The organism is Aeromonas sobria (assembly GCF_050266975.1).
GTDB lineage: Bacteria > Pseudomonadota > Gammaproteobacteria > Enterobacterales > Aeromonadaceae > Aeromonas > Aeromonas sobria_B.
In genome coordinates, this window is record NZ_JBKISU010000016.1 from 1 (window position 1) to 54290 (window position 54290).

Annotated in this window: 61 protein-coding genes (1 of these 61 running past the window's edge); 48 read left to right on the forward strand and 13 right to left on the reverse strand. The window is 61.2% G+C overall.

Translation table 11 applies throughout. The features are described 5' to 3' along the window. Positions 1 to 127 (forward strand): integrase core domain-containing protein (locus ACLHZ1_RS10670; protein ID WP_427262147.1); only part of this gene is annotated, 127 nt, incomplete at its 5' end. 47 nt (positions 128 to 174) lie between these two features. Here the strand turns inward: ACLHZ1_RS10670 and argR are convergent. Next, positions 175 to 645, reverse strand: a complete 471-nt coding sequence (argR, locus tag ACLHZ1_RS10675; protein WP_005308670.1) for a transcriptional regulator ArgR — start codon at positions 643 to 645, stop codon at positions 175 to 177. 201 nt (positions 646 to 846) lie between these two features. On the opposite strand from argR, the gene ACLHZ1_RS10680 reads away from it, so the two are divergent. The 6 genes from ACLHZ1_RS10680 (at position 847) to ACLHZ1_RS10705 (ending at position 5827) form a co-directional block, all read left to right on the forward strand. Next, a complete protein-coding gene (locus tag ACLHZ1_RS10680; RefSeq protein WP_427262075.1) occupies positions 847 to 1587 on the forward strand; it encodes an ATP-binding cassette domain-containing protein in 741 nt (246 codons plus the stop codon). Between the two features lie 28 nt (positions 1588 to 1615). Continuing rightward, positions 1616 to 2353, forward strand: coding sequence for a transporter substrate-binding domain-containing protein (locus ACLHZ1_RS10685; RefSeq protein WP_427262076.1), 738 nt, complete (start codon positions 1616 to 1618; stop codon positions 2351 to 2353). A gap of 3 nt (positions 2354 to 2356) precedes the next feature. After that, entirely contained in the window at positions 2357 to 3007 is a 651-nt protein-coding gene (gene artQ, locus ACLHZ1_RS10690) for an arginine ABC transporter permease ArtQ (protein WP_427262077.1), read from the forward strand. A gap of 2 nt (positions 3008 to 3009) precedes the next feature. After that, a complete protein-coding gene (gene artM / locus ACLHZ1_RS10695; RefSeq protein ID WP_427262078.1) occupies positions 3010 to 3672 on the forward strand; it encodes an arginine ABC transporter permease ArtM in 663 nt (220 codons plus the stop codon). A 219-nt stretch (positions 3673 to 3891) separates the two neighbouring features. Then, the gene (gene mdh, locus ACLHZ1_RS10700; RefSeq protein WP_427262079.1) at positions 3892 to 4827 is read left to right on the forward strand and encodes a malate dehydrogenase; all 936 of its coding nucleotides are present in this window, start codon (positions 3892 to 3894) and stop codon (positions 4825 to 4827) included. Between the two features lie 136 nt (positions 4828 to 4963). Then, entirely contained in the window at positions 4964 to 5827 is an 864-nt protein-coding gene (locus tag ACLHZ1_RS10705; protein WP_427262080.1) for a tetratricopeptide repeat protein, read from the forward strand. Positions 5828 to 5950: 123 nt separating this feature from the next. Here ACLHZ1_RS10705 and hmpA read toward each other — a convergent pair whose 3' ends face one another. Continuing rightward, on the reverse strand, positions 5951 to 7144 hold the full coding sequence (hmpA, locus tag ACLHZ1_RS10710; protein WP_427262081.1) for an NO-inducible flavohemoprotein: 1194 nt from the start codon (positions 7142 to 7144) through the stop codon (positions 5951 to 5953). 107 nt (positions 7145 to 7251) lie between these two features. Between hmpA and ACLHZ1_RS10715 the strand changes: the two genes are divergently transcribed. After that, complete coding sequence (locus tag ACLHZ1_RS10715) at positions 7252 to 7719, forward strand: Rrf2 family transcriptional regulator (RefSeq protein WP_427262082.1); 468 nt, start codon at positions 7252 to 7254, stop codon at positions 7717 to 7719. A gap of 74 nt (positions 7720 to 7793) precedes the next feature. Here the strand turns inward: ACLHZ1_RS10715 and ACLHZ1_RS10720 are convergent, their stop codons facing one another. Together ACLHZ1_RS10720 and ACLHZ1_RS10725 are read right to left on the reverse strand one after the other, a co-directional pair. Then, positions 7794 to 9080 carry an HlyC/CorC family transporter gene (locus ACLHZ1_RS10720; RefSeq protein ID WP_408793665.1) on the reverse strand — a complete coding sequence of 429 codons (1287 nt, stop codon included), beginning with the start codon at positions 9078 to 9080 and terminating at the stop codon, positions 7794 to 7796. 46 nt (positions 9081 to 9126) lie between these two features. Beyond that, positions 9127 to 9918 carry a cytochrome C assembly family protein gene (locus ACLHZ1_RS10725; RefSeq protein ID WP_427262083.1) on the reverse strand — a complete coding sequence of 264 codons (792 nt, stop codon included), beginning with the start codon at positions 9916 to 9918 and terminating at the stop codon, positions 9127 to 9129. A gap of 201 nt (positions 9919 to 10119) precedes the next feature. Here ACLHZ1_RS10725 and ffh point away from each other — a divergent pair, with 201 nt between their 5' ends. The 5 genes from ffh to rplS all read left to right on the forward strand — a co-directional run bounded on the left by ffh (position 10120) and on the right by rplS (position 13633). Further along, positions 10120 to 11499 carry a signal recognition particle protein gene (gene ffh / locus ACLHZ1_RS10730; RefSeq protein WP_427262084.1) on the forward strand — a complete coding sequence of 460 codons (1380 nt, stop codon included), beginning with the start codon at positions 10120 to 10122 and terminating at the stop codon, positions 11497 to 11499. Between the two features lie 182 nt (positions 11500 to 11681). Then, complete coding sequence (gene rpsP / locus ACLHZ1_RS10735; RefSeq protein ID WP_041995155.1) at positions 11682 to 11930, forward strand: 30S ribosomal protein S16; 249 nt, start codon at positions 11682 to 11684, stop codon at positions 11928 to 11930. Between the two features lie 24 nt (positions 11931 to 11954). Continuing rightward, positions 11955 to 12476, forward strand: a complete 522-nt coding sequence (gene rimM, locus ACLHZ1_RS10740; RefSeq protein ID WP_427262085.1) for a ribosome maturation factor RimM — start codon at positions 11955 to 11957, stop codon at positions 12474 to 12476. A gap of 27 nt (positions 12477 to 12503) precedes the next feature. Further along, positions 12504 to 13250, forward strand: a complete 747-nt coding sequence (gene trmD, locus ACLHZ1_RS10745) for a tRNA (guanosine(37)-N1)-methyltransferase TrmD (protein WP_111874750.1) — start codon at positions 12504 to 12506, stop codon at positions 13248 to 13250. Positions 13251 to 13285: 35 nt separating this feature from the next. Then, complete coding sequence (gene rplS, locus ACLHZ1_RS10750) at positions 13286 to 13633, forward strand: 50S ribosomal protein L19 (protein ID WP_005313505.1); 348 nt, start codon at positions 13286 to 13288, stop codon at positions 13631 to 13633. 83 nt (positions 13634 to 13716) lie between these two features. Here rplS and ACLHZ1_RS10755 read toward each other — a convergent pair whose 3' ends face one another. Both ACLHZ1_RS10755 and mutH read right to left on the reverse strand, forming a co-directional pair. After that, positions 13717 to 14040, reverse strand: a complete 324-nt coding sequence (locus tag ACLHZ1_RS10755; RefSeq protein ID WP_408793672.1) for an isoamylase early set domain-containing protein — start codon at positions 14038 to 14040, stop codon at positions 13717 to 13719. A gap of 80 nt (positions 14041 to 14120) precedes the next feature. After that, a complete protein-coding gene (gene mutH / locus ACLHZ1_RS10760; RefSeq protein WP_427262086.1) occupies positions 14121 to 14795 on the reverse strand; it encodes a DNA mismatch repair endonuclease MutH in 675 nt (224 codons plus the stop codon). 728 nt (positions 14796 to 15523) lie between these two features. Between mutH and rppH the strand changes: the two genes are divergently transcribed. The 8 genes from rppH to ACLHZ1_RS10800 all read left to right on the forward strand — a co-directional run bounded on the left by rppH (position 15524) and on the right by ACLHZ1_RS10800 (position 23131). Next, positions 15524 to 16051: an RNA pyrophosphohydrolase gene (gene rppH, locus ACLHZ1_RS10765; RefSeq protein WP_084205309.1), complete on the forward strand. Its 528-nt coding sequence runs from the start codon at positions 15524 to 15526 to the stop codon at positions 16049 to 16051. 12 nt (positions 16052 to 16063) lie between these two features. Further along, complete coding sequence (gene ptsP, locus ACLHZ1_RS10770; protein WP_427262087.1) at positions 16064 to 18331, forward strand: phosphoenolpyruvate--protein phosphotransferase; 2268 nt, start codon at positions 16064 to 16066, stop codon at positions 18329 to 18331. Between the two features lie 74 nt (positions 18332 to 18405). Then, positions 18406 to 19239, forward strand: a complete 834-nt coding sequence (gene lgt, locus ACLHZ1_RS10775; RefSeq protein WP_427262088.1) for a prolipoprotein diacylglyceryl transferase — start codon at positions 18406 to 18408, stop codon at positions 19237 to 19239. Further along, entirely contained in the window at positions 19236 to 20030 is a 795-nt protein-coding gene (gene thyA / locus ACLHZ1_RS10780; protein ID WP_427262089.1) for a thymidylate synthase, read from the forward strand. The genes lgt and thyA overlap by 4 nt, the downstream gene beginning before the upstream one ends. 234 nt (positions 20031 to 20264) lie before the next feature. Next, complete coding sequence (gene nhaA, locus ACLHZ1_RS10785; RefSeq protein ID WP_427262090.1) at positions 20265 to 21455, forward strand: Na+/H+ antiporter NhaA; 1191 nt, start codon at positions 20265 to 20267, stop codon at positions 21453 to 21455. A gap of 20 nt (positions 21456 to 21475) precedes the next feature. Next, a complete protein-coding gene (locus tag ACLHZ1_RS10790) occupies positions 21476 to 21859 on the forward strand; it encodes a hypothetical protein (protein WP_374704033.1) in 384 nt (127 codons plus the stop codon). Continuing rightward, on the forward strand, positions 21846 to 22778 hold the full coding sequence (gene nhaR, locus ACLHZ1_RS10795) for a transcriptional activator NhaR (RefSeq protein WP_041995135.1): 933 nt from the start codon (positions 21846 to 21848) through the stop codon (positions 22776 to 22778). Before ACLHZ1_RS10790 ends, nhaR begins: the two co-directional genes overlap by 14 nt. A gap of 50 nt (positions 22779 to 22828) precedes the next feature. Further along, positions 22829 to 23131, forward strand: a complete 303-nt coding sequence (locus ACLHZ1_RS10800; RefSeq protein WP_427262148.1) for an ArsR/SmtB family transcription factor — start codon at positions 22829 to 22831, stop codon at positions 23129 to 23131. 49 nt (positions 23132 to 23180) lie between these two features. On the opposite strand, the gene rpsT is transcribed toward ACLHZ1_RS10800, so the two are convergent. After that, positions 23181 to 23444, reverse strand: coding sequence for a 30S ribosomal protein S20 (gene rpsT / locus ACLHZ1_RS10805; protein ID WP_041995129.1), 264 nt, complete (start codon positions 23442 to 23444; stop codon positions 23181 to 23183). Between the two features lie 191 nt (positions 23445 to 23635). On the opposite strand from rpsT, the gene murJ reads away from it, so the two are divergent. The 6 genes from murJ (at position 23636) to ispH (ending at position 31089) form a co-directional block, all read left to right on the forward strand. Continuing rightward, complete coding sequence (murJ, locus tag ACLHZ1_RS10810) at positions 23636 to 25201, forward strand: murein biosynthesis integral membrane protein MurJ (RefSeq protein ID WP_427262091.1); 1566 nt, start codon at positions 23636 to 23638, stop codon at positions 25199 to 25201. A 61-nt stretch (positions 25202 to 25262) separates the two neighbouring features. Next, entirely contained in the window at positions 25263 to 26237 is a 975-nt protein-coding gene (gene ribF, locus ACLHZ1_RS10815) for a bifunctional riboflavin kinase/FAD synthetase (protein WP_408793682.1), read from the forward strand. Continuing rightward, the gene (ileS, locus tag ACLHZ1_RS10820; RefSeq protein WP_427262092.1) at positions 26237 to 29098 is read left to right on the forward strand and encodes an isoleucine--tRNA ligase; all 2862 of its coding nucleotides are present in this window, start codon (positions 26237 to 26239) and stop codon (positions 29096 to 29098) included. The genes ribF and ileS overlap by 1 nt, the downstream gene beginning before the upstream one ends. Next, positions 29098 to 29613 carry a signal peptidase II gene (gene lspA, locus ACLHZ1_RS10825; protein ID WP_408793686.1) on the forward strand — a complete coding sequence of 172 codons (516 nt, stop codon included), beginning with the start codon at positions 29098 to 29100 and terminating at the stop codon, positions 29611 to 29613. Before ileS ends, lspA begins: the two co-directional genes overlap by 1 nt. Next, entirely contained in the window at positions 29610 to 30062 is a 453-nt protein-coding gene (gene fkpB / locus ACLHZ1_RS10830; protein WP_408793688.1) for an FKBP-type peptidyl-prolyl cis-trans isomerase, read from the forward strand. The genes lspA and fkpB overlap by 4 nt, the downstream gene beginning before the upstream one ends. 91 nt (positions 30063 to 30153) lie before the next feature. Further along, positions 30154 to 31089 (forward strand): 4-hydroxy-3-methylbut-2-enyl diphosphate reductase, encoded by a 936-nt coding sequence (gene ispH / locus ACLHZ1_RS10835; protein ID WP_427262093.1) that lies wholly within the window; start codon positions 30154 to 30156, stop codon positions 31087 to 31089. A gap of 46 nt (positions 31090 to 31135) precedes the next feature. Here ispH and ACLHZ1_RS10840 read toward each other — a convergent pair whose 3' ends face one another. Then, positions 31136 to 31525 (reverse strand): type IV pilin protein, encoded by a 390-nt coding sequence (locus tag ACLHZ1_RS10840; protein WP_427262094.1) that lies wholly within the window; start codon positions 31523 to 31525, stop codon positions 31136 to 31138. A gap of 97 nt (positions 31526 to 31622) precedes the next feature. Between ACLHZ1_RS10840 and ACLHZ1_RS10845 the strand changes: the two genes are divergently transcribed. The 8 genes from ACLHZ1_RS10845 to luxS all read left to right on the forward strand — a co-directional run bounded on the left by ACLHZ1_RS10845 (position 31623) and on the right by luxS (position 39216). After that, positions 31623 to 32168 (forward strand): GspH/FimT family pseudopilin, encoded by a 546-nt coding sequence (locus ACLHZ1_RS10845; protein ID WP_427262095.1) that lies wholly within the window; start codon positions 31623 to 31625, stop codon positions 32166 to 32168. Continuing rightward, positions 32159 to 32806: a PilW family protein gene (locus tag ACLHZ1_RS10850; protein ID WP_427262096.1), complete on the forward strand. Its 648-nt coding sequence runs from the start codon at positions 32159 to 32161 to the stop codon at positions 32804 to 32806. Before ACLHZ1_RS10845 ends, ACLHZ1_RS10850 begins: the two co-directional genes overlap by 10 nt. Before the next feature lie 2 nt (positions 32807 to 32808). Continuing rightward, positions 32809 to 33918, forward strand: coding sequence for a hypothetical protein (locus ACLHZ1_RS10855; protein ID WP_427262097.1), 1110 nt, complete (start codon positions 32809 to 32811; stop codon positions 33916 to 33918). A gap of 11 nt (positions 33919 to 33929) precedes the next feature. Next, positions 33930 to 36035, forward strand: coding sequence for a type IV pilus modification PilV family protein (locus tag ACLHZ1_RS10860; protein WP_427262098.1), 2106 nt, complete (start codon positions 33930 to 33932; stop codon positions 36033 to 36035). An 86-nt stretch (positions 36036 to 36121) separates the two neighbouring features. After that, a complete protein-coding gene (locus ACLHZ1_RS10865) occupies positions 36122 to 37744 on the forward strand; it encodes an NAD+ synthase (protein WP_427262099.1) in 1623 nt (540 codons plus the stop codon). Positions 37745 to 37753: 9 nt separating this feature from the next. Continuing rightward, positions 37754 to 38092, forward strand: a complete 339-nt coding sequence (gene glnB, locus ACLHZ1_RS10870) for a nitrogen regulatory protein P-II (RefSeq protein ID WP_041995101.1) — start codon at positions 37754 to 37756, stop codon at positions 38090 to 38092. Then, positions 38092 to 38688 carry a transglycosylase SLT domain-containing protein gene (locus ACLHZ1_RS10875; RefSeq protein ID WP_427262100.1) on the forward strand — a complete coding sequence of 199 codons (597 nt, stop codon included), beginning with the start codon at positions 38092 to 38094 and terminating at the stop codon, positions 38686 to 38688. Before glnB ends, ACLHZ1_RS10875 begins: the two co-directional genes overlap by 1 nt. 18 nt (positions 38689 to 38706) lie before the next feature. Beyond that, a complete protein-coding gene (luxS, locus tag ACLHZ1_RS10880; protein ID WP_427262101.1) occupies positions 38707 to 39216 on the forward strand; it encodes an S-ribosylhomocysteine lyase in 510 nt (169 codons plus the stop codon). Positions 39217 to 39365: 149 nt separating this feature from the next. Here the strand turns inward: luxS and ACLHZ1_RS10885 are convergent, their stop codons facing one another. Continuing rightward, a complete protein-coding gene (locus ACLHZ1_RS10885; protein WP_427262102.1) occupies positions 39366 to 40388 on the reverse strand; it encodes a GGDEF domain-containing protein in 1023 nt (340 codons plus the stop codon). 133 nt (positions 40389 to 40521) lie between these two features. On the opposite strand from ACLHZ1_RS10885, the gene rnr reads away from it, so the two are divergent. From rnr to ACLHZ1_RS10910, 5 genes are all read left to right on the forward strand, one after another. Continuing rightward, positions 40522 to 42900 (forward strand): ribonuclease R, encoded by a 2379-nt coding sequence (rnr, locus tag ACLHZ1_RS10890; protein ID WP_427262103.1) that lies wholly within the window; start codon positions 40522 to 40524, stop codon positions 42898 to 42900. Further along, a complete protein-coding gene (rlmB, locus tag ACLHZ1_RS10895; protein ID WP_408793711.1) occupies positions 42897 to 43646 on the forward strand; it encodes a 23S rRNA (guanosine(2251)-2'-O)-methyltransferase RlmB in 750 nt (249 codons plus the stop codon). Before rnr ends, rlmB begins: the two co-directional genes overlap by 4 nt. Before the next feature lie 9 nt (positions 43647 to 43655). Next, a complete protein-coding gene (locus ACLHZ1_RS10900) occupies positions 43656 to 44213 on the forward strand; it encodes a Crp/Fnr family transcriptional regulator (protein WP_427262104.1) in 558 nt (185 codons plus the stop codon). A gap of 103 nt (positions 44214 to 44316) precedes the next feature. Next, a complete protein-coding gene (locus tag ACLHZ1_RS10905; protein ID WP_427262105.1) occupies positions 44317 to 44766 on the forward strand; it encodes a GNAT family N-acetyltransferase in 450 nt (149 codons plus the stop codon). Positions 44767 to 45005: 239 nt separating this feature from the next. After that, positions 45006 to 45866, forward strand: coding sequence for a DMT family transporter (locus ACLHZ1_RS10910; protein ID WP_427262106.1), 861 nt, complete (start codon positions 45006 to 45008; stop codon positions 45864 to 45866). A 24-nt stretch (positions 45867 to 45890) separates the two neighbouring features. Here ACLHZ1_RS10910 and ACLHZ1_RS10915 read toward each other — a convergent pair whose 3' ends face one another. Then, positions 45891 to 46739 carry a hypothetical protein gene (locus ACLHZ1_RS10915; RefSeq protein WP_427262107.1) on the reverse strand — a complete coding sequence of 283 codons (849 nt, stop codon included), beginning with the start codon at positions 46737 to 46739 and terminating at the stop codon, positions 45891 to 45893. Between the two features lie 84 nt (positions 46740 to 46823). Then, a complete protein-coding gene (locus tag ACLHZ1_RS10920; RefSeq protein WP_427262108.1) occupies positions 46824 to 48047 on the reverse strand; it encodes an Nramp family divalent metal transporter in 1224 nt (407 codons plus the stop codon). Positions 48048 to 48317: 270 nt separating this feature from the next. Between ACLHZ1_RS10920 and rpsF the strand changes: the two genes are divergently transcribed. The 4 genes from rpsF to ACLHZ1_RS10940 all read left to right on the forward strand — a co-directional run bounded on the left by rpsF (position 48318) and on the right by ACLHZ1_RS10940 (position 50307). Further along, positions 48318 to 48704 carry a 30S ribosomal protein S6 gene (rpsF, locus tag ACLHZ1_RS10925; RefSeq protein ID WP_041995081.1) on the forward strand — a complete coding sequence of 129 codons (387 nt, stop codon included), beginning with the start codon at positions 48318 to 48320 and terminating at the stop codon, positions 48702 to 48704. A gap of 32 nt (positions 48705 to 48736) precedes the next feature. Next, the gene (gene rpsR / locus ACLHZ1_RS10930) at positions 48737 to 48967 is read left to right on the forward strand and encodes a 30S ribosomal protein S18 (protein ID WP_005313392.1); all 231 of its coding nucleotides are present in this window, start codon (positions 48737 to 48739) and stop codon (positions 48965 to 48967) included. 49 nt (positions 48968 to 49016) lie between these two features. After that, entirely contained in the window at positions 49017 to 49463 is a 447-nt protein-coding gene (gene rplI, locus ACLHZ1_RS10935) for a 50S ribosomal protein L9 (protein ID WP_005331773.1), read from the forward strand. A 100-nt stretch (positions 49464 to 49563) separates the two neighbouring features. After that, positions 49564 to 50307: a ferredoxin--NADP reductase gene (locus tag ACLHZ1_RS10940; protein ID WP_427262109.1), complete on the forward strand. Its 744-nt coding sequence runs from the start codon at positions 49564 to 49566 to the stop codon at positions 50305 to 50307. Positions 50308 to 50371: 64 nt separating this feature from the next. Here the strand turns inward: ACLHZ1_RS10940 and ACLHZ1_RS10945 are convergent, their stop codons facing one another. Beyond that, on the reverse strand, positions 50372 to 50689 hold the full coding sequence (locus ACLHZ1_RS10945; RefSeq protein ID WP_427262110.1) for a hypothetical protein: 318 nt from the start codon (positions 50687 to 50689) through the stop codon (positions 50372 to 50374). Positions 50690 to 50977: 288 nt separating this feature from the next. On the opposite strand from ACLHZ1_RS10945, the gene ACLHZ1_RS10950 reads away from it, so the two are divergent. Continuing rightward, positions 50978 to 51976, forward strand: a complete 999-nt coding sequence (locus ACLHZ1_RS10950; RefSeq protein WP_427262111.1) for a Preprotein translocase subunit SecY — start codon at positions 50978 to 50980, stop codon at positions 51974 to 51976. A gap of 45 nt (positions 51977 to 52021) precedes the next feature. On the opposite strand, the gene ACLHZ1_RS10955 is transcribed toward ACLHZ1_RS10950, so the two are convergent. After that, positions 52022 to 52189 carry a hypothetical protein gene (locus tag ACLHZ1_RS10955; protein ID WP_427262150.1) on the reverse strand — a complete coding sequence of 56 codons (168 nt, stop codon included), beginning with the start codon at positions 52187 to 52189 and terminating at the stop codon, positions 52022 to 52024. Positions 52190 to 52245: 56 nt separating this feature from the next. On the opposite strand from ACLHZ1_RS10955, the gene ACLHZ1_RS10960 reads away from it, so the two are divergent. The 3 genes in view from ACLHZ1_RS10960 to ACLHZ1_RS10970 are tightly spaced (at most 39 nt apart) and all read left to right on the forward strand, a layout consistent with a single transcriptional unit that may run on beyond the window. Beyond that, positions 52246 to 53208, forward strand: coding sequence for an NADP-dependent oxidoreductase (locus ACLHZ1_RS10960; RefSeq protein ID WP_427262112.1), 963 nt, complete (start codon positions 52246 to 52248; stop codon positions 53206 to 53208). 39 nt (positions 53209 to 53247) lie between these two features. Then, positions 53248 to 53673 (forward strand): YqaA family protein, encoded by a 426-nt coding sequence (locus tag ACLHZ1_RS10965; RefSeq protein WP_427262113.1) that lies wholly within the window; start codon positions 53248 to 53250, stop codon positions 53671 to 53673. Positions 53674 to 53698: 25 nt separating this feature from the next. Beyond that, positions 53699 to 54290: the start of a M16 family metallopeptidase gene (locus ACLHZ1_RS10970; protein WP_427262114.1), read on the forward strand. Its footprint extends 2222 nt past the window's final position; the window shows 592 of its 2814 coding nt (coding positions 1–592); the start codon lies at positions 53699 to 53701; its stop codon lies beyond the right edge, outside the window.

Here is a 54290-nt window from a genome sequence, read left to right on the forward strand (position 1 = left end):
ACGGGCAGAACACCTGCAACCGTGGCTGCATGAGTACAACTGGCATCGTCCTCATGCCAGTCTGGGCTACCAGCCCCCCATCAGTCGTCTTCAATCCGTGAACAACCTGGTGGGTTTACACACCTAGGCCGGGATCTTTCGTTGGGGCCGCACCGCCGTGATGGCGGGGCCCGCTCAGGGAGTCTGTTCGAACAGCTCGAGGGCGGAGAGGTAGAGCTCTTCGATGTCGGTGTCGCTGGTCGGGGTGATGAAGATGGTGTCATCACCGGCGATGGTGCCGAGGATCCCTTCCGCCTTGCCGAGGGAGTCGAGCAGGCGGGCGATGAGCTGGGCCGCCCCCGGGCTGGTGTGGATCACCACCAGGGCGCCGTTGTGGTCCACATCCAGCACCAGGTTCTTGAGGGGGCTGGAGGTGGTGGGCACGCCCAGTTCCACCGGCAGGCAGTAGACCATCTCCATCTTGGCATTGCGGGTGCGAACGGCGCCGAAGCGGCTCAGCATGCGCGATACCTTGGACTGGTTGATGTTCTCGAAACCCATCTCTTGCAGGGCGGTGACTATCTCTGCCTGGGAGCCAAATCGTTCTTCTTTCAGCAAGGCTTTAAAGGCCTTCGCCAGTTTTTCTTGCTTGTCGTTATGCTTCATCTTGGACTCACGAATGAGGGAGGGTGGCGGCCTGTGTAGGGCAGGCGGCAGCTGGTTTCAGCACGGCCATTTTGCATTCATATGCCTTTTTTGGCAAGGAACTGCGGTTTGTACTGCATATCGATGCAAGTTTAGCTTGCATCGCCCCCTGTTGAGATTAAAATCAGGACGAAATTTTGAAAACTTATTCAATCAGGTTGTATGGGTATCGAATTAAAAGCTATCGACAAATCCTGGCATAAGCAGCCTGTCCTGCAACAGGTCTCCTTTCGCACCCATCCCGGCGAAACCCTGGTATTGCTGGGGCCGAGCGGTGCGGGCAAGAGTTCGCTGCTGCGGATGCTCAACCTGCTCGACACCCCGGATGCCGGCACCCTGCGCATCGGCCAGAGTGAATTTTCTTTCCCGTCGACCCTCTCCAAGGGGGAGTTCGCCCGGGAGGCCCAGGCCCTGCGCCGCAAGGTGGGCATGGTGTTCCAGCAGTACAATCTCTGGCCCCATCTGACTGTACTGGAAAACCTCATCGAGGCGCCCATCAAGGTGCTCGGCATGGGCAGGCAGGCCGCCATCGACAAGGCCGGTTATCTGCTGGCCCAGCTGCAGCTCGCCGACAAGCGGGATGCCTGGCCTGCCCGGCTCTCCGGCGGCCAGCAGCAGCGGGTGGCCATCGCCCGTACCCTGATGATGGATCCCGAGGTCCTGCTGTTTGACGAGCCGACCGCGGCCCTGGATCCCGAGATAACCAAGGAGGTCGCCCAGATCATCCGCGGCCTCGGGGAGACGGGGATCACCCAGGTGGTGGTGACCCATGAGGTCGATTTCGCCCGCAAGGTCGCCAGCCAGGTGATCTACCTGGAGCGGGGCCAGATAGTGGAAGCGGGCTCCGCCGAGATCTTCGCATCGCCCCAGACCCGTCGTTTTGCCGAGTTTCTGAATCACTGAATCACTTCATTTTGACAAGGATAAGCACATGAAAAAGATCGCATTGCTGGCCGTGGCCATGGGCGTATTGAGCACCTCCGCCCTGGCCAAGGAGATCAAGTTCGTCACCGAGGCGACCTATGCACCGTTCGAGTATCTGGATGACAAGAACGAGTTTCAGGGATTCGATATCGATCTGGCCCGCGCCATCTGTGCCCAGGTCAAGCTGGAGTGCAGCTTCCACAACCAGGCCTTCGACAGCCTGATCCCCAGCCTCAAGTTCCGTCGTTTCGATGCCGCCATCGCCGCCATGGATGTGACCCCGGAGCGGGCCGCCCAGGTCGATTTCTCCGACATCTATTACGAGAACTCCGCCGTGTTCGTGGCCAAGAAGGATGCCTTCAAGGGTCCGGAAGCCCTGGTCGACAAGACGGTCGGTGTCCAGAATGGCAGCTCCCACCAGTCCTATCTGGTGGATAACTGGGTCAGCAAGGGGCTGCTCACCGTGCCTTATGCCAGCTATCAGAGCGCCTTCCTCGACATGATGAACGGCCGTACCGATGCCGTGTTTGCCGATACCGCCGTCGCCGCCGACTGGCTCAAGCAGCACAAGGAGTATGCCGTGATGGGCAGCCCGGTCACCGACGCCAAATACTTCGGTACCGGCTTTGGCATCGCCGTGGCCAAGGACAACAAGGAGTTGTTGACCCAGCTGAACAAGGGCCTGGCCGAGATCAAGGCCAACGGCACCTATCAGCAGATCTTCGACAAGTACTTCGCCCAGTAAGCCATGCTGAGTCTGCTGCTTGACGCGACCTGGATGACCCTGGGGCTGGCTTTGGCCTCCCTGGCCGGCGGCATGGTGCTGGCGCTGGCCTTCAGTGCCGCCGAGCTCAGTGGCAAGCCCTGGCTCGGCTGGCCCGTCGCCGCCTTCACCACCCTGGTGCGCGGCCTGCCCGAGCTGCTGGTGGTGCTGTTCATCTACTTCGGCTCGACCCAGGTGCTGTTCCTCATCACCGGCGAGTATGTGGAGTTCAGCCCGTTCGCCTGCGGCGTGCTGGCGCTCTCTCTGCTGTTTGCCAGCTATGCCTGTCAGACGCTGCGGGGTGCCCTCAATGCGGTACCGGCGGGGCAGCGTCAGGCGGCGCAGGCGCTGGGGCTCGGAAGGGGACGAACCTTCTTTCGCATCGTCCTGCCCCAGGCCTGGCGTCACGCCCTGCCGGGGCTGGGCAATCAGTGGCTGGTGCTGCTCAAGGACACGGCCCTGGTCTCCCTCATCGGGGTCAACGAGATGATGCGTCAGGCCCAGATGGCGTCGGCCAGCACCTATCAGCCCTTCACCTGGTATGCCACCGCGGCCCTCATCTACCTGGTCATCAGCCTGGTGAGCGAGTTCGGCCTCAAGCAGGCATCCCGCTATACCCGCCGCGACGGAGGTTAGGGATGCAAGACTATCTGATGACCCTGCTTGGGGGATTGGCCACCACCCTGCAGCTCACCGCCTTGAGCCTGCTGCTCGGCGTTGCCATGGCGGCCCTGATGACCTGGGTGCTGGAGCGGCGCATTCCGCTGGCGACCCAGCTGGTGCAACTCTGGGTGTTGCTGTTTACCGGCACCCCCCTGCTCATCCAGATCTTCCTCATCTATTACGGGCCCGGCCAGTTCGAGTGGCTTAAATCGGGGCCGCTCTGGCCCATGCTCAAGCAACCCTGGTTCTGCGCCGTGCTGGCACTGGGATTCAATACTGCCGCCTATTCGACCCGCCTGTTCAAGGGGGCGCTCGATGCCATCCCGGCCGGCGAGGTGGAGGCTTGCCGCGCGCTCGGCTTCACGCCGGGACAGACCCTGTGGATGAAGGTGCGTCATGCCGCGCGGCGGCTGGTGCCTGCCTACTCCAACGAGGTGATCCTGGTGCTCAAGGGGAGTTCGCTCGCCAGCACCATCACCATCATGGACATCATGGGGCTGGCCCAGCGCCTCAATGCCCAGACCTATGACACCCTGGCGGTATTCACGGTGGCGGGCGCCCTCTATCTCACCATGAACGGTTTGTTAACAATTGGCTTTCGCTGGTGCGAACGGCGGGCGCTGGCCTTTCAGGGCTGAACGGCCGACACAGCCCGCCCGGTGGCAGGGAAACGCAGAAAATCTGTGCTTTCCCTCCAACTTTTCACTTTTCTCCCTCCCTTTTGCTGCTGGCTGTTCCATAGCTCACAGAACCTGTTGTCACAACTGTTATCAGATTGTTTTTTCGGGGGGGATCCATTAAGGTTGGGCCCACAACAAGAAACAACCTTAAACCTACGCTTAAACATGGAGTTGATCATGAAAGTTGCCGTTCTGGGTGCCGCCGGTGGCATAGGCCAAGCCCTTGCCCTGTTGCTGAAGAATCGTCTGCCTGCTGGCTCCGAATTGAGCCTGTATGACATTGCCCCCGTGACCCCGGGTGTGGCCGTCGACCTGAGCCATATCCCGACTGACGTGAAAGTAAAAGGATTTTGCGGCGAAGACCCGAGCCCGGCTCTGGTCGGTGCCGATGTGGTGCTGATTTCCGCCGGTGTGGCGCGCAAGCCCGGCATGGATCGTTCCGATCTGTTCAACATCAACGCCGGCATCGTCAAAAACCTGGTGGAGAAGTGCGCCGCCAGCTGCCCGCAAGCGCTGATCGGCATCATCACCAACCCGGTCAACACCACTGTGGCCATCGCCGCCGAGGTGCTGAAGAAAGCCGGTGTCTATGACAAGCGTCGCCTGTTCGGCGTCACCACCCTGGACGTGATCCGCGCCGAGACCTTCGTGGCCGAGGCCAAGGGCCTGAACGTGGACAAGGTGCGTGTCAACGTGATCGGTGGTCACAGTGGCGTGACCATTCTGCCGCTGCTGTCCCAGATCGAAGGTGCCGATTTCTCCGCCGAGGAAGTGGCTGCCATGACCAAGCGGATCCAGAACGCCGGTACCGAAGTGGTGGAAGCCAAGGCCGGTGGCGGCTCGGCGACCCTCTCCATGGGTCAGGCGGCCTGCCGCTTCGGTCTCTCCCTCATCAAGGGTCTGCAGGGCGAAGCCAACGTCATCGAGTGTGCCTATGTGGAAGGCAATGGCGAGCACGCCAGCTTCTTCGCGCAGCCTATCCTGCTGGGCAAGCACGGTGTCGAGACCATACTGGACTACGGCAAGCTGAGCGCCTTCGAGCAGGACGCGATGGATGGCATGCTGGCCACCCTCAAGGCCGACATCCAACTGGGCGTCGACTTCGTCAAGTAAGCCGCAAGACGGCAGGAAAGGGGAGCTCAGGCTCCCCTTTTGTCATTGTGCGCCCGGCGAACCGGGTGCCAGGCCCCATCCGGGGTTAAGGGATGAACCCTCGCTGCCGATACAGAAAGGCAGCAGGAGAATCACCATGACGAAAGCCATCCCCCTCATTATCTTTGCATGCCTGTCGGCCGGAGCGCTCCGGGCCGAGCAGGAGGCCGTCGCGCCGAGCGAGCCCATGCTGGCGGCGGCCTCCCGCCCCGACTCTGCGCCTGCGACCGCCCTTGAGGGGGCGACGGTGCCAGGCGGTTCGGCCCCCCTGCCTGCCGCCCCGAGCGCGCCTCCCCCCGGGGCCGGCCTGCCCCAGTGGCCCCTTCCTACCGGCGGGGCCTCGGCGGCGACGGCCACCCTGGTGGAGGTGGCGGATCCCGCCGCCAAGCTGCCCCCCGTTTCGGTGGCGCCCCTGCAGGCGGTGCCGCTCTATCGGCAGGATGAACTGCTCGACTGGATCGAGCAGGGGCGTCACCTCAAGCAGGTCAGGCAGGACAGGTGCCAGCTGACCCAGGATATCGAGGCGCGGGCCAAGGTGATGAAGATCCCCTCCTACCAATTCCTGTGGGGGGACATGCTGGCCTGGGGGGTGTGCGTCAAACCCGATGCCGAGCAGGGGGTCAAGTATCTGTGGGCGGCGGCGGATCAGGGGTTGGCACCGGCACTGGAGCAGCTGGGTCGCTACTACTGGAAAGGGATCCTGGTGCAGAAGGATGCGCTGCGGGCCGAGACCCTGATGCGGGAGGCGGCGAGCCAGGGGCTGCTCAAGGCGCAGCTGGCGTGGGTGGAGATGCTGCTGGCGGGGCTCGGCAGCCCCCTCGACTATGAGGAGGCCTATCAGTGGCTGCACGGTGCTGTGATAGGCGACAAGGCGCTCCATGGCCGGGCCGCCAGCCTGCTCTCCCGCCTCGCCGCCCGCATGCCCGCCAATGCGGTGGCGCGGGCCAAGGCGATGAGCTGATGGGGGCGTTGGTCCCGTGATGAAGGAGGGCCCCTGCTTGCGGCAGGGGCCCTCCTGTTATGGGGAGATCAGCCGCCGTGCCGTGCAGGCTGTTTCCCCTTCCTTGATATGAATGTCCGGCCCTTACAGATCTTGATGGGGACCAAATACTTCGTAATGCAGGCGATCGTCACTGACCCCGAGGGCCAGCAGCTGCCGTTTGATGCTGGCCATGAAGGGCAGGGGGCCGCAGCAGTAGTAGTGCGCATCGCCCGGCAGCAGTTCCTGCACCTGGGTCAGTGCCATGGTGCCGCTGAAGTCATAATCCATCCCTTGCCGATCCTGATCCTGCGGGACGCGATACCAGACGCGGCTCCGCAGCCGTTCATGGCGATCGCACTTGTCCTGGATATCCTGTCTGAAGCCGTGCAAGCTTCCCTGCTCGCAGGCGTGCAGCCAGCGGATCTCGCCGTCATGACCCTTGGCCAGCAGCTGGTTGAGCATGCTGAGCATGGGCGTCAGGCCGACACCGGCCGAGATCAGCACCACGGCTTGGCCGGGCTCGGCGGCCAGCACGAAGTCCCCCGCCGGTGGCATCACCGCCAGTATGTCCCCGGGCACCAGCTTGTCATGGAGCAGGTTGGAGACCAGCCCCTCTGGCTCGCGCTTGACGCTGATGCGGTAGTCGCGGCCGTTGGGGGCATCGGACAGGGAATACTGGCGGATCTCCTGATGCATCAGGTCGGGGTGGGTCAGCTTGAGGCTGAGATACTGGCCGGGCTGGAAGTCGGGGACGGGCTGACCATCGACGGGGGCCAGGACGAAGGAGGTGATGACTTCGCTCTCGACCCCTTTGTGGGAGATGACGAAGGGGCGGGCGCCCTGCCAGCCACCGGGCTGCTCGGCCTGCTGGTGATAGAGCTCCCCCTCCCGGCCGATGAAGATGTCGGCCAGCACCCCATAGGCTTTGCCCCAGGCGGTCAGGACCTGCTCGGTGACCGCTTCTCCGCCCATTTCTTTGAGCGTGGCCAACAGATGACTACCCACAATGTGATATTGTTCCGGCTGGATCAGGAAACCAGTATGCTTGTGGGCGATGCGCTCGACCGCGCCGGCGAGGGCGCCCAGGTTGTCGATATGTCTGGCGTAAGCCGCGACGGCATTGAACAGGGCCAGGGGCTGGCCGCCACTGTGCTGATGGGCCAGGTTGAAGATGTCCTTGAGCTCGGGGTTGTGGCTGAACATGCGTCGATAGAAGTGCTGGGTGAGCGCAGGGCCCGCCGACTCGAGCAAGGGAATGGTGCTTTTGATGACGGCGATGGTGGCTTGATCTAACATAGGTCCTCTTAATTTGACATCTAGAATGACACTTTATAAGTGGCATCCTAGATGTTTATTTGATGAGGATCAATCCTCCCTCTTTCGCTTTGCGCTAAACAGGCACTATGAGACTGACAAGTTATACCGATTTTGGATTAAGAGCCCTCATCTATCTGGCGACCCTGCCGGAGGGGGAATTGTCGAGCGTCGCCAAGGTGTCCGCCTTGTACGGTGTCTCTCGCAACCACATGGTGAAGGTGGTCAACCAGCTGGTTAAGCTGGGCTATCTGCAGTCCCAGCGTGGCAAGCATGGCGGCATCCGGTTGGCCTGTGCCCCGGATACCATCAATATCGGCCAGGTGATCCGCGAGCTGGAAGGCAATCTGGATGGCATCGACTGCCACTCTCCCGCCTGCCACATCATCTCGGTCTGCCTGCTCAAGGGGGCGCTGAAGGATGCGATGAATGCCTTCCTGGCCGTGATGGACGGTTACAGCCTGCAAGACTTGCTGGCCAACCGGAGCGAGCTGGAACAGGTGTTCGGCCAGCTGATCCCGACCCTCACCATTCCCGCCGACGACAACGAGTTCTGAGGCGATCCCCCTCAACGCGAAGGGCTGCCCGTGGGCAGCCCTTCTTTATTGCGGTCATGGAGCCTGGGTCGGCATCAGTCGTCGTCCTCGTCTGATGCCGTGCTGCGATAAAACTGCGGCATGATGCGCGCCATGGTCACCATGTTCTGCTCGACCTCGAGGATCTCGATGGGGTAGCCCGCCAGCCGGATGCTGATGTTGGGTTGGGGGATCTCCTCCAGGTACTCCAGGATGACGCCGTTGAGGGTGCGCGGGCCATCGGTGGGCAGGTGCCAGTTCATCTCCTTGTTGAGTTCGCGGATGCTGACCGAGCCCTCGACCAAGAAGGAGCCGTCAGGCTGGGGATGGATCTCTTCGCTCGGAGTCGGGGTCATGGAGGTGGTGAAGTCACCGACTATCTCCTCGAGGATGTCGTCCAGGGTGATCAACCCCTGGATGTCGCCATACTCGTCGACGATGAGGCCGATCCGCTCCTTGTTGCGCTGGAACTTGGCGAGCTGGACATTGAGGGGCGTCCCCTCGGGGATGAAGTAGAGCTCCTTGACCGCGCGCAGCAGGCTGGACTTGCTGAACTGATCCCTGGCCATCAGCCGCAGGGCATCGCGGGCATGCAGGAAGCCGACCGCGTCGTCGATGTTGTCGCGATAGAGCAGGATCTTGGTGTGGGCGCAGTGCACCAGCTGGCGCAGTATGGTCTTCCAGTCGTCATTGATGTCGATGGCATAGATCTCGCTGCGCGGCACCATGATGCTTTCCACCGTCATCTTGTCCAGATCCAGGATGCTGAGCAGCATCTCCTGATGGCGCTGGGGGATCATGCTGCCCGCCTCGTTGACTATGGTGCGCAGCTCCTCGGTGTTGAGGGAGTCGCCCTGCTTGGGCGTGATCTTGAGCAGCTTGAGTAGGCTGCTGGTGATGCCGTTGATCAGCCAGACGAAGGGGTAGAGGGGTACCATCAACCCCTTGAGGATCCAGGAGGCGGGGTAGGCGATCTTCTCCGGGTACATGGCGGCCAGCGTCTTGGGGGTGACCTCGCCGAAGATGAGCACCACTATGGTCAGGCCGAAGGTGGCCACGGCCACCCCTATGTCGCCGAACAGCCGGATGCAGACGATGGTGGCGATGGCCGATGCCAGTATGTTGACCAGGTTGTTGCCGATGAGGATGAGGCCGATGAGGCGATCCGGGCGGGCAAGCAGGCGTTCCACCCGGCGGGCGGCCTTGTGTTTGGTCTGGGCGAGATGGCGCAACTTGTAGCGGTTGAGCGACATCAGGCCGGTTTCGGAGCTCGAGAAGAACGCGGAAAGGAAGATCAGAATAACGAGAACAATCAGTAATGTACTCGTTGATATGCTGTCCAAGAAGGGCTCCTGTTGGGGCTAAATAATGAATGTAGGGGGTGAGGTATCAGCTCAGCAGCACTTCTTTGACGAAGCGGCTGCCAAAATAGGCCAGGGTCAAGATGGCCGAACCTATCAGGCTCAGGGTGATGACGCGGCGACCGCGCCAGCCTCTGGCATGATGACCCCAGAGCAGAAAGGCGTAGACGCACCAGGCGAGAATGGAGAGCACCGCCTTGTGGGACTTGCTCTGGGCAAACATGTCTTCCAGGAAGAAGAGGCCGGAGGCGATGGAGAGCGTCAGCAGAAACAGGCCGGCGGAGATGAGCTGGAACAGCCGCTTCTCCACCGTCATCAGGGGCGGCATCGCGGGCAGTTGAATGATCTTGCGAGATTTTAACTGGCGGTCCAGGCAGGCGAGTTGCAGGGCGAACAGGCAGGCAATCATCAGCACCGAATAGGCCATCAGGGCCAGGCCTATGTGCAGCAGCAGCTGGGGATGGGCCTCCAGATGGGTGATGTAGCGGCTCGGGATCAGCGCGCTGGCGGTGAGCAGCAGGGCGGAAAACCCATAGACCACCGGCAGCAGGATCCAGCCGTTGAAACGGCGAGCGGCGCAGGTCATGAAGGTGCTGATGATGAGGCTCACCAGGGAGGCCACGTTCAACATGCTGAGGTTCTGGCCTGAATTGGTCTGCATGACCTCGGCACCCAGGGTGATGGCGTGAGCGACCAGGGCGAACGCGACGCAGGCAAACAACTTGTGCTGTCCAGTTGGCTTGGCGCTCAGCAGCAGATGCAGGGAGGCGATGATGGCCAGCAGATAAAACGCCAGGGCCAGAACAGAGATCACGATCATAACCAGGTCGTTGTCGAACAAGCAGTTAGATGAACAAGGGAGGCAGTATACCCTGCACCCGAGGTGCTCGCCAGTTGTGCAATCCGCAATCTGCCCATATATAGGGAGCAGGGCGCCGCAGCCGATGCGGCGAATAATCGTCCTCAGGCGATGGCTGAGGTATAATGCCGCCATTTACTACGCCAAGAACCGGAAAGCGTCATGTTTGAGAATTTGACAGAACGACTCTCGCGCACCCTGCGCAACGTCAGTGGCCGTGGGCGGCTGACCGAAGATAACATCAAGGAGACCCTGCGCGAGGTGCGCATGGCGCTGCTTGAGGCGGACGTGGCGCTGCCCGTGGTGCGTGACTTCGTGGCCCGCGTCAAGGAACGCGCCGTCGGCCAGGAAGTGGCCAAGTCCCTGAGCCCGGGTCAGGCCTTCATCAAGATAGTGCACGGCGAACTGGTCACCGTGATGGGAGAGGCCAACGAGCAGCTCAACCTGGCCGCCCAGCCGCCCGCCATTATTTTGATGGCCGGCCTGCAGGGTGCCGGTAAGACCACCACCGTCGGCAAGCTGGCCAAGCTGCTCAAGGAGCGCAGCAAGAAGAAGGTGCTGGTGGTCAGTGCCGACGTCTATCGCCCCGCCGCGATCAAGCAGCTCGAGACCCTGGCCGCGGACATCGGCGTCGATTTCTTCCCGAGCGAGGCGACCCAGAAGCCGCTGGCCATCGCCAATGCCGCCATCGATCAGGCGCGCAAGAAGTTCTATGACGTGGTGATCGTCGATACCGCAGGTCGTCTGCACGTCGATGGCGACATGATGGCGGAGATCCAGGATCTGCACGCCGCCATCAAGCCGGTGGAGACCTTGTTCGTGGTGGATGCCATGACGGGTCAGGATGCGGCCAACACCGCCAAGGCATTCAACGAGGCGCTGCCCCTCACCGGCGTCATCCTCACCAAGGCCGATGGCGATGCCCGCGGCGGTGCCGCCCTGTCGGTGCGCCACATCACCGGCAAGCCGGTCAAGTTCATCGGCATGGGGGAGAAAACCGACGCGCTGGAGCCGTTCCACCCCGACCGTCTGGCGTCGCGCATCCTCGGCATGGGGGACGTGCTGTCCCTGATCGAGGAGGTGGAGCGCAACGTCGACAAGGAGAAGGCGGCCAAGCTGGCCAGCAAGGTCAAGAGCGGCAAGGGCTTCGACCTGGAAGATTTTCGCGAGCAGCTGGTCCAGATGCGCAACATGGGCGGCATGATGGGCATGCTCGACAAGCTGCCAGGCATGTCCGGCCTGCCTGACAATGTGAAAGATCAGATGGATGACAAGCTCACCGTGCGCATGGAGGCCATCATCAGCTCCATGACGCCCAAGGAGCGCGCGCACCCCGATCTCATCAAGGGCTCCCGCAAGCGCCGCATCGCCGCGGGTTCCGGCATGCAGGTGCAGGACGTCAACAAGCTGCTCAAGCAGTTCACCGAGATGCAGCGCATGATGAAGAAGATGTCCGGCAAGGGTGGCATGCGCAAGATGATGGGCCAGATGAAAAACATGCTGCCGCCGGGCTTCGGTGGCGGTGGTCGCGGCCCCTTCTAAACGACCCCGCCTGTCATGGCGGCAGAGGCTCCCCAGAAGGGAGCCTCTTTTGTCTGCCGTCTGTGCAAAAATTGGCTGGCTCGGTTGCAATCAGCATGAATTCAAGTAGAATTATGCGGCTTATTTTAAGCTAGGGTCCGCGTGTTTGCGGGCCTTGTTCATTAGATGTTAATGAGGACGATATGGTAACCATTCGTTTACAACGTGGTGGCGCGAAAAAGCGTCCGTTTTACCAGGTAGTAGTTGCTGACAGCCGTAACGCCCGTGACGGTCGTTTCATCGAGCGCGTCGGTTTCTTCAACCCGGTTGCTTCTGGTTCCGCTGAGAAGCTGAACCTGGACCTGGCTCGCATCGAGCATTGGGTTGGTACTGGTGCCGCTGTCTCTGACCGCGTTGCCAAGCTGATCAAAGACGCTGCCAAAGCGGCTTAATCAGTTAAACGGTAGGGAGTTAAGGTGGATAAACCTATAGTTCTGGGCACCCTGGGTACCGTATACGGCATCAAGGGCTGGCTGAAAGTGAACTCCTTCACCGATGTTGCCGAAGCGATTTTCGATTACAAACCCTGGCTGATCAATCAGAACGGGGTGTGGCGTGAACTTCAGGTTTCATCCTGGAAGCGTCACAACAAGGGTCTGATCTGCAAGCTCGATGGTATCGACGTGCGCGAGGATGCCCTGGCATTGACCAATGTCGAGATTGGCGTTCACGCCGATCAGTTGCCGAGTCTGCCCGAGGGTGAGTTCTACTGGCGCGACCTGATTGGTTGCACCGTGTTGACCACCAAGGGATACGACCTTGGCAAGGTGACCGAATTGATGGAAACCGGCTCCAACGATGTGTTGGTGGTTGAGGCCAATGTAAAAGATGCCTTTGGCGCAAAGGAGCGGTTGATTCCGTTCCTGGAAGAGCAAGTGATCAAGAATATTGATCTGACTGCTCGCACAATCGAAGTTGATTGGGATCCTGGTTTCTAGTTTCCCGCGGTGTGCCGGAGGTTTCTTATGTGGATTGGGGTGATCAGCCTCTTCCCGGAAATGTTCCGAGCCATTACCGAGCACGGGGTAACGGGTCGGGCCGTCAAGAGTGGCCTGCTGCAGATTGAGTGCTGGAACCCCCGGGACTTTACCCACGACAAGCACCGTACGGTCGATGATCGTCCATATGGTGGTGGGCCCGGCATGTTGATGATGGTTCAGCCGCTGCGTGATGCGATTCATGCGGCCAAGCAAGCGGCGGGAGACGGGGCGAAAGTCATCTATCTCTCTCCTCAGGGACGCAAGCTGACACAGGCGGGCGTGACCGAGTTGGCGCAGGATCGAAAACTGATCCTGATTGCCGGTCGATACGAAGGTATCGACGAGCGCGTGATACAAACCGAGGTCGACGAAGAGTGGTCTATCGGGGATTACGTGCTAAGTGGTGGCGAGTTGCCTGCCATGACCCTGATCGATGCGGTTTCGCGTCTGGTACCAGGGGTATTGGGGGATCAGGCCAGTGCCGAGCAGGACTCCTTCACGGATGGCCTGCTGGATCATCCCCACTACACTCGACCTGAGCTGTTGGATGGATTGGCGGTGCCGGAGGCGCTGACAAGCGGCAATCACGAAGTGATTCGGCGCTGGCGGCTCAAGCAATCGCTCGGACGAACCTGGCAACGTAGGCCGGAACTTATTAACAACCTAGCTCTGACTGACGAGCAAGAATCACTTCTTGCCGAGTATGTCCGCGAAGTGCGTGACAGCGTTTAGTAGAGTTTTCAGTTTATCCTAGGTAAGGAAAGACAATGAGCAAGATTATTCAGCAGCTTGAACAAGAGCAACTGCGTACCGACATCCCGGCTTTCGCCCAGGGCGACACCGTACGTGTTCAAGTGCGTGTTAAAGAAGGTGGTAAAGAGCGTCTGCAGGCTTTCGAAGGCATCGTCATTGCCAAGCGTAACCGCGGTCTGCACTCTGCTTTCACCGTTCGCAAGATCTCCAACGGCGAAGGTGTTGAGCGTGTATTCCAGACTCACTCTCCGCTGATCCACAGTGTAGAACTGAAGCGTCGTGGTGATGTTCGCCGCGCCAAACTGTACTACCTGCGCAACCTGTCCGGCAAAGCTGCTCGTATCAAAGAGAAGCTCAACTAATTCGACTCGAATTGGTGTCGATTTATCGACGGATAGTGAAGAGGCTCGCCAATGGCGAGCCTTTTTTATGTCCGCTAGCGAGGCTAGGGATTGACCCTGACCACCGAGTTGTCCCGCCCGAACGGGCCGGGGACATAGTCGTCCGCCGCCCAGTCATTGTCGTAGCGACACTCGCCATCGGGCTGGATCAGCCGATAGCAATACTCGAAATGGCTGGGGCCGTCGGTGGGCAGGTTGAGAGTCGCCTTGAACTCACCGCTTTTCATGCGCTTGAGCGCGATCGGCTGCCACTGGTTGAACTCTCCCAGCAGCAGCACCTGCTCGGCCCCCTCTGCGGCGGCCTTCTCCACCTCGAAGGTGACTTTGACTTCCGGACGAGACTTGAGGAACTGCTTGTTGATAGGCATGACGCCTCCTTGTCATTGGCTACGAAGAAACCGGGTTGGTTATTTTTATACCAATTTATGACAGGGAGATAGATAAAGCCTCATTCGGGCAGGGCAAAGTGGCGCATGAGCAGGGCATGGGTGAAGGGGATCTTCAGATAAAAACCCCTTGGCAGTGTCATGATGGGCTGACCGGCGCGGCCGATGGCCCGGGTCAGCGCCTTGTTGTTGGCGGCCTTGGGGCGCAGCTGCATCACCTGGCCATGGCGGGCACTGATCTGCTCCACTTCCCCCAGCACTATCATGTCCATCAGCTCCTCCCAATCCTGGCGCAGCAAGGCGTCCTCCTCCGGGCTCGGGCGCCACATCAGCGGCATGCCGACCCGGCGCTCGCCAACGGGGATCTCCCGGCTGCCCTCTACCGGGATCCAGAGCACCCGCGACAGCTTGTTGCGCACGTTGGACTCCTCCCAGCATTGGCCGCTGATCCCGATCAGTGGTGCCACGCAGACGAAGGTGGTCTCCAGGGGCTTGCCTCTGGGATCCACCGGGATCGTCTTGAGTTCTATGCCGAGCTCGGGAAAATCCTGCTCCGGTCGGCTGCCGGCACTGGCGCCCAGATGCCATTCGATCAGTTGCCCGACCCAGCCCTTGTCCCGGCGCAGGTCCCGCGGCACCGCTATCCCGGCGTCGGTCGCCAGCTGGGCCAGGGTAAAGCCGGCGATGGCATGAGCACGATCCAGCAGCTCCTGTTCTGACTGGGGGGGGTGGGGCATAGGATCCTCCTGTGGATGAAAAGTCGCTACCTGTCCCCAAACCGGTTTCTGACGCTTTTGTGACCAGTCTAGATGGCGGGGCAGACGAATACCCTGGCAGGGGTATTCTTCTCTTATGACTATGATTTTAAATGGTTTTGATAGAAAAGTCCGGCTTTGTTGCGCGCAGGATCCTGGGGGAAGGAACTTGTCCAAGGGTTTGTCCTGCTTGTTGCACACAGTTATCCACAGAAAACTTGGATAACTGATCAATGGTGGCCATCGCTGCCGTGGATGGAGAAAAAAAATGTGATCCATCCGCTTTTTCGGCCCGGATCCTGATGAGAAAGAAGGCAAGGCTTGTGGATAAATTGCCCTTGGTGGATCTTTGAGCGCCGGAACTTGTTCACAATCAGGATCCGGGATCCTGTTTCGGATAAAGCATGGATCTTGATCCAGTTAAATGAAGATAATATATTGTTTTTAATGTGTTTAATGTCTTTGTGTTTCAGTGGGGTATGCCAGCATATTCATACGCACGGTAGCTGATATTCAACCGTATACCCGCTTGCCCACAGTGTTATGCACAGAACGGGTGAGCAACTTGCCAGAGAGGATCCCAATGTTTGTTTATAACTTGGGTTGAAATCGAAAGTTATTCATGATTGCTGATCGACAACCGCTGTTTGCCGGCAAGGGGTGAATGTGGAACAATCTCTTTATAGATTCAGCCTTTATAAGGTGATCACGTGATAGATGGTGACGGGTTTCGTCCCAATGTCGGCATCGTGATCTGTAACCGCGAAGGACAAGTTCTGTGGGCTAAGCGCTATGGACAGCACTCCTGGCAGTTTCCCCAGGGGGGAGTGGATGAGGGTGAAACACCAGAGCAGGCCATGTATCGGGAGCTCTATGAGGAGATTGGCCTCAAGCCCGACGATGTGACCATACTGGCTATCAGCCGTAACTGGCTCAAGTACCGCTTACCCAAACGACTTGTCCGTTGGGACAGTTCACCGGTCTGTATTGGCCAAAAACAGAAATGGTTTCTGCTGCAGTTGAATCCAGGGAAAGAGTCGCACATTCAATTTGGCTGTTATGGTCATCCTGAGTTCGATGACTGGCGCTGGGTCAGCTTCTGGTATCCGGTTCGCCAGGTGGTCTCCTTCAAGCGGGAGGTGTATCGCCGGGTGATGAAGGAGTTTGCCCCGCTGGCCATGCCGGTGGTGCAGCAGGCAAGCAACAAGAGGGAAGGGCGGCGCCACCGCTCTCGTTAAGGAGCAGAGTATTTGCTGACGGAATTGAGACGCATCGTCGAGAGCATGGCCCAGGCCAATACACTCGAACAGGCACTGGAAGCATTGGTGGGCCAGACCCGGCTCGCCATGCAGGTCTCCTGCTGCTCCGTTTACGTCTCCGAGCCCGAGGCGCGTTGCTATCGACTGGCGGCCACCGACGGTCTGGCGCAATCTGCCGTCGGCAAGACCACCCTGCCGTTCGAGCAGGGCATCGTCGGTCTGGTGGGCCAGCGGGAAGAGTTGATCAACCTGGCCGATGCCCCCTCCCACCCCAGTTTCAAGTTCCTGCCCGATGTTGCGGAAGAGGCGTTTCGCTCCTTCCTCGGCGCCCCCATCATGCATCAGCGTCAGGTGGTCGGCATCCTGGTGGTGCAGCAGAAGGAGAGCCGCCGTTTCGATGAAGGGGAGGAGTCCTTCCTGGTCACCCTGGCAGCCCAGCTGGCCGCCCGCCTCGCCCATGCCCAGACCAAGGGCTGGCTGCAGAAGACCGACTGGAGCAAGCCGCTGCGCGGCATCGCCGGGGCAAGCGGCATCGCCATCGCCAAGGCCTGGGTATGGCGACCGCGCAAGGAGCTGGGCTCCATAGTCCCGCGCAAGGATGAGGATCACCATGCCCAGCTGGCCCGCCTCGAGGAGGCGGTCGAGGAGGTCCGTCACGATCTGGAGAGCCTGGCGCTGCGGTTTCGCGAGAGTTACAGCCAGGACTCGGTCGCCATCTTCGACATCTATCTGCACCTGCTGAACGATCCCGGTTATATCCGGCCGATCCGCAACAAGGTGAGCAAGGAACACTGGACCGCGGTCTCTGCGGTCAAGCTGGTGAGTGATCGGCTGATCGACCAGTTCAAGGGGATGAAGGATCCCTACCTGCAGGAGCGATCCACCGATGTGAAGGACATCGCCCAGCGGCTCATCAGCCGGCTGGTGCAAAATGAACCCGAACATTTCACCATAGGGGAACCCGTGGTGCTGGTGGCGGACGAAGTGACGGCCACCATACTGGCCGAGATCCCGCGCGAGTTTCTGAGCGGGGTGGTCTCCCTCAAGGGGGGCACCAACTCCCATGCCGCCATCCTGGCCCGCGCCATGGGCATCGCCGCCATCATGGGGGTGGATCTGCCCCTGGGGGACATCAGCGGACGGCCGCTGATCCTGGATGGCTACAGCGGCGATCTCTTCATCGAGCCCAGTGCGCTGCTGCTGGCCGAGTACCGGCAGCTGCTCGACGAGGAGCGGGCGCTGGATACCCTGGTGCGCTCGGTGGACAATCAGCCCTCCGAGACGGCCGACGGCGTCAAGGTGTCGCTGCTGCTCAACGCAGGTCTCAGTGCCGATACCGAGATCTCCCTCAGTCAGCTGGCGGATGGTGTGGGGCTCTATCGCACCGAGATCCCCTTCATGCTGCAAGACAGCTTCCCCTCCGAGCTGGAGCAGACCGCCCGCTATCGCGGCATTCTCGAGACCTATCGCGATCGCCCCGTCTGCATGCGTACCCTGGATGTAGGAGGAGACAAGCCGCTCCCCTATTTCCCCATCGTGGAGGAAAATCCCTTCCTTGGCTGGCGGGGGATCCGGCTCACCCTGGATCACCCCGAACTCTTCCTGGTGCAGCTCAAGGCCATGCTGCGCGCCAGCGAGGGGTTGGACAATCTCACCATCATGCTGCCGATGATCAGCAGCGTGGGGGAGATCAAGGCCTCCCGCCGCCTGCTGGATCAGGCCTGGCATGAGGTTTCGGAAGAGGCGGCCGTACGGGGCGTCTCCATCAACTACCCCAGCCTGGGGGCCATGATAGAGGTCCCCTCCGCGCTCTATATCCTGCCGGAGATGGCTCCCCTCATCGACTTCTGGTCGGTGGGCAGCAACGACCTGACCCAGTACCTGCTGGCGGTGGACCGCAACAATGCCCGGGTCGCCAACATCTATGATGCCTTCCATCCTGCGGTGATCCGCGCGCTGCAACTGCTGGTCGATGCCTCCCGGCGCTACCAGAAGCCGGTCTCCGTCTGCGGTGAGCTGGCCGGCGATCCGGTCGGCGTGCTGCTGCTGATGGCCATGGGCTATCGCCGCTTCAGCATGAACACCAACAACATTGCCCGCATCAAATACGTGCTGCGCCATGCCAGGCTGAGCGAGCTGACGGACCTGCTGGCGGAGGGGCTCAAGCATGATAACCCCCACGTGCTGCGCGGCCTGTTTGCCCGTTATCTGGAAGAGCATGGTTTGGGTGGCCTGCTGCGTGCCGGTCACAAGCCCTGATCCGATTGACATCAAACCTTGTCCCCTGTCGCGAATGATCGCAAAATGCGGCTTTTCGTTTGACTGAGACGCTTATGCAGCACGATGGATATTGGGTTTTCTCGCAGATAGATCCCGTCGCCTTCAGCCTGGGGCCACTATCGGTACGCTGGTACGGTCTCATGTACCTGTTCGGTTTCGCCTTCGCCATGTGGCTGGCGGGTCGACGTGCCGATGCGCCGAACAGTGGCTGGACCCGCAATGAGGTCTCCGACCTGCTGTTCTACGGCTTCCTCGGGGTGATCCTGGGGGGGCGATTCGGTTATGTGCTCTTCTACAACTTCGATCTCTTCCTGGCCGATCCCCTCTATCTGTTCAAGATCTGGACCGGCGGCATGTCGTTCCACGGCGGCTTGATCGGGGTCATCACCGCCATGATCTGGTTCGCCCACAAGACCAGGCGGCACTTCTTCACGGTCGCGGACTTTGTGGCCCCCCTCATCCCATTTGGCCTCGGCGTGGGCCGGCTCGGCAACTTCATGAATGGCGAGCTGTGGGGCCGGGTGACCGATGTGCCCTGGGCCATCATCTTCCCGGAGGCGGGCCCTGAGCCCCGTCACCCCTCCCAGCTCTATCAGTTCGCCCTGGAAGGGGTGGTGCTCTTCATCATCCTGAATCTGTTCTGGCGCAAGCACCCGCCCCGTGGCGCCATCTCTGGCATGTTCCTGCTCTGTTATGGTCTGTTCCGCTTCCTGGTGGAGTTTGTGCGCCAGCCAGATGCCCAGCTTGGCCTCTACTTCCAGGAGATCAGCATGGGGCAGATCCTCTCGACCCCGATGATCATCATCGGCGCCCTGATGATCTGGGCCGCCTACAAGCGTCCGCAGCTGTTCGGCAACGCGGCTAAGGCTAAGGAGGTAAAGTCATGAGGGCTTATCTTGACCTGATGCAGAAGATCCTGGATGAGGGTACCGTCAAATCCGATCGCACCGGCACGGGGACCGTCTCCCTGTTCGGTCATCAGATGCGCTTCAACCTGGCCGATGGTTTCCCGCTGGTCACCACCAAGAAGTGCCACCTGAGATCCATCATTCACGAGCTGCTCTGGTTCCTCAATGGCGACACCAATACCGCCTATCTGAAAGAGCACGGCGTCAGCATCTGGGATGAGTGGGCCGATGAGAACGGCGATCTCGGCCCGGTCTACGGTGCCCAGTGGCGTTCCTGGCCGGCGGCCGACGGCTCAGTCATCGACCAGATCCAGAAGGCGGTGGATGACATCAAGCACAATCCGGATTCGCGCCGTATCATCGTCTCCGCCTGGAACGTGGGGGAGCTGGACAAGATGGCGCTGGCCCCCTGTCACGCCTTCTTCCAGTTCTACGTGGCAGACGGCAAGCTCTCCTGCCAGCTCTATCAGCGCAGCTGCGATGTGTTCCTCGGTCTGCCGTTCAACATCGCCAGCTACGCCCTGCTGACCCACATGATGGCCCAGCAGTGCGATCTGGCCGTGGGGGACTTCGTATGGACCGGTGGCGACGTGCATCTCTACTCCAACCACATGGAGCAGACCGCGCTGCAACTCTCCCGCGAGCCGCGTCCCTTGCCGCAACTGGTGATCAAGCGCAAGCCGGCCTCCATCTTCGATTACCGGTTCGAGGATTTCGAGATCCAGGGTTATGACCCCCATCCCGGTATCAAGGCGCCCGTCGCCATCTGAGCCAAAGGCGCCTGAGGGCGCCTTTTTCATTCCTGTTTATATGCCCTATAGTATTTTTTATTCCCATTTTACTCGTGGGGAAGGGGGGCATCCCCTCTCATGAGGGTCGATAGTCAACCATGAAAGGGTCTTGGATTCGGTTTTACCGTTGTTTTTGGCTGTAAGAAACGATTTTTCATTGCTCATATCCCTCTCTAGACTGAGTTCTGTATGTTTTTTGGGAGTAGCTTGAACATGAGTGAAGTATTGAAACGCTTTCTGAAGCTGGAGTCCGCCTCGGGGATTATTCTGATCCTGGCGGCGCTGGTCGCTCTCTTGCTCGCCAACTCCAATCTGGTCGATGCCTATCAGGCCTTCCTCAATACCCAGGTGCAGGTACGCATCTCGGCGCTGGACATCAACAAGCCGTTGCTGCTCTGGATCAACGATGGTTTCATGGCCATCTTCTTCCTGTTGGTGGGGTTGGAGGTGAAGCGGGAGATGATGGAGGGGGCGCTCTCCTCCCGGGAGCAGGCGACCTTCCCGGCCATCGCCGCCGTGGGGGGCATGCTGGCTCCGGCCCTGATCTACTCCTTCTTCAACTATGGCGATGAGGTGACGCGAGCGGGCTGGGCCATACCGGCGGCGACCGATATCGCCTTTGCCCTCGGCGTCATGGCGCTGCTCGGCAAGCGGGTGCCCACCAGTCTCAAGGTCTTCCTGCTGGCTCTCGCCATCATGGATGATCTCGGGGTCATCATCATCATCGCCCTCTTCTACACCCAGCAGCTGTCGCTGACGGCGTTGGCGGTTGGCCTGGTCGCCACCCTGCTGCTGGTGTGGATGAATCGCCGCGGGGTGGATCGCATCTCCCTCTATATGCTGGTCGGGTTGGTGCTCTGGGTGGCGGTACTCAAGTCGGGGGTCCATGCGACCCTGGCGGGGGTGGTGGTCGGTTTCCTGATCCCGCTCAAGGGCGAGCGCCACGCCTCGCCACTCAAGCATCTGGAGCATCAACTGCACCCCTGGAGCGCCTATCTTATTCTGCCGCTGTTCGCGTTTGCCAACGCGGGGGTGTCCCTGGACGGAATAGGTCTCGACACCCTGCTCGGCCCCGTTCCTATGGGGATCATGTTGGGACTGTTCGTGGGCAAGCCGCTCGGTATCTTTACCATCAGCTGGCTGTCGGTGCGCCTGGGCATAGCCCAGCTGCCGCCTGGCGTGAATTTTTACCAGATCTTCGCGGTCAGCATTCTGTGCGGCATAGGGTTTACCATGTCGATGTTCATCGCGTCTCTGGCGTTTGAACATGGCGGCATGGACTACGGCAGCTACTCGCGCCTCGGCATCCTGGTGGGTTCCACCCTGGCGGCCCTGGTGGGTTATGTCGCCATGCGTCTGGCCTTGCCCAAGGGGATCGCCGATCAGAGTACGGAGGGATTATGAAGAAGAGCTTGATGGTACTGATGTTGCTCGGGCCGACTGCGGTCTGGGCGAATGGATTGGAGCAATGCAAGCAGGATGCCGGATCGGCAGAGTGCGCCACCTATCTCAACGGGGTGGTCGATGGCGCCCTCGCCATGGGAGACCAGCAGGCGCGGGCCCGCTTCGGCGAGACCTTCCAGGAGCGCGCCCTGCGCAGCCGGGTGGGGGAGCGGCTCAAGCATGAGAACAAGCGCTATTGTGGCCAGCGCATGCCCGATGCGGCCAAGCTGAAGCAGACCCTGATCGACCAGTTCGCGGCGAACAAGGTTGACTCGGTCAGCGACATGTATGACATTCTGGCGGTTGAACTCAGCTGCTACCGGAGTCCGCGCACCGCGGGAACCCCATCGGATGTCACACCTTAATTACAACCATCTCTACTATTTTTGGATGACTCAGAAGAAGGGCTCCGTCACCCAGGCGGCAGAGGCCCTTTTTTTGACGCCGCAAACCGTCACCGGCCAGATCAAGTTGCTCGAGCAGCGCCTGGGGGGAAAATTGCTCAAGCGCAAGGGACGCTCACTCGAGGCGACGGAGCTGGGGCAGCTGGTGTTTCGTTACGCCGACAAGATGTTCAGCCTCTCTTACGAGATGCTGGACATCGTCAACTATCGCAAGGAGAGCCAGATCCTGTTCGATGTCGGCATCGCCGATGCGCTCTCCAAGCGCCTGGCGAGCCGGGTGCTGCTCTCCGTTATTCCCAATGATGGCTCCATCCACCTGCGCTGCTTCGAGTCGACCCATGAGCTGCTGCTCGAACAGCTGAGCGAACACAAGCTCGACATGATCCTCTCCGACTGCCCGGTGGATTCGGGTCAGCATGCGGGTCTGCTCTCCAAACGACTCGGTGGCTGCGGGGTCAGCTTCTTCTGCAAGGCTCCCATGCCAGAGAAGCCGTTTCCCGCTTGTCTGGAGGAGCGCAAGTTGCTCGTGCCGGGCCGCCGCACCGCCATGGGGCGCCAGTTGACCCAGTGGCTGGAGCAGCAGGGCATCTCTCCCAGCATTCTGGGGGAGTTCGATGATGCGGCGCTGATGAAGGCCTTTGGTTTCTTCAATCAGGGCATCTTCATGGCGCCCACCATCTACCGGGAAGAGATACTCGAGGGGGAGGGGGTCATGCTGCTGGGCGAGACCCAGGATCTGATGGAGGAGTACTACGTCATCTTCGCCGAACGGATGATCCAGCACCCGGCGGTGAAGCGGGTGTGCGATAGCGACTTCTCATTCTTGTTCGCCGGCCAGGAGGACTTCGCCACCATACAGCCTGCGACCCTGTCGTTTTAAATTCAGGTCAATCAAGGTATTATCCCGACTTGCGTCAAGAGGAGAGCGGCATGGATCTGGAGGCGATGGAAGCGAATGCGGGGAGGGCGGTGGCCTTGCTCAAGGCGCTTGCCAACGAACGGCGGCTGTTCATTCTCTGCCAGTTGCTGGACAGGGAGTTGTCGGTCGGTGAGTTGAATGCGGTGCTGGGGCTGAGTCAGTCGGCACTGTCACAGCATCTGGCGGTACTGCGCCGGGATGAACTGGTGGCGACGCGAAAAGAGGCTCAAACCGTCTATTATTCGCTGCGCAGCGTGGAGGTGCGCGAGATGATAGGTCTGTTGCACAGGCTGTACTGCAGCTCACAGCAATAAAAAACCGGCACAATGGCCGGTTTTTTTAGCTTTATACAGCCGAGGCTGATTAAGCCATAGCTTTGATCTGGGCAGACAGGCGGCTCTTGTGACGAGCAGCTTTGTTCTTGTGGATCAGGCCTTTGGTAGCCATGCGATCCATGATCGGCTGAGCGGTAGCGAAAGCAGCAACGGCAGCAGCTTTGTCGCCAGAGGCGATGGCAGCAATTACTTTCTTCAGGTAGGTACGGGTCATTGAACGACGGCTGGCGTTGTGCTGACGACGTTTTTCTGCCTGAATCGCGCGCTTCTTAGCAGATTTGATGTTAGCCAAGGTAAAACTCCTAAAACTGTCTTAGCGAGTGTATTGAAAAGGCCGAGAAATATGCCTTCTCAACCACATATTGTCAAACGATTTGTGCAAATAAACACCGCCCCCCGGTGGTGTGGCAATAGGGAGACGGTTAAACTGTCGGCCGATTCTAACAGCATTCTTCCCGTTCTGACAGTTCCAGAGGCTTCGTCTTGAGTAAGAAATTGATCAAATCCGGCATGATAGTCTCCTCCATGACGCTGGTCTCCCGCGTCATGGGCCTGGTACGCGATGTGGTGATCGCCAACCTGCTCGGCGCCGGGGCGGCGGCCGACGTCTTCTTCTTCGCCAATCGCATCCCCAACTTCCTGCGCCGCCTGTTCGCCGAAGGGGCATTCAACCAGGCCTTCGTCCCGGTGATGACCGAATACAAGAAGAAGGGGGATGAGCGGGAGGTGCGCGAGCTGCTGGCCGCCGTGGCGGGCACCCTGGGGGGGATCGTCACCCTGGTGACCCTGCTGGGGGTGATTGGTTCCGGGGCCCTGACCGCCCTGTTCGGCTGGGGCTGGTTCTGGGACTGGCTGCACGGCGGCCCGGCGGCAGAGAAGTTCGAGCTGGCCAGCCTGATGCTCAAGATCACCTTCCCCTATCTCTGGTTCATCACCTTCACCGCCATGGCGGGGGCTATCCTCAACACCTTCGGTCGCTTCGCCGTCTCCTCCTTTACCCCGGTCTTTCTCAATATCGCCATGATAGCGGCGGCCTGGTGGATAGCGCCCCTGCTGGAGAGGCCCGAGCTGTCCCTGGCGATAGGGGTCTTTTTGGGCGGTCTGGTGCAATTTCTGTTTCAGTATCCCTTTTTACGTCAGATCAACATGCTGGTCTGGCCAAAGTGGGGCTGGAACCACCCCGGGGTGGTGAAGATCCGCACCCTGATGATCCCGGCGCTGTTCGGGGTGTCGGTCAGCCAGATCAACTTGTTGATCAACACCATGCTGGCCTCCTTCCTCGCCACCGGCGCCATCAGCTACCTCTACTACTCGGATCGGCTGCTAGAGTTTCCCCTCGGCCTGTTTGCGGTTGCCATCAGCACCGTCATCCTGCCCTCGCTGGCCAAGACCCATGTGGACTCAGATCCCGCCGATTTCTCCCGCACCATGGATTGGGGGGTGCGCATGGTGATGCTGCTGGGGCTGCCCGCCATGATAGGGATCGCCGTGCTGCGCGAGCCCATACTGCGGGTGCTCTTCATGCGCGGTGAGTTCGGCTTGCACGAGGTGAGCATGTCGGGGGCCAGCCTGCTGGCGTCCACCACGGGCCTGCTCTCCTTGATGTTGATCAAGGTGCTGGCACCCGGCTACTACGCCCGCCAGGACACCAGGACGCCGGTGCGCATCGGCATCATGGCCATGGTGGCCAACATGGTGTGCAACCTCGTCTTCATCTATCCCCTGGGGTATGTGGGACTGGCCCTGGCGACCGCCTGCTCAGGCACCCTGAATGCAGCCTTGTTGTTCAAGGGCTTGTATCAGCAGGGGGTCTATCGTCCCTCGCGCCAGACCGGGGTCTTCTGCCTCAAGTTGCTGGCGGCGACCCTGGTCATGGGAGGTCTGATTGGCTACCTGTCGCCGGATCTTGCCCAGTGGGGGGCCTGGAGCATGGCCAAGGCCAGCTGGGAGCTGGCACTGCTGCTCTTGATGGGGGGCAGCGTCTACGGGATCTGTCTGCTCGCCTTCGGAATTCGGCCGCGTCATCTGAAATCCAGCCGGGAGGGCTGATCCAGACCGCCGCCTGAGATATAATCCGGCGATTTCGACAGCAGCAGAACACAAGGCACTGATGGAGCTTATCCGCGGTATCCACAATATCAAGCCCCGTCACCGGGGTTGCGTGTTGACCATAGGCAACTTTGATGGGGTCCATCAGGGTCATCACGCCGTGCTGGCGCGGCTGCAGGAGAAGGCCGCCGCCCTTGGCTTGCCGGCTTGCGTCTTGCTGTTCGAGCCCCAGCCCCTTGAGCTGTTTGCGGGGGCCGATGCCCCGGCGCGTCTCTCCCGGCTGCGGGAGAAGGTGGAAGCCCTGGCGGCGCTGCATATCGATCGCCTGCTCTGCGTGCGCTTTAGTCACGCCTTCGCCAGCCAGGCCGCCAATACCTTCATCGAGCAGCTCCTGGTCGACAAGCTGGGGGTGCGTTATCTGGTGGTAGGGGATGATTTTCGCTTCGGCAAGGGGCGGGAGGGGGACTTTCACCTGCTGGAGGCGGCGGGTCGCCGCTTTGGTTTCGAGGTGGTCAGCACCCAGAGCTTCGAGCTCGCCCGCCAGCGCGTCAGCAGCACCCTGGTGCGCGAGGCGCTCAAGGCGGGGCGCATGGCCGAGGTGGAGCTGATGCTGGGCCGTCCCTATGCCATCAGTGGCCGAGTGGCCCACGGTGACAAGCTGGGGCGCACCATAGGTTTTCCCACCGCCAATCTGGCCCTCAAGCGCCAGGTCATCCCGGTCGGTGGCGTGTTTGCGGTGGAAGTGTTATGTTCCGGCGAGATCTTCCCCGGTGTTGCCAACGTGGGCGTGAGGCCGACCTTGAACGGTACTCAAGCCAGATTGGAAGTACATTTATTTGATTTTTCTGGTGATCTATACGGTCAGCAGGTCAAGGTGCTGCTTCGCCACAAGCTGCGCGAGGAGCAAAAATTTGCCTCTTTCTCCGCCTTGAAAGAACAGATCGAACGAGATGCCCAGGCAGCCCGAGCCTGGTTTGGGCTGCCGTTATTCAATTTACCCAGCACTCTTTTAGAAAAGAAGGGAACCCAGGACTGATGAGCGACTATAAACACACCCTGAATCTTCCGGAAACCGAGTTCCCGATGCGTGGCGATCTGGCCAAGCGCGAACCCGGTATGCTCAAGCGTTGGTACGATCAGGATCTCTACGGAGCCATTCGCCGCGCCAAGGCGGGCAAGCCCTCCTTCATCCTGCATGACGGCCCTCCCTATGCGAACGGCAGCATTCACATCGGTCACTCGGTCAACAAGATCCTCAAAGACATCATCGTCAAGTCCAAGGGGCTGTCCGGCTTCGACTCCCCCTATGTACCGGGTTGGGATTGCCATGGCCTGCCCATCGAACTGAAGGTGGAAGGCAAGGTCGGCAAGCCGGGGGTCAAGATCTCCGCCGCCGAGTTCCGCGCCGAGTGCCGCAAGTATGCCAAGACCCAGATCGAGGCGCAGAAGAGCGACTTCATCCGCCTGGGGGTGCTGGGTGACTGGGAAAAGCCCTACCTGACCATGGATTTTGGCACCGAAGCCAACATCATCCGCTCCCTGGCCAAGATCGTGGACAATGGCCACCTGCACAAGGGCTCCAAGCCGGTGCACTGGTGTACCGACTGTGGCTCCGCCCTGGCCGAGGCCGAGGTGGAGTACTACGACAAGGATTCTCCCGCCATCGATGTGCGTTTCAAGGCCGTCGACGAGGCCGAGGTGGCTGGCAAGTTTGACTGTGCCGAGGGTCACTTCGGCCGCGGTCCGCTCTCCGTGGTGATCTGGACCACCACCCCCTGGACCCTGCCGGCCAACCGCGCCGTGGCCCTGCATGCCGACCTGGACTATGCCCTGGTGCAGGTGGAGGGTGAGCACCCGGAGCGCCTGATCCTGGCCGCCGACCTGGTCAAGGATGTGATGGACCGCGCCGGTATCGAGCAGTTCCATAACCTGGGTTATGCCAAGGGCGCCGCGCTGGATCTGCTGCGCTTCAAGCACCCCTTCTACAGCTTCGATGTGCCCATAGTGCTGGGTGATCACGTCACCCTGGACGCCGGTACCGGCGCCGTACACACCGCCCCTGGCCACGGCCAGGAAGACTTCGTGGTCGGTCAGAAGTACGGCCTGGAAGTAGCCAACCCCGTGGGCAGCAACGGCGTCTACCTGCCGGACACCCAGCTGTTCGCCGGTCAGCACGTGTTCAAGGCCAATACCGCCGTGGTCGAGGTGCTCAAGACCCATGGCGCCCTGCTCCATCACAAGGTGGTCAATCACTCCTACCCGCACTGCTGGCGCCACAAGACGCCGATCATCTTCCGTGCCACCCCCCAGTGGTTCATCAGCATGGAGCAGAAGGGATTGCGCAAGCAGGCCCTGACCGAGATCGACCGCATCGAGCAGGAGGGCATAGCCCAACAAGGCCAGAGCGGCTGGGTGCCCGCCTGGGGCAAGAACCGCATTCAGGCCATGGTGGAGAACCGCCCGGACTGGTGTATCTCCCGTCAGCGTACCTGGGGCGTGCCCATCTCCCTGTTCGTTCACAAAGAGACCCAGCAACTGCACCCTGAATCCGTGCGTCTGATGGAAGAGGTGGCCAAGCGGGTCGAACAGTCCGGCATCCAGGCCTGGTGGGATCTGGACAAGGCCGAGCTGCTGGGTGAGGACGCCGACAACTACGACAAGGTGCCCGACACCCTGGACGTCTGGTTCGACTCGGGTTCGACCCACTCCTCCGTGGTGGCGGCTCGTCCCGAGTTCAACGGCAACCCGGCCGACCTGTATCTGGAAGGCTCGGATCAGCACCGTGGCTGGTTCATGTCCTCGCTCATGATAGGCGTGGCCATGAACAACAAGGCCCCTTACAACCAGGTGCTGACCCATGGCTTCACCGTGGATGGCCAGGGCCGCAAGATGTCCAAGTCCATCGGCAACGTGGTCAGCCCGCAAGACGTCATGAACAAGCTGGGGGCCGACATCCTGCGTCTGTGGGTCGCGAGCACCGACTACACCGGCGAGATGACCGTCTCCGACGAGATCCTCAAACGCAGTGCCGATGCCTATCGCCGCATCCGCAACACCGCCCGCTTCCTGCTGGCCAACCTCAACGGCTTCAACCCGGCGACCGACATGGTCGCGCCCGCCGACATGGTGGTGGTGGACCGTTGGGCGGTGGGCCGCGCCAAGGCGGTGCAGGCCGAGATAGTCGACGCCTATCAGGCCTACAACTTCCACGGCGTGACCCAGAAGCTGATGCAGTTCTGCTCCATCGAGATGGGTTCCTTCTATCTGGACGTCATCAAGGACAGGCAGTACACCGCCAAGGCCGATGGCCTGGCCCGTCGCTCCTGTCAGACCGCGCTCTATCACATCGCCGAGGCCATGGTGCGCTGGATGGCGCCCATCATGAGCTTCACCGCCGACGAGATCTGGGCCCTGCTGCCGGGCGAGCGTGGCGAGTTCGTGTTCACCGAGGAGTGGTATGACGGCCTGTATGGCCTGGCCGCCGGTGAGCAGATGGGCGATGCCTTCTGGGCCGAGATCCTGGCCGTGCGCGCCGAGGTGAACAAGGCCCTGGAAGCGGCCCGTGGCGAGAAGCGGATCGGCAGCTCCCTGCAGGCCGAGCTGACCCTGTTCGCCAAGGCTGAACTGGCCGAGCGCCTCAACGCCCTGAGCGACGAGCTGCGCTTCGTGCTGCTCACCTCCAAGGCCAGGGTCGTGGTGGTTGACGGCGCGCCGGAAGGCTCCGTTGCGACCGAGCGTGACGACCTGTGGCTGAGCGTGGCCCAGTCTGCCGCCGCCAAGTGCGACCGCTGCTGGCACCATGTGGAAGATGTGGGCACCCTTGCCGGTCACGAAGAGATCTGTGGCCGCTGCGTCAGCAACGTCGAGGGTGACGGCGAAGTTCGTCAATTTGCCTGATGAAGATGACTCACGACAAGAGTGGCCTGCGCTGGCTGTGGCTGGCGGCGATGGCCTTCATTCTCGACCAGGCGAGCAAGCTCGCCGTGGTCAAGATGCTGCCTTTTGGCTACCCGGGGGTGGAGATCGCCCCCTTCTTCAACCTGGTGCACGTCTATAACAAGGGGGCGGCGTTCAGCTTCCTGGCCGATCAGGGGGGCTGGCAGCGCTGGTTCTTCGCCGTGCTGGCCTTCGCCATCTGCGGCCTGCTGACCCACTGGCTGCGCAAGCAGCCGGCAAGCCTGCGCTGGAGCGGCATCGCCTACTCCCTCATCATCGGCGGTGCCCTCGGCAACGTGTTCGATCGCCTGGTGCTGGGTCACGTGGTCGATTTTCTCGACTTCTACTGGGGCCGTGCCCACTGGCCCGCCTTCAATCTGGCGGACAGCTTCATCTTCATCGGCGCCGCCATGATAGTGCTGGACGGCTTTCGCGGCGAAAAAGCCGTGAGCAAGCAAGGCAAGGAGTCGGCATGAGCACGTTTATCGGTCATGACAGCCGGGTGCTGTTTCACTTCACCATCAAGCTGGAGGATGGCTCCGTCGCCGACAGCACCCAGTTGCACGGCAAGCCGGCGCGACTGACCATGGGGGATGGCAGCCTGACGCCGCAGTTCGAGCAGTGCCTGCTGGGGCTGCAACAAGGGGAGGCCAAGAGCTTCACGCTGAGCCCGGAGCAGGCCTTTGGCCTCTCCAATCCCGACAACATCTACCATCTGGACCGCGCCAAGTTCGGCGCGGATGTGGAGCCCAAGGTGGGCGCCATCATCGTCTTCGATCAGCCCAATGGCGGCGAGCTGCCCGGCATAGTGCGGGCGGTGCAAGGCATGTCGGTGACGGTCGATTTCAACCATCCCCTGGCCGGCCATACCGTCACCTTCGAGGTGGAGATCCTGGGGGTTGATGACCAGGAGGAGCTGTTGTGATGACGGATATGCTGCCGGCGGCCACCCTTGGTCTTCCCGTGCCGGGGGAACGCACCCGCTCAGCGCAATTTGACGGGAAAGAGGTACTCTGATGGATATTTTGCTCGCCAACCCTCGTGGTTTCTGCGCCGGAGTCGATCGCGCCATCAGCATCGTCGAGAGCGCGCTGGAGAAGTTCGGTGCCCCCATCTATGTCCGCCATGAAGTGGTGCACAATCGCTATGTGGTGAACAAGCTGAAGGATGCGGGGGCCGTGTTCGTCGAGGAGCTCGACGAGGTGCCGGACGACAGCATCGTCATCTTCTCCGCCCACGGCGTCGCCAAGACGGTGCGCGAGATGGCCAAGTCCCGGGCCCTCAAGGTGTTCGATGCCACCTGCCCCCTGGTGACCAAGGTGCACATGGAGGTGCATCGCGCCAGTCGCAAGGGCTCCGAGGCCGTGCTTATCGGTCACGCTGGTCACCCCGAGGTGATCGGTACCATGGGACAGTACGAGAACCCGGAAGGGGGCATGTATCTGGTGGAGACGCCACAGGATGTGGCCAGGCTCAAGGTGAAGAATCCGGACGATCTCTGCTTCGTCACCCAGACCACCCTCAGCGTGGACGAGACCTCGGATGTCATCGATGCCCTGCGCAGGCATTTCCCCAAAATCCAGGGGCCGCGCAAGGACGATATCTGTTACGCCACCCAGAATCGCCAGGATGCGGTGCGGGAGATGGCCGGGCTGGTGGACGCCATGCTGGTGGTGGGGTCGCGCAACTCGTCCAACTCCAATCGCCTGCGGGAGCTGGCGGAGAAGGTGGGCGCGCGCGCCTACCTGATCGACGATGCCTCCATGATAGAACCGACCTGGCTGGATGGCGTCAAGGCCATCGGCGTGACGGCGGGGGCTTCGGCGCCCGAGGTACTGGTGCAGAACGTCATCGCCCGTCTGCGGGAACTGGGAGGCAAGGTGGTCGCCGAACACCCGGGGCGCGAAGAGAATGTGGTGTTCGAAGTGCCGCCGGAACTGCGCATCATCTGATCATAAAGCCCATCGCCAGATGGGCTTTTTCATCGCTGCAGCCAGATCATTTCCAGCACTCTGCCGGTGTCTTGGCATCGGCCTTGGTGAGGGTCAGGGTATTGCAGCTGGTCGCCCCGCTCTTGTCACCGCTCTGGGCCCCCTTGGCCGTGGCGATCAGGGTATAAGTGGTGGCCGTGGCGCCCGATATGCTGAAGTTATAGTAGTCACTGGTGGGATCCCCCACCGCACTGGCTGTCGTGCTGTAACTGCTGTTGCTGATCCGGTACTCCTCCTGCCTGAGCTGCATGGTCAGCAGGCCTTTCACCCCCTCAGCCCGGCGCGATTTGCGTAACCCGTCGGTGAAACTGGGGTAAGCCACGGCGGCGATGATGGCGACAATGGCCACCGCTACCATGAGTTCAATCAATGTGATTCCTTTGGCGTGTTTTCTCATCGTCGACATGGTTCGGGAGAGGGATTGATACTATAGAGTAGTATTGACCGTTTCCTCCATGTGGATGAACACGCACAGACAGGGAGTCTGTAAGGCGATGGTAACGAAAGGGAAGGGATCCCGCGGTTTTACCCTGATTGAGCTCATGGTGGCCACCTTGGTGGTGGCCTTGCTGCTGATGGTTGCCATCCCCAGCTATCAATCTTTGCGCCAGGAGCAGCTGGTCAGGGCGGCCACCCAGGCCATCTATACCGACGTCATGTTGCTCAAGTCTGAAGCCATCAAGCGCGGTGGACCCTTGACGCTCAAGCTCTTCAATGCTGGCCAGCCAAATTGGTGTTATCGCATTGCTATTGATGGCACCTGTGACAGTTGCAGCGATAACTGCTCCAGCATCGAAGGGAGGAAAGGGGCTGATGCTGACGAGTTTCGTGGTGTGATGCTTGACTCAAATTTTGCCAAATCAGGTGTAGAAACAGCCCTTCAGTTCAATAACCGCCGTGGAAACTTCAAGAGCCTCTACGGAGTCCCTCACAACGGTTCTATTTGCTTAAAAAATGGAAATAGTGAGTACGCGGTCATTATCGCCCCTGTTGGTCGAATCCGAACTGATGTGGTGACCGGAGGCTCTCCATGCCCTTAAGATTATCTCGAGGTTTCAGTTTGGTTGAACTGATGGTGTCCATGGTCGCTGGGCTGATCCTGGTTGCCGCGGTAACGGCCCTGTTTGCCGCCATTCTTAAGGCCAACAGCACGGCCATGAAGGTGAGTCGCCTCAATCAGGAGATACAGGCGATCACCGATATGATGGCCCGTGATATCCAGCGGGCCGGCTATGATGCCAGCGCGGCAACGGCGAGCCGAATGGTCTCTGGCGCCGGCCCTTCTCCCTTCTATTTCGATGCGGATGCGGATCTGATGAGCGAGACAGCGACGGGCTCGAACCTCTATCGCTGTGTCAGGGTCCGCTATGACGAGAATGGCAATGGGGCACTGGATAACAGCGCATCTAGCAGTTTTGAAACCTTGCTTTACAGCTATAGCAGTGCCGATAAAGGGATAAAGTTGGCGACGGGAGCCAGTGCAGCTTGTAATGGCGGCAGTCTGATTTCGACGGAGAACACCATAGAGATCACTCAGCTGACCTATCGTCTGCTTTCTAGTAGTCAGGTGAGTGGTGCCCGGGCTATTCAGCTCAATATCTCGGGTCGCTACAAGGATAATGTGGCGCTGACGTTGAACCTGCAGCGTGATATCAAGCTGCGCAACGATGGGTATTGAATATGAGAACCCAGTCTGGTTTTACCACCTTCACCGTCACGCTGATCCTGATCCTCATCCTGTTGGCCGTCTCCCTGCTGGTGGGCAAACTGCTGGTTGCCGACCGCCGCGTTACCCTGAATGAGGCGCTCTATCGTCAAGTGATGGCCTTGGCCGAGCAGGGGCTCTCCTATGGTTTTGGCCGCATCAGCAGCGTCCCTGCCTGGCGGGGGAGTGTGACCATCTCCCCCTCAGGGGCGGTTGGGAGCTATACCCTGGTCGCAGAAGATATGGTGCCTTTCATTGCCGTGTCCGGTGGCTCCACCTTGGTAACCCCCATCCGCCTGCGTGCTCAAGCGGTACTGGATGACAGCCAGGCCCAGGCTGCGGTCGAGGCGCAATATGTGCAGACCAATGTGCTGGCGGGGACGCCGGCCGCGCCCCTGACGGTGGCCGGTGGCATGGCGGTCGGGGGCAACTTTACCGTGGTGGCCAATCCAAACGGCGGTGGGCCCGGGGTGCCGCTCTCTATCTGGACCAATGACTATGTGGATCTGAACACAGGCTCGGGTCAGACCTGTCATCAGGGGGATTATGCGAGTGGTTGCAGCGCCAATATCAGTCAGCCGGGTAATAAACAGTCGGATATCAAGGACAGCGATCCCGCCTTCCCGACCGACCTGGTGTGGTATCTGTTCAATGAAAATGATGATGTCGCCGGCTGGGCCAACATAGAGTCAAGGGCCAACCAGATAGTGAACAATTGCAGTGGCTTGGGGCCCGCCTCAACCGGGGTCATCATAGTCAACGGCGATTGCAGCCCTGGGGCTGACATTGGTACCCAGGCCGCCCCCGTGGTGCTGATCATCAAGGATGGCAACTTGAGTATCAATGGCAATCGCCAGCTCTACGGGCTGGTATTCGCTTATGCCTCCAATCCCGCAACGACGAACAAAGATATCGATCTCAGAGGTGGAGCCATCGTTCATGGGGCCTTGGCGGCCAACTTCAAGCTGGGCAAGGCCAATGGTACCTATGACGCCAAATATGACGAGGCGGTGCTGAGCAACATAAAAACGGGGGCTGCCTTCCAGACTCTGAAACAGGTTCCAGGTAGCTGGCGCGACTGGTAGAGGATATGCAGATGAAATGGCAAAAAGGATTTGGCCTGCTGGAGATCCTGGTCACCCTGGTGGTGCTTGGCATTGGAGTGGTCGGTTTGGTTGCGATTTCCAAGGCGGCCCTGACGGCATCACAGGATGGGCGGCGTTACGAGATCGCCATGAGATTGGCTGAGTCCAAGAATGATGAGTTTCGCAACTTCAACAGCTTGGTAACGGCGACCGCCCCCCTTACCGCTTATAACGCCATTGCGAGCGGTAGCGAGACCAAAAACCAGTCAGGGGATAGTTACAACCTGGCCTGGATCGTGACCAATCAGTACTGGAACGGATCTACGTCTGCATGGCAGAACACGGCTCCTGCGGGTTATCTGCTGAATTACCCGGGCAGAAAGCAGGTAGCAACGACCGTCAGTTGGACCAATAGCGAGGGGATGGCAACTTCGGTCACCTTGGCAGGGTATGTTTCTCCCGCGGAGTCACTCAGCGCAACGCAGCTCAATGGCGGCTTGGATACCACCCGAGAAGGCCCCAAAATCAGTTATACACCCGGGGTCGCACCGGATGTGGTCTCCATTGACCTTGGCAATGGCAGTAAGCAGGAGACCAGCAAACCCTCCCCCACGGTAAGCGCCAAAAACAATGCGGTTGGTAAAGAGGTGCAATTCGAGACAGTGACCTACCAGCCGGTGGGGCAGGGCAATACCCAGCAGATCCAGCAAGATATCAGCTCGGTGAGTTGTGGCTGCAGCTATGGTACTACCTTGAGTGCCTATCTGCCGGGTCAGGTCTACACGACGAGCACCAACCAGCTCTACTGGAAGGTGGGAACCGTGCTGAGCAAGCAGACCGGTGTCGTCAGTGGCAATGGTCAGCCGGCGCTTTGCAGTAGTTGTTGCAAGGATCATTTCGATGGCTCCGGCACAGGGTTTACCAACTACTATGCCCCCCTCAACACCAGCCGGCAGCGTTATGGCAGCGACTTGGCCGTGGCCGCCAGCGGCAACTATGTGGATGCCTGTCGTTTCGTTCGGCTGGATGGTTTCTATCGCCCCATTCCTGACTGGAATCTGGTCAAGGTGATCGTCACCACCTCGGATTTTCTGGCTCAATCGGCGAATCAGATAAGTTATGAGAATTACATCAAGTATGTGGTCAAGGCCTATGTGGACTGGCAGAAGCAGACTCTGAACTGGACGTCCAATCCGACGGCAACCGCCCCGACCATCAGCGAGTTCAGCGACTGGCTGGCGAGCAATGCGGCGGCCGGTGGTGATACGACGACGTCCATTTCCGTCAATACCGGGACCCGTCAGCTGATTGCCCGCGGCATCTATGTCGATATTCTCGATCCCGCCTATCTGAGCGGCATAGATACCAGTGTCACCGGTTATCTGGCCAAGGTGCCTTTTCAGGACATCAATCTGACCATGTTGGCCGAATGGTCCATGACCCCACTCAGTGGCCAGTTGACAGGGGAGGTGATCGACTACGCCACCGTCAGCAATGAGCCGGTCGATACCATAGTCGACCTCAATAACTATTATTTTGGCAGCTATAGCCGTGGCTATCTGACGACCAAAATGTCTACCAAGGACAGTAATCAAGAGTTACAGAGCGTGAAGGTAAAGGCCACCGTCTATCAGGGGAACTCAGGGGTGACCGCCACCCTGATTTCACCTCAAGATCGGGATATGGCACTCAGCACCGAGCTGGCCGTCAAGGTGGATAGCACAGTCGTCGCCCAACCGACCCTAACGGTGACCGGCAAGGTGCAGTGTCTCGAGAAGTCTGGCAACAACGATCCAGCCCCAACGGCCTGCAAAAAGAATGTGTTCAACAATCTGTCGATGAACACCTCGACGGCGGGGGCCAACTGCCATATAGACAAACCGGGCAACGATAACCAGACCGCCATGTATGTCTGTACGGCGGAGCAAAATAGCACATTGGTGGTGAGCTTCTCCCACTCAGGGGCCGGCAGCAGCTTCAGGCTCAATCCAGCCTCCCTGAGCATCCCAATGACTCCGCCAGCCAGCGGTCAAGTCATCAGCGGCCCCTGCACCCTGCTGGTGGATAACGGCGTCACCAACGCAGCCAACTTGACCTGCTCCTCAACCTCCCCTTAAGGCCCGTCGTGGAAGCCAAGGCGCTGGCACAGCCAGCGCCTTTTCTTTATCATTCCCCATCATTTTCGAATTCAAGATGCATCGCCATGGCAAAAGCCCTCTCTCTGATGCTTGCCCAGTTGAACCTGACGGTAGGCGCCATCGAAGATAACTGTGACAAGGTACTGGCCGCCGCCGCCGAGGCGGAGCAGCAAGGCGCCGATCTGCTGGTCTGCTCCGAGCTGGCCCTGACCGGTTATCCGCCGGAAGACCTGTTGCTGCGCGCCGATCTCATGATCCGGGTCGACGCTGCCCTGGCCCGGATTGCGGCCTGGCGGGGGCGTTGCGCCATCCTGCTGGGTCACCCCTGGCGCCAGGATGGCAAGCTCTACAACACCGCGTCCCTCTATGATAACGGTGTCCTGCTGGCTCGCTATTTCAAGCAGGACTTGCCCAACTACGGGGTGTTCGACGAGAAGCGCTACTTCAGCGCCGGCAAGGAGAGCTGCGTGGTGACGCTGCGCGGTCACCAGCTGGGCTTGCTTATCTGCGAAGACCTCTGGCAGCCGGGCCCGGCCCTGGCCGCCAAGGCGGCGGGCGCCGAGCTGCTGCTCACCATCAATGCCTCCCCCTATGACAAGGACAAGCCCTGGATCCGCCGCGAGCTGATGGCGGAGCGTTGCGGCCAGACCGGGTTGCCCCTGGTCTACCTCAATCAGGTATGCGGTCAGGACGAGCTGGTGTTCGACGGCTGCTCCAAGGTGTTCAACGGCCAGGGCGAGCTGACCCACAGGCTGGCCCCCTTTGCCGAAGAGCTGGCGCTGGTGCGTTTTGTCGAGGGGCAACCCCGCAAGGAGCGCGAGCCTGCGCAGCCCCTCGCTCCCCTGGCCGAGGTCTATCAGGCCCTGGTGCTGGCGGTGCGTGACTATGTCACCAAGAACGGCTTTCAGGGGGCCGTGCTCGGCCTCTCCGGCGGGATTGACTCGGCCCTGACCCTGGCCATCGCCGGCGATGCCCTCGGCAACGACAAGGTGCAGGCGGTGATGATGCCGTTTCGCTACACCGCCCAGATGAGCGTGGAGGATGCCAAGGAACAGGCCGAGCGCATGGGGGTGGAGTTCAACATCATCTCCATCGAGCCCATGTTCGAGGGCTTCATGACCCAGCTTGCTCCCCTGTTCGAGGGCACGGCGCGCGATACCACCGAAGAGAACCTGCAGGCGCGCTGCCGCGGCGTGCTCTTGATGGCGCTCTCCAACAAGCGTCGCCGCATCGTGCTGACCACGGGCAACAAGAGCGAGATGGCCGTGGGCTACGCCACCCTGTATGGCGACATGGCCGGTGGCTTCGATGTGCTCAAGGATGTGCCCAAGACCCTGGTCTTCAAGTTGTGCGAATATCGCAACAGCGTCGATTACATGATCCCCCAGCGGGTCATCGACCGGCCGCCCTCGGCGGAGCTGGCCCCGGATCAGCTGGATCAGGACAGCCTGCCCCCCTACGACATCCTGGACGACATCTTGCAGCGCTATGTGGAGCAGGATGCCTCCGTGGCCGACATGGTTGCCGCCGGTTTCGATGAGGCCACGGTGCGCAAGGTGATCCGGCTGGTGGACATCAACGAATACAAGCGCCGTCAGGCGGCGGTGGGGCCCCGTATCTCGCCCCGCAACTTTGGTAAGGATCGCCGTTACCCCATCACGTCCGGGTTCGGTAAACAGAACTGGTAAGGAGTCACCATGAAGAAGATTGAAGCCATCATCAAGCCGTTCAAACTGGACGATGTGCGCGAAGCCCTGGCCGAGATCGGCATCAACGGCATGACGGTATCCGAGGTCAAGGGCTTCGGTCGCCAGAAGGGCCATACCGAGCTCTATCGTGGCGCCGAGTACATGGTGGATTTCCTGCCCAAGGTGAAGGTGGAGCTGGTGGTCCAGGACGAAGAGCTCGATGCTTGCATCGAGGTGATCCAGAACACGGCACGCACCGGCAAGATCGGCGATGGCAAGATCTTCGTGTGTGACGTGGAGCGGGTGATCCGGATCCGGACCGGCGAAGAGAACGAAGACGCCATCTGATGCGCAAGCGCCTCGTGCTGGCGGGCCTCTCGCTGGGGCTTGCCGCCTGCAGCAGCTCGCCGCCGGCCCAGCCGGAAAACCTGTGTCAGATCTTTCGCGAGAAGCCCGAGTGGCACGAGGCCGCGCGCGACATGACGGCGCGGTGGGGCACACCGGTCCAGGTGGTGATGGCCATGATGTACCAGGAGTCCTCCTTCGTGCACGATGCTCAGCCGCCCATGGGATACTTCCTGTTTATCCCGACCGGACGCGCCAGTTCGGCCTATGGCTATGCCCAGGTGAAAGACGAGACCTGGGCCGATTACCAGCGGGAAACCGGCAACGGCTGGAGCAGCCGGGACGACTTCGCCGACGCCATCGATTTCATGGGCTGGTACACTCACAAGGCCCAGAAGCTCAACGGCACCTCCAAGTGGGATGCCTACGGCCAGTACCTCAATTATCACGAAGGCTGGGGCGGCTATCGCCGTGGCAGCTACCGCAGCAAGGGGTGGCTGATGAAGGTCTCCCGCAAGGTGGAGGCCCGCGCCCAGCGCTATGGCGCCCAGTATCGACAATGCAAGGATCAGCTCTCCAGCGGGAGCTGGTTCTGGTAACCCAATCAGGAGTCAGAAATGCCGTTATTGGACAGTTTTACCGTTGACCACACCCGTATGGAAGCCCCTGCGGTGCGTGTCGCCAAAACCATGCAGACCCCGAGCAAGGACACCATTACCGTGTTCGACCTGCGCTTCTGCGTGCCGAATCAGGAGATCCTCTCCGAGCGCGGCATTCACACCCTCGAGCACCTGTTTGCCGGCTTCATGCGGGATCATCTCAATGGGAATGGGGTGGAGATCATCGACATCTCCCCCATGGGCTGCCGTACCGGCTTCTACATGAGCCTGATCGGCGCACCGGACGAGGCCCGGGTGGGTCAGGCCTGGCTGGCGGCGATGGAAGACGTGCTCAAGGTGCAGGATCAATCCCAGATCCCCGAGCTGAACCTCTATCAGTGCGGCACCTACGCCATGCACTCTCTGGATGAGGCTCAGGATATCGCCCGCAACGTCCTGGCCCGCGGGGTCGGTGTGAACCACAACGACGAGCTGGCGCTGCCGCAAGAGAAGCTCAACGGCCTCTAAGGCACGGGCAGCAGAGGCAAAGAAGGCCGGTCAATGACCGGCCTTCTCTTTTTGTCGGTGCCCCTGTGTCTTGCAAGGAGGTGTGCTCTGAACAGCGGGGCCTGCCGTGGCTAGCCGCCTCACCCTGGTCGCCGCACGGCATCCGGGCGTCAGGAGGGGAGGGGCATCACCCGGTTGCGGCCGAGCTCCTTGGCCTTGTAGAGCAGCCTGTCGACACGCTCGACCAGGGGATCCGCCGCCTCTGTGCCATCGTGCTCGCCGACCCCGAAGGAGGAGGTGATGTGGTCGATGCGCCGACCTGACTTGCGATCCAGGATCGACATCTTCTCGATGGCCCGGCGCAGGCTCTCCGCCACCTGGCGGCTGAGGGCCAGGCTGCGACCCGGCAGCAGCAGGGCAAACTCCTCGCCGCCGAGGCGGTAGGCGGTGACCCCCTCCTTGCAGCACTCCCGCAGCCGCTTGCTGAAGGCGCGCAGCACCTGATCGCCGAGCAGATGACCATATTCGTCATTGAAGTTCTTGAAGCGATCTATGTCGGTCAGGATCAGGGAGAAGGGGTGACGGCTGCGGATCAGGCTATCCATCTCCAGGCTGAAGGCGCGGCGGTTGAGCAGACCGGTCAGGGCATCCTCGTTGGCGAGTTTTCGAGTCTCGTTCAGGGCCTCCTTCAGCACCTTGATCTCCTTCTCGGCGCTGGTCAGCTGGCTGCGAAAGTGCATGGTCGACATCCGAACATCCCGCGACTCGCGCACCAGCTCCCGTAATATCCCCATGGTATCCTCGAGGCTGAGCCCCTCGTCGTCGATCCGGCTCAGCCGATCGAAGCTGCGATCCAGCATGGCCTGAAATGCCCCCGTGTCCGACAGGGCGTCTTGCATGGTGTGGCCCAGCTCGCTGGTCATGGCGGCCAGATTCAGCTTCATGGTCTCGAGCTGCTGGTCGCTCTGGGCCGCCAGATATTGGTGGAACAGCCGTTCACAGGTGGTGAGCGAGCAGGTGCCCTGCAACTTGATGGCCTGATCGATCGCCTGGTTGAGCTCGGGCATGCTGGCCGACACATAGCTGTACCAGAGGGTATAGTTGGCCGGCGTGGTGGGGATCTGATACTTGATCATCAGGGGAACCGCCTGTTTCAGGTAGGCGGCGGACTGGGCGAATGAATCCTTGCTCATGGGTTCCATGTACTATTGGGCGCGCAATTGCGCCCAGTATGACAGAGAGATGCTGGAAAAGGCAGCGGGTGGATGCCATTAGCTCCCCCCTCCGATATACTAGCCGAGTCATTACTTATTCTAAGGCCTGCTTATGTCTCAACAAGATCCTTTCCTCCAACGCGAGGCCGAGAAATATGAGAATCCCATCGCCAGCCGCGAGATGCTGCTGGAGCTCATTCGAGGCCATGAAAAACCCATGTCCCGCGAAGAGTTGGCCACCGTCCTCAAGCTGACCGAGGAAGAGCCGTTGGAAGCCCTTCGCCGTCGTCTGCGCGCCATGGAGCGTGACGGACAATTGGTATTCACCCGCAACCAATGTTATGCCCTGCCGGATCGCCTGAATCTGGTCAAAGGCTATGTGCTCGGCCATAAAGATGGATTCGGTTTCCTGCGCCCTGAAGGTGGTGGATCGGATCTGTTCCTGAACAACCGCGAGATGCAGAAGCTGATGCACGGCGACTACGTGCTGGTGCAACCGACCGAGATCGACCGCAAGGGTCGGCAGGAAGCGCGGGTCGTGCGCCTGCTCAAGGCGCGGGAGGCGGACATCGTCGGCCGCTACTTCGTCGAGAACGGCATGGGCTTCGTGGTGCCGGACGACAGCCGCATCGGCCAGGACATCATCATCCCGGAAGGGGAAAACAAGGGCGCCCGTCAGAGCCAGGTCGTGGTGGTGCGCGTCACCCAGCGCGCCACCGCACGGATCAACGCGGTCGGTACCGTGCTGGAAGTGCTGGGCGAGAACATGGCCCCCGGCATGGAGATCGAGATCGCCCTGCGCACCCACGGCATTCCCCACACCTGGCCGGAGGAGGTGACCAAAGAGGTCGCCGGCCTCGGCGAACAGGTGCCGGAACAGGCCAAGGAGGGGCGCATCGATCTGCGTTCCCTGCCGCTGGTCACCATTGACGGGGAAGATGCCCGCGACTTCGATGACGCCGTCTTCTGCCAGGCCAAGAAGAGCGGTGGCTGGCGCCTGTGGGTGGCCATCGCCGACGTCTCCTCCTATGTGCGCCCCGGCACGGCGCTGGATGCCGAGGCGTATCAGCGCGGCAACTCCGTCTATTTCCCCGAGTACGTGGTGCCCATGCTGCCGGAGGTGCTCTCCAACGGTTTGTGCTCCCTGAACCCTCAGGTAGACCGCCTCTGCATGGTGTGCGAGATGACCATCTCCGCCGGTGGCCGCATGTCCGGCTACAAGTTCTACGAAGCCGTGATGAACTCCCATGCCCGCCTGACCTACAACAAGGTGGCGGCCATCCTGGAAGGGGATGCCAGGCTGCGTCAGCAGTATGATCCCCTGGTGGGCCATATCGAGGAGCTCAACAACCTCTACAAGGCCCTCAAGCATGCCCGTCATCAGCGCGGCGCCGTGGAGTTCGAGAGCGAGGAGACCCGCTTCATCTTCAACGCCCAGCGCAAGATCGACCGCATCGTGCCGCTGGTGCGCAATGATGCCCACAAGATCATCGAAGAGTGCATGATACTGGCGAACGTGGCCGCGGCCCGTTACATCGAGAAGAACGAGGCCGCCGCCCTGTTCCGGGTGCACGACCGCCCGGGCGAGGAGCGCCTGACCGGTTTTCGTGACTTCCTGGCCGAGCTGGGTCTGGAGCTCAAGGGGGGCCTCGAGCCCGAGCCGAAAGATTTCGCCGAGCTGGCCGCCAAGTTCGAGGGGCGCCCGGATGCCGAGCTGCTCTCCACCATGTTGCTGCGCTCCATGCGCCAGGCCATCTACCAGGCCGACAACATAGGCCACTTCGGCCTGGCCCTGAAGTCCTACGCCCACTTCACCTCGCCGATCCGTCGCTATCCGGATCTCATCTTGCACCGCGCCATCAAGTATCAGGCGGCGAAGGAGCAGGCGGCCCAGCGCCACAAGTGGACCCCGAGCGGCGGCTACCACTACCAGATGGAAGAGGTGGATCCCATGGGCGAGCACTGCTCCATGACGGAGCGCCGCGCCGATGATGCCACCCGCGACGTGGCGGACTGGCTCAAGTGCGAGTACATGCTGGATCACGTGGGTGACGAGTTCGACGGCGTCATCGCCAGCGTCACCGGCTTTGGCTTCTTCGTGCGTCTGGCGGAGATCCACATCGACGGCCTGGTCCACATCAGCTCGCTGGACAACGACTACTACCAGTTCGATCCCCTGCACCAGCAGCTGATCGGCGAGAACTTCCGCCGTCGCTATCGCCTCGGTGACAAGGTGCGGGTCAAGGTGATGGCCGTGAACCTGGACGATCGCAAGATCGACTTCACCATGGTGGAGGAGCCCCTCAAGGCCACCGGCAAGAATGCCAAGGAGATGGCGCGCAAGCAGGCCGAGATCAAGAAAGAGAAGGCCAAGAGCAGCCGTCGCCACGAGCGTCGTCAGGAGGGCAAGCCCCTCAAGACCACGGCCGCCAAACCCAACAACCGCCGCCCGAGCAAGAAGGCTCGTGACAAGGCCAAGAGCACGAAATGAGTACTGAACTGATCTACGGCATCCATGCCGTCAGCGCCCAACTGGAGCGCACCCCGGAGCGTTTCATCGAGGTGTGGGCCCTGAAGGGCCGCGACGACGAGCGGCTGCTGCCGCTCCTCGCCGAGCTGGAGTCCCTCGGCATCCGGGTGCAGAGCGTCAACCGCAAGGCGCTCGATGACAAGGCCGAGGGCAACAATCACCAGGGCATACTGGCCCGGGTGAAGGAGTCTCCCAAGCTGGCCGAGCACGATCTGGCCAGCCTGCTGGACAACCTGGCTTCACAAGAGGCACAGCCCTTCCTGCTGGTGCTGGACGGCGTGACGGATCCCCACAACCTCGGCGCCTGCCTGCGCAGTGCCGATGCGGCCGGGGTGCACGCCGTCATAGTGCCACGGGACAAGGCCACCGGCCTGACCCCTGTGGTGCGCAAGGTCGCCTGTGGCGCCGCCGAGGTGGTGCCGCTCATTCAGGTCACCAACCTGGCCCGCAGCCTGCGCGAGTTGCAGGAGCGGGGTGTCTGGATCGTCGGCACCGCCGGCGAGGCCGATCACGACCTCTATCAGGCCAAACTGACCGGTCCCATGGCGCTGGTGATGGGCGCCGAGGGCAAGGGGATGCGCCGCCTGACCCGCGAACATTGCGACGAACTGGTGAGCATTCCCATGGCGGGGGCGGTATCCAGCCTCAACGTCTCGGTGGCGACCGGGGTCTGCCTGTTCGAAGTGGTGCGTCAGCGCCGTGGTTGAATGAGCGTGATGGAGCGCCCCCCGTTTTGCCGGGATCCCCACATCGATGAGCAGGAGGCCAAGGGCCTCCTCTCTTTTGCCCGGCCCCTCTCGCTGGCGCCGAGGGCGCCATTGTGGCGGGCGGGCGATCGCCCGGATCTGCTGGTGCGGGTCGAGCAGGGTCTGCTGCGGGCCCGGGTCGCCCTCGAGGATGGCCGCGAATACATCAAGGAGTTCTACTGGGAGGGGGACGAGTTTCTCGACTTCCACCATCAGCTCAGCGGCCAGCCGGCCCGCTACAGCGTGGAGGCCCTGGAGCCCTGCCGTCTGCTGGTGTTTCCCCTCGCCAGCCTGCGCGGGCACCGGCTCTGGCCCGCCTGGTACCAGCATCTGGTCGCGGTCCAGCTGCGCATCAAGGAGGAGAAGGAGCTGCTGCTGCTCACCGGCACGCCCCAGGCCCGCTATCAGCACTTCCTGAGCCATTTCCCCGACCTGGATGCCCGCCTGCCCGACCATCAGGTGGCGGCCTACCTCGGCATCACCCCCATCAGCCTGAGCCGCATTCGCAAGCGCCTGGCCGGACGTTAACGCCCGGCAAGGCGCCACTGCCGCGCGTCGCCTGATTAACCAAGGTTAATGCGAGGCGCCGGCCGCGGCGCTATGCTGGCGGCTTCTTCCCAAGGAGTCAGCTATGGATTGGACCCTCAAGGGCTTCGACGCCCTCTCGTTACATGAACTCTATGATCTGCTGGCCCTGCGTTCCCGGGTGTTCGTGGTGGAGCAGACCTGCCCCTTCCTCGATCTGGACGGGCTGGACAAACACGGCGAGGTGCTGCATCTGCTCGGGTGGCAGCAGGGCGAACTGGTCGCCTATGCCCGCCTGCTGGCGCCGGATCTGGTGAAGCCGGGCTTTGCAGTGATAGGCCGGGTGGTCACGGCGCCAGAGGCCCGCGGCGGCGGCCTGGGCCATCGCTTGATGGAGAGGGCAGGCGCCGAGTGTGAGCGGCTCTGGCCCCAGGCTCCCGTTTATCTGGGGGCCCAGGCCCATCTGCAGGATTTTTACGCCCGCCACGGTTTTCGGCCCGAGGGGGAAGCCTACCTCGAGGACGAGATACTGCATATCGGCATGGTGCGTCCCTGAGGGCGGGCACAGGGCCATCTAATGCCTTTTAGGCATAACAATGAAATTATTATGTCTTGAGGTAGTAAAAAAATCGGATGCCCAGGGCGGAGTTAGTCCGTATCCTTTGCATGATTAACCGCCAATATCCGATAGAGGCAGTCTAAAGTGGCAAATTTCGCATTGAATGCTGAACAAGATCCGAAAATCTTGCCGCCAAGCCGAGCCATGGCTGTCCTCTGTCCGGACGGGGAGGGGCGATGGAGCTGATCCGCAAGCGCTTCGCCCTCGACCTGCAAACCTTCGCCATCATCACCCTGATCCTGGGGAACCTGGCCCAGGCCTTCTCCGACGTGCTGGTCAAGCTGATCGGCCCCGGCTTCAGCCCGCTGCAATACATGTTGCTGCGCCAGCTGTTCACCCTGCTGCTGCTGTTGCCGCTGATGGCAAGGGTGCCGAGGTCGGCCTGGGGGCTGGGGGCCTGGAAGTGGCACCTGCTGCGGGGCCATCTCTGCCTGCTGGGGGGCGGCGGCATGATGCTGGCCCTGACCCAGCTGCCGCTGGCCACGGCCAACGCCATCTTCTATGTCTCGCCGCTGCTGACCCTGCCGCTGGCGGCCTGGCTGCTGGGGGAGAAGATCCACTCCCGCATCTGGTTGCTGGGGGGGCTCGGGCTGCTGGGGGTGTTGCTGGTGCTCAATCCCGGGGACTTTCATCTGGCCGGGCTCGGCGCCCTGCTCACCGCTTTCACCCTGGCGCTGTTCAACATCACTGGACGCAAGCTGCCGGCGGGCATGTCGGTGGTGGCGGCCCTGTTCTGGGCCAACCTGATGGCGATGCCCCTCACCGCCGGTCTGGCGATCGGTCACTGGCAACCCCTCGACTGGCGACTGCTGGCCCTGATCGGGGGCAGCGGCCTGATGCAGCTGCTCTATCATGCCAGCTGCTTCTATGCCTATCGCCAGGTGGAGGCGAGCCGCATCGCCGCCACCGAATACTCGGGCCTGATGTTCGTGATGCTGCTGGGGGTCTGGCTGTTTGCCGAGATCCCCAGCTGGAACCTATGGCTCGGGGTGGCGCTGATCCTGCTCGCGATCCACTGGCAGCGTCGGCTGGGTTAGCCGCAGAGGTTCTGCCCGTGGGGGTCAGGGTTCGGCCCGGGTGTGCAGGCTGAACCCCTCTTCGCCGCCGGCAAGGGTCACACTGACCCGACCCAGGGCCGCCAGATGGGTGACATGGGTGCCGCCGCAGGGAATGGTCACCTCTTTACCTTCAAGAGTGCAGTGCCAGTAGCGCGAATCTATGATGGCCTCGCCGTCCCAGGAACGGCGGATCTCGCCTCCCGCCGCCAGCCAGTCGGCAAGTTGCCGGTTGACCCTCTCTTCTATCTGCGTCAGCTCCGCCAGCAGGGGCTCGCCGTTGATCCCCTTCTTGCGCAGACTCTTGCCGATCCGGTACTGCTCCCGTGAGCCATGGGGCTCGACCCGCGAGCCCTGGATGGCGAGGCGATCGAAGTCGGGCTGACCGAGGGCGTCGCGCTCGTTCACCGCCTTGCGCCAGTAAGGGATCAGGGCTCGGTTGAGGGCCAGAGCCGCCAGATGGCAGGCGCTGTGCCCCAGGCTGAGGGCATGGCGGGCGGCGGCGTCCACCTCGAGTTCAACCTGGGTGCCGACGGGCAGGGGGTGGGTACCCGCCAGGGGATGCACCACCACGAAGGCCCAGCCTTCTGCCCCCCGCTTGACCGGGATCTCCCTGTCCACGAACAGCTCGCCTGCCGGGCTGATGGCCCCCATGCGGCAGGGGCCCACGGCCGCCTCGCCGCCGTTCCAGCGCACGGTGCCCACATCCCCGGGTTGGTCTGGCCAGAGGTGGCTCTGGGGGTGGAAGGGGGTGAGGTCGGTCACCAGCAGGGTCGGCTCGCCCCCCTGGCAATGGCGCACGCTGGCCTGCTCCTGATGATGGCCCAGCACGAAGCTGGCGCGGGTATGTTGCATGGGGCACTCCTGTGAGAGAACAGGAGGGCAGCATAGCGCAAAGGGAGTCCTGGCTCATTAACCCGGGATAATGAGCCAGGGGGATCAGAGGAGGGAGACCAGCAGATAGGCATTGAGGCCGATCACCAGGGCGACGATGAGGCGCCCCACCGCCTGGGTGAGCGGATGGTTGCGATACTCCCCCATCAGGGCGCCGTCGCCGGTCAGGATCAGCAGGGGGATCAGTGCGAGGGCTATGCCAAAGCTCAGGATCACCTGGCTCAGCACCAGGATTTCCGTGGTATTGAGCCCCATGGCGATCACCACGAAGGCCGGGAGCATGGTGATGAGCCGCCGTAGCCAGAGGGGGATGGTGAAGCGCACGAATCCCTGCATCACCACCTGGCCCGCCAGGGTGCCGACCACGGTGGAGGAGATGCCCGAGGCGACCAGAGAGAGCCCGAACAGGGTGGCGGCGGCCGGGCCCAGCAAGGGGGTGAGCGTCTGATAGGCGGACTCCAGCTCGGCCACGTGATGATGGCCCGAGGCATGGAAGGCGGCCGCCGCCATGGCGACCATGGCGAGATTGACGAAGCCGGCAATGGTCATGGCGATGGCCACGTCGACCCGGGTGGCATGCAGGCGCTGGCGGATAGGCTCCTGCCCCTCGCCATGCTGGGTCAGGGCCGAATGGAGATAGATCACATGGGGCATCACTGTGGCCCCCAGCATGCCGGCGGCAAGGTAGATAGCCTGGTTATTGGGCAGGCCGGGGAAGAGGGCGCCCTCCAGCAGGCTTGGCAGATGGGGGCGGGAGAACACCAGCTCGACGATATAGGCCGCCGCCACGAACAACAGCAGGCCGCCCACCACGAACTCCAACGGCTTCTGACCCCGGCTCTGCAGCATGAGAATGCCCCAGGTCGCCACGGCCGTGATGCAGGCCCCTTCCAGCAGGGTGACCCCGAGCAGCAGCTTGAAGCCCACGGCGGCGCCGATGAACTCGGCGAGATCCGTGGCCATGGCGATGATCTCCGCCTGTACCCAGTAGGCCCAGACCGCCGGTCTGGGCAGACGGTCGCGGATGTGCTGCGCCAGATTCTTGCCGGTGACGATGCCGAGCTTGGCAGAGAGCGTCTGGACCAGCATGGCCATCAGGTTGGCCCAGACCACCACCCACAGCAGCTGGTAGCCGAAGGTGGAGCCGGCTTGGATATTGGTGGCGAAGTTGCCCGGATCGATATAACCGATGGCGGCGATGAAGGCGGGACCCAGCAGGCTGGCTTTGAGTTTGCGTGGGGCCAGCGCGAGGGTGGCAGCGGGTTGCATAACGGCATCCTCCATAGGGATATGGCGTTAGCATAGCTACAAATGATAACTATTATCAATTGTGATTTTAGATGGTGGTCATAGAGAAATCGGGATGGCGGACCGGGTAAATATTTCGCCGCGACAGGGGCAGGTGCCGGTTGCAGTCGGTGTGTCGATTTCGTACAATACGCCGCCCTAGAAAGCAGCGTCTAAACACACCATACGTTCCTTGCCTCCGAGGTCTGGCTGCACCTGGGCGGAGGCTGAATTAATCCGTAAGGAGCTAAAATGCGTCATTACGAAATCGTCTTCATGGTTCATCCGGACCAGAGCGAGCAAGTTCCCGGCATGATCGAGCGTTACACCGGCGCGATCACCGCTGCCGGCGGTACCATTCACCGCCTGGAAGATTGGGGCCGCCGTCAACTGGCTTACCCGATCGACAAACTGCACAAAGCCCACTACGTTCTGCTGAACGTGGAAGCAGAGCAAGCCGTTATCGATGAGCTGGAAACCAACTTCCGCTTCAACGATGCCGTTATCCGCAACATGATCATGCGCACCAAGCACGCCGTGACCGAAGTTTCTCCGATGGCCAAGGCCAAAGAAGAGCGCTTCCCCCGTCGTGACGACGAGCGCCGCGAAGAAGCGACTGAAGCTTCCTCCGAAGAGTAATTCTTAGATCACTGACATAGAGGATAAAGGCCATGGCACGTTATTTCCGTCGTCGTAAGTTCTGCCGCTTCACCGCCGAGAACGTTACCGAGATCGACTACAAAGATATCGTTACTCTGAAAAACTACGTCACTGAATCTGGCAAGATCGTACCGAGCCGTATCACCGGTACCCGCGCCAAGTATCAGCGTCAGCTGGCACGCGCCATCAAGCGTGCTCGTTACCTGGCTCTGCTGCCGTACACCGATCTGCACAACAAGTAAGCATCGGTCCGGCACTTAAGCCTAACTCAACATCATTAGAGGAAAGGTAATGCAAGTTATCCTGCTCGACAAAATCGCCAAACTGGGCGGTCTGGGTGATCAAGTCGCTGTTAAAGCTGGCTACGCCCGTAACTATCTGATCCCGCAAGGCAAAGCCGTCATGGCTACCAAGGCCAACATCGAGACCTTCGATGCTCGCCGTGCTGAACTGGAAGCCAAGCTGGCTGCCGGTAAAGCTGCCGCTGAAGAGCGCGCTGCCAAGCTGGGTGAACTGGCTGCCGTTGTCATCGCCTCCAAGTCTGGCGACGAAGGCAAGCTGTTCGGTTCCATCGGTACCCGTGACGTGGCTGAAGCCATCACTGCTGCCGGCGTCGCCGTTGCCAAGAGCGAGGTCCGCATGGGCAACGTTCTGCGCAACACCGGCGAGTACGAAGTTGTTGTTCAGCTGCACGCTGACGTCAAGGCAACCGTACAGATCCAGGTTGTTGCCCTGTAATAGCGACTCGCTGTTGCAGAAAAACCCGCGCCAAGGCGCGGGTTTTTTATTTTGGGCCGCCAAGTTACAGTAAGAGACTGTTTTTGCGCGGGAGGTGCTCATGGCGGCCTGGGTTGAAGGACGTGTCATCGAACGTATCCGCTGGACGGATACCCTGTTTTCCCTGCGGGTGGAGGCGGATCTGGCCCCCTACCAGGCGGGACAATTCACCAAGCTGGCCCTCGAGCAGGGCGATCGCCGCATCCAGCGCGCCTACTCCTTCGTCAATCCGCCATCGACCCCCTATCACGAGTTCTATCTGGTGGAGATCCCGGGCGGTGAACTCACCCCCAGCCTGGGTTCCCTGCAGCCGGGGGATGGCCTGCTGGTGCAATCCCAGGCCACGGGGTTCCTGACCCTGAGCGAGATCCCCCCCGGCCGGGATCTCTGGCTGCTCTCCACCGGCACCGCCATCGGCCCCTTTCTCTCCATCCTGGCGGCGGGGGAGGCGGAGCAAGGCTTCGACAACCTGATCCTGGTGCATGGGGTAAGAAAGGGGGAGGAGCTCAGTTATCAGCTCCTGATCGCCGAGCTTCAGGCCCGGCTGGGCCGCCGGCTGCACTATGTTCCCTTCGTCAGTCGCGAGCCCTGGCCCGGCGCCATGGCGGGCCGGATCCCGGCGGCCATCGACGCAGGCACCCTGCAGGCGCGGGTCGGTCTGACCTTCAGCCCGAAGCACAGCCAGGTGATGATCTGCGGCAATCCCGAGATGGTGAAGGCGACCCAGCAGGCACTCATCGCCCAGGGCCTGGCCAAGAACCTGAGGCGAACCCCGGGCCAGATCAGTTCGGAGAATTATTGGTAGTGCAATGAACGCAGGGGCCCAGGGCCCCTGCGTCATGATGGCGCCTTGCCGGTCATGGCGGATATCAGGGTTTCTTGCCGTTGCCGTGGTTCTTTTGTTTGTTGTGGCCCTGGCCCGGGTTGTTGCCGCTGTGGATGCTGCGGTTGTAGTGATCCCGATACTTGCCATCCACCTGGTCGCAGTTGAACTGTACCCGGCTGTCGCCTATGCCGAGATCCAGACAGTTGTTCTGCCACCAGCGGTACTCCTGCTGATCCCAGTCGATGTCCAGCTTCATGTCACCGCTGGAGAACGTGAAGCCATCGTCGTGCTTGGAGGGCGGCGCAGCAAAGGCCGCGCCATGGGCCAGGAGGAGGGAGAGCAGCAGGCTAGTCTTGTTCATGATGACCTCGAATTCAGGGGAATAACTCTCAGTCTAGAAGGTGGAAGCTTAACCTGAACGGAACCGGTCACCACCCCGACATGCATCGCTCCCATAACAGCCTGTCCCGGTGGAGCGTACCGCTCGCCAGATCGGTCTACCCTGGCTGTGCTGGCAATTTGTCCGATCTGGTCGCGCCCTGTCCAGCCAGGACGGTATCTGATTGAATTCAAGCGATTGGCCTTCATTCTGCCGAGGGGGGGACTATAATCGGCAGCCAACTTTTCCTGCACAGCACACCTCTTCATCATGACCACACAGGCTCCTGCCGTACTGCGCTACCCCAAGGGGTGGTTTGCCCTGACCACGGTATACAGTTTTACCGGGCTGGCCATTCTGGCCTCCATCGTCTTCTCCCTGTTGCTGTTTCTCTCCATCGACGACAACCCTGTGATGAAGTGGTTGTTCGGCGGTCTGGCCATCATCTTCGAACTGGGCAAGTTCTACGTCTGGTACGAATATGGCGAGTGCAAGGCGCGGCGCGATCTCGGCGGCGCCTTCTGGTCCCTGCTGTTTTACAGCGTGCTGGCGGCCATCTCCATCGGCGGCAGCATCGGCGGCATCAACAGCGCCACCAATACGGTGCTGAGCCAGCAGGCGCACCATGAGCGGGAGATAGCCCGCTTCGACGAGCAGATCGCCAGCATAGAGCGCCAGATCCAGCTCAACGAGGAGGCGGCGCGCAAGTACATAGAGATGGCGCGCATCTCCAGCGGGGTCAGCGGCCTGCAGCAGGCCAACACCCGACTCAGGTTGAAGCAGGATGAGCTGCGTCAGGAGCGCGATGCCAAGCCGGTCAACGAGCAATCCTCCATGCTGGGGCTGATGAGCAGCCTGGCGGACGGCATGGGCATCAGCATAGGTCAGGTGCAGTTCCTGCTGGTCTGCTTCCTCTCCATACTGCTCGATGCGTTCGGGGCCTTCTTCGTCAGCCTGATCGGCGAGGAGAACCGCTTCTGTCGCCAATGGTTGTGGCAACAGGCGCGAGAGCAGGCCGAGGCTCGCCAAACCGAATCAGCCGCCGCCGCGCCCATGGTGGCGAGCAGACCCGAGCCAGCACCGGCCGTGGTGGCCCAGGTCCGCTCAGGTCTGGAGAGCGGCGAGCTCAAGTGCAGCAAGCGGGGGGTGGCAGAGGCGCTGTCGCTCTCCCTGGAAGAGGTGGACAGAATATTCCAACATCTGTTGGCAGAGGGGGTGCTGGGGCAGGGCAGCAATCGTCACTACCACCTCAGTGCGCAGGCGGGTTGAGATCCGGGCCACCTCAGGGTGGCCTTTTTGTTGCCGCAGGCGGCGTCAGTGGGTGAGCAGCATCATCAGGCTGAGGAAGGCGGCAAGCCCGCCACCGATGCCGATGATCCAGTAAAACCCCTTGGCCCCCTGCTTGATGGGAATGCGAAAGTAGAGCAGGAAGGCCCACCAGGCCAGCGCCAGCAGCAGGGGGATAAGAAACATTCGAGCCATGGTGTCCTCGCTGTTATTCTGTTGACCCTTGATCAATCAACAGGATGGATTGTGCAATGACGCAGTTACAGATTACCGCATTCGGCGACCCCTCGGTACTCAGCCTCACCCCTTCCCAGGACAAGGTGCCCGCAGAGGGTGAGGTTCGGGTGCGCATCTGTTACGCCGGGGTGAACCCCATCGACGCCAAGACCCGGGCCGGCCTCGGCTGGGCGGCGGCCCAGAACAAGGACAAGCTGCCCTGGACCCCGGGCTATGACATGGCCGGTGTGGTGGCGGCGCTGGGCCCTGGGGTGGATAACCTCAAGGTGGGGGACAAGGTGTGCGGCATGGTCGGCTTCACCCTGGAGGGAGGGGCCTACGCCGAGTCCATCCTGGCGCAGGCGGCGCTGCTGGTGCCCCTGGAGGAGGTGAGCCTCAAGCAGGGGGCGGCCTTGCCGCTGGCCGGTCTCACCGCCTGGCAGGGGCTGTTCGAACACGGTGAACTCAAGCAGGGGCAGCGGGTGCTGATCCTGGCCGGCGCCGGTGGCGTGGGCCACCTGGCGGTACAGTGGGCCCGCGCCTATGGCGCACGGGTGACGGCGCTGGCGAGCCCGGACAATCACGGCTTCCTGCACGGCCTGGGTGCAGAGCAGTTGGTGGATTACCACGATCCCGATTGGGTCGCTCAGGTCGGCCGGGTGGCGCTGGTGCTGGATCTGGTGGGTGGCGACAGCGGCAAGGCGGCGCTCGATTGCGTGGCCGAGGGGGGTCGCCTCGTCACAGTGCCCACCATCACGGCGGAGGCGATCAAGCAGGCGGGCAGCGAGCGCGGCATCGAGGTGCGCGGCATGTTGGTGCAACCCAATCCCGGGCAACTGGCCCAGATGCTGACCCTGCTGCGCCTCGGCGAGGCGCAGATCTGCATCAGTCGCGAGTTCGAGCTGGCCGATGGCGCCCTGGCCCATGCCGCCATCGAGGGGGGGCATACCCGCGGCAAGTTGCTGCTGCGCATGCCGGGCGCGAGCCTGGATGAGTAACGGCCTGGCCCCCGTGCCTGCTCCCCCGGCGCACGCCCCATGGAGATGAGCCTCGGCTGGCTGTTTCTGAGCGCCTTCACCTCTGCCACCCTGCTGCCCGGCAGCTCCGAGGTGCTGCTGGGGGCCATGGCCGCCCAGGGGCAGTGGGGCATGGCCAGCCTGCTCTTCTGGGCGACCCTGGGCAACACCCTGGGCTCCATGACCAGCTGGTGGCTCGGCTGGCTCGCCACCTACAAGAAAAAACCGGAAGATTTTCAAGGTCGTGGGGAACAAAAGGCGCTCGCCTGGCTCAAACGTCATGGCCACTGGTGCCTGCTGCTCGCCTGGACGCCTGTGCTCGGCGATGGCCTCTGCCTGCTGGCCGGCTGGCTGCGTCTCTCCTTCTGGCGCTCTCTCATCCTGATCGGGCTCGGCAAATTGCTGCGTTATGCCCTGGTGTTTCTGTTGGCCAGCCAGATTTTCTAGCCCTTTTGTCACTCACGAGGTAAGCGTGAACAAACTCATTCCATTCAGCATTCTCCTGGGGCTCTCCCTGCCGGTACTGGCGGCGCCCACCCTGGTGTCGGAGCAGGTCAGGCAGGAAGGCAAGCTCGGCATTCCCTATCAGCTGTACCAGCTGGACAACGGCCTGACGGTGATCCTGGCGCCGGACAAGTCCGATCCTCTGGTGCACCTGGATGTCACCTACCATGTGGGGTCGTCGCGCGAGACGGTGGGCAAGTCGGGCTTCGCCCACTTCTTCGAGCACATGATGTTCCAGGGCTCCAAGCACGTTGGCGATCAGGAGCACATGCGGATCATCAACGAGGCCGGTGGTGACATGAACGGCACCACCAACAAGGACAGGACCAACTACTACGAGACGGTCCCGGCCAACCAGCTGGAGAAGGTGCTCTGGCTGGAGGCGGATCGCATGGGCTTCCTGCTCGATGCGGTGAGCCAGAAGAAGTTCGAGATCCAGCGCGCCACCGTGAAGAACGAGCGGGGCCAGCGGGTCGACAACCAGCCCTATGGCCTGGTGAGCGAACGGGTCGGCGAGGCGCTCTATCCGCGCAACCACCCCTACTCCTGGCAGCCCATTG

Excerpts from the sequence above, each read along its gene's own strand:
- ribF (WP_408793682.1), top strand. The coding sequence starts at position 25,263 with ATGGAGCTTATCCGCGGTATCCACAATATCAAGCCCCGTCACCGGGGT.
- mdh (WP_427262079.1), top strand. The coding sequence starts at position 3,892 with ATGAAAGTTGCCGTTCTGGGTGCCGCCGGTGGCATAGGCCAAGCCCTT.
- ACLHZ1_RS10680 (WP_427262075.1), top strand. The coding sequence starts at position 847 with ATGGGTATCGAATTAAAAGCTATCGACAAATCCTGGCATAAGCAGCCT.
- thyA (WP_427262089.1), top strand. The coding sequence starts at position 19,236 with ATGAGGGCTTATCTTGACCTGATGCAGAAGATCCTGGATGAGGGTACC.
- ACLHZ1_RS10855 (WP_427262097.1), top strand. The coding sequence starts at position 32,809 with ATGAGAACCCAGTCTGGTTTTACCACCTTCACCGTCACGCTGATCCTG.
- ACLHZ1_RS10705 (WP_427262080.1), top strand. The coding sequence starts at position 4,964 with ATGACGAAAGCCATCCCCCTCATTATCTTTGCATGCCTGTCGGCCGGA.
- trmD (WP_111874750.1), top strand. The coding sequence starts at position 12,504 with ATGTGGATTGGGGTGATCAGCCTCTTCCCGGAAATGTTCCGAGCCATT.
- ileS (WP_427262092.1), top strand. The coding sequence starts at position 26,237 with ATGAGCGACTATAAACACACCCTGAATCTTCCGGAAACCGAGTTCCCG.
- ACLHZ1_RS10725 (WP_427262083.1), bottom strand. The coding sequence starts at position 9,918 with ATGATCGTGATCTCTGTTCTGGCCCTGGCGTTTTATCTGCTGGCCATC.
- rpsF (WP_041995081.1), top strand. The coding sequence starts at position 48,318 with ATGCGTCATTACGAAATCGTCTTCATGGTTCATCCGGACCAGAGCGAG.
- artQ (WP_427262077.1), top strand. The coding sequence starts at position 2,357 with ATGCTGAGTCTGCTGCTTGACGCGACCTGGATGACCCTGGGGCTGGCT.
- ACLHZ1_RS10800 (WP_427262148.1), top strand. The coding sequence starts at position 22,829 with ATGGATCTGGAGGCGATGGAAGCGAATGCGGGGAGGGCGGTGGCCTTG.
- fkpB (WP_408793688.1), top strand. The coding sequence starts at position 29,610 with ATGAGCACGTTTATCGGTCATGACAGCCGGGTGCTGTTTCACTTCACC.
- rplS (WP_005313505.1), top strand. The coding sequence starts at position 13,286 with ATGAGCAAGATTATTCAGCAGCTTGAACAAGAGCAACTGCGTACCGAC.
- ACLHZ1_RS10790 (WP_374704033.1), top strand. The coding sequence starts at position 21,476 with ATGTTGCTCGGGCCGACTGCGGTCTGGGCGAATGGATTGGAGCAATGC.
- argR (WP_005308670.1), bottom strand. The coding sequence starts at position 645 with ATGAAGCATAACGACAAGCAAGAAAAACTGGCGAAGGCCTTTAAAGCC.
- ACLHZ1_RS10850 (WP_427262096.1), top strand. The coding sequence starts at position 32,159 with ATGCCCTTAAGATTATCTCGAGGTTTCAGTTTGGTTGAACTGATGGTG.
- ACLHZ1_RS10955 (WP_427262150.1), bottom strand. The coding sequence starts at position 52,189 with ATGGCTCGAATGTTTCTTATCCCCCTGCTGCTGGCGCTGGCCTGGTGG.
- ACLHZ1_RS10875 (WP_427262100.1), top strand. The coding sequence starts at position 38,092 with ATGCGCAAGCGCCTCGTGCTGGCGGGCCTCTCGCTGGGGCTTGCCGCC.
- ACLHZ1_RS10755 (WP_408793672.1), bottom strand. The coding sequence starts at position 14,040 with ATGCCTATCAACAAGCAGTTCCTCAAGTCTCGTCCGGAAGTCAAAGTC.
- ACLHZ1_RS10920 (WP_427262108.1), bottom strand. The coding sequence starts at position 48,047 with ATGCAACCCGCTGCCACCCTCGCGCTGGCCCCACGCAAACTCAAAGCC.
- ispH (WP_427262093.1), top strand. The coding sequence starts at position 30,154 with ATGGATATTTTGCTCGCCAACCCTCGTGGTTTCTGCGCCGGAGTCGAT.
- ACLHZ1_RS10900 (WP_427262104.1), top strand. The coding sequence starts at position 43,656 with ATGGAGCGCCCCCCGTTTTGCCGGGATCCCCACATCGATGAGCAGGAG.
- rpsR (WP_005313392.1), top strand. The coding sequence starts at position 48,737 with ATGGCACGTTATTTCCGTCGTCGTAAGTTCTGCCGCTTCACCGCCGAG.
- artM (WP_427262078.1), top strand. The coding sequence starts at position 3,010 with ATGCAAGACTATCTGATGACCCTGCTTGGGGGATTGGCCACCACCCTG.
- ffh (WP_427262084.1), top strand. The coding sequence starts at position 10,120 with ATGTTTGAGAATTTGACAGAACGACTCTCGCGCACCCTGCGCAACGTC.
- rnr (WP_427262103.1), top strand. The coding sequence starts at position 40,522 with ATGTCTCAACAAGATCCTTTCCTCCAACGCGAGGCCGAGAAATATGAG.
- lgt (WP_427262088.1), top strand. The coding sequence starts at position 18,406 with ATGCAGCACGATGGATATTGGGTTTTCTCGCAGATAGATCCCGTCGCC.
- hmpA (WP_427262081.1), bottom strand. The coding sequence starts at position 7,144 with ATGTTAGATCAAGCCACCATCGCCGTCATCAAAAGCACCATTCCCTTG.
- ACLHZ1_RS10960 (WP_427262112.1), top strand. The coding sequence starts at position 52,246 with ATGACGCAGTTACAGATTACCGCATTCGGCGACCCCTCGGTACTCAGC.
- ACLHZ1_RS10915 (WP_427262107.1), bottom strand. The coding sequence starts at position 46,739 with ATGCAACATACCCGCGCCAGCTTCGTGCTGGGCCATCATCAGGAGCAG.
- ACLHZ1_RS10840 (WP_427262094.1), bottom strand. The coding sequence starts at position 31,525 with ATGAGAAAACACGCCAAAGGAATCACATTGATTGAACTCATGGTAGCG.
- glnB (WP_041995101.1), top strand. The coding sequence starts at position 37,754 with ATGAAGAAGATTGAAGCCATCATCAAGCCGTTCAAACTGGACGATGTG.
- ACLHZ1_RS10715 (WP_427262082.1), top strand. The coding sequence starts at position 7,252 with ATGAGACTGACAAGTTATACCGATTTTGGATTAAGAGCCCTCATCTAT.
- rplI (WP_005331773.1), top strand. The coding sequence starts at position 49,017 with ATGCAAGTTATCCTGCTCGACAAAATCGCCAAACTGGGCGGTCTGGGT.
- ACLHZ1_RS10905 (WP_427262105.1), top strand. The coding sequence starts at position 44,317 with ATGGATTGGACCCTCAAGGGCTTCGACGCCCTCTCGTTACATGAACTC.
- mutH (WP_427262086.1), bottom strand. The coding sequence starts at position 14,795 with ATGCCCCACCCCCCCCAGTCAGAACAGGAGCTGCTGGATCGTGCTCAT.
- ACLHZ1_RS10950 (WP_427262111.1), top strand. The coding sequence starts at position 50,978 with ATGACCACACAGGCTCCTGCCGTACTGCGCTACCCCAAGGGGTGGTTT.
- nhaR (WP_041995135.1), top strand. The coding sequence starts at position 21,846 with ATGTCACACCTTAATTACAACCATCTCTACTATTTTTGGATGACTCAG.
- ACLHZ1_RS10945 (WP_427262110.1), bottom strand. The coding sequence starts at position 50,689 with ATGAACAAGACTAGCCTGCTGCTCTCCCTCCTCCTGGCCCATGGCGCG.
- nhaA (WP_427262090.1), top strand. The coding sequence starts at position 20,265 with ATGAGTGAAGTATTGAAACGCTTTCTGAAGCTGGAGTCCGCCTCGGGG.
- ACLHZ1_RS10885 (WP_427262102.1), bottom strand. The coding sequence starts at position 40,388 with ATGAGCAAGGATTCATTCGCCCAGTCCGCCGCCTACCTGAAACAGGCG.
- ACLHZ1_RS10685 (WP_427262076.1), top strand. The coding sequence starts at position 1,616 with ATGAAAAAGATCGCATTGCTGGCCGTGGCCATGGGCGTATTGAGCACC.
- ACLHZ1_RS10845 (WP_427262095.1), top strand. The coding sequence starts at position 31,623 with ATGGTAACGAAAGGGAAGGGATCCCGCGGTTTTACCCTGATTGAGCTC.
- luxS (WP_427262101.1), top strand. The coding sequence starts at position 38,707 with ATGCCGTTATTGGACAGTTTTACCGTTGACCACACCCGTATGGAAGCC.
- ACLHZ1_RS10940 (WP_427262109.1), top strand. The coding sequence starts at position 49,564 with ATGGCGGCCTGGGTTGAAGGACGTGTCATCGAACGTATCCGCTGGACG.
- lspA (WP_408793686.1), top strand. The coding sequence starts at position 29,098 with ATGAAGATGACTCACGACAAGAGTGGCCTGCGCTGGCTGTGGCTGGCG.
- ACLHZ1_RS10965 (WP_427262113.1), top strand. The coding sequence starts at position 53,248 with ATGGAGATGAGCCTCGGCTGGCTGTTTCTGAGCGCCTTCACCTCTGCC.
- rlmB (WP_408793711.1), top strand. The coding sequence starts at position 42,897 with ATGAGTACTGAACTGATCTACGGCATCCATGCCGTCAGCGCCCAACTG.
- ACLHZ1_RS10910 (WP_427262106.1), top strand. The coding sequence starts at position 45,006 with ATGGAGCTGATCCGCAAGCGCTTCGCCCTCGACCTGCAAACCTTCGCC.
- ACLHZ1_RS10860 (WP_427262098.1), top strand. The coding sequence starts at position 33,930 with ATGAAATGGCAAAAAGGATTTGGCCTGCTGGAGATCCTGGTCACCCTG.
- ACLHZ1_RS10865 (WP_427262099.1), top strand. The coding sequence starts at position 36,122 with ATGGCAAAAGCCCTCTCTCTGATGCTTGCCCAGTTGAACCTGACGGTA.
- rpsP (WP_041995155.1), top strand. The coding sequence starts at position 11,682 with ATGGTAACCATTCGTTTACAACGTGGTGGCGCGAAAAAGCGTCCGTTT.